This window comes from Flavobacterium sp. GSP27 (assembly GCF_003970395.1).
GTDB lineage: Bacteria > Bacteroidota > Bacteroidia > Flavobacteriales > Flavobacteriaceae > Flavobacterium.
The window spans coordinates 173014-230684 of sequence record NZ_RYDP01000005.1 but is presented as its reverse complement, the minus strand read 5'-3'; the positions used below and the strand labels follow the sequence as shown (position 1 = coordinate 230684).

Annotated in this window: 50 protein-coding genes and 1 pseudogene (1 of these 51 running past the window's edge); 33 read left to right on the top strand and 18 right to left on the bottom strand. The window is 34.6% G+C overall.

From position 1 onward, the window contains the following. The 3 genes from EKM05_RS06755 to EKM05_RS06745 all read right to left on the bottom strand — a co-directional run. Positions 1-1471, bottom strand: the start of a protein-coding gene (locus tag EKM05_RS06755) for a SusC/RagA family TonB-linked outer membrane protein (RefSeq protein WP_199736799.1). Its footprint begins 1991 nt before the window's first position; the window shows 1471 of its 3462 coding nt (coding positions 1-1471); its start codon is at positions 1469-1471; its stop codon lies beyond the left edge, outside the window. A 71-nt stretch (positions 1472-1542) separates the two neighbouring features. Beyond that, positions 1543-2130 carry a sigma-70 family RNA polymerase sigma factor gene (locus tag EKM05_RS06750; protein WP_233590889.1) on the bottom strand — a complete coding sequence of 196 codons (588 nt, stop codon included), beginning with the start codon at positions 2128-2130 and terminating at the stop codon, positions 1543-1545. A gap of 10 nt (positions 2131-2140) precedes the next feature. After that, positions 2141-3118 carry a FecR family protein gene (locus tag EKM05_RS06745; protein ID WP_233590888.1) on the bottom strand — a complete coding sequence of 326 codons (978 nt, stop codon included), beginning with the start codon at positions 3116-3118 and terminating at the stop codon, positions 2141-2143. 512 nt (positions 3119-3630) lie between these two features. Here EKM05_RS06745 and EKM05_RS06740 point away from each other — a divergent pair. From EKM05_RS06740 to EKM05_RS06730, 3 genes are all read left to right on the top strand, one after another. Beyond that, complete coding sequence (locus tag EKM05_RS06740) at positions 3631-4440, top strand: NIPSNAP family protein (RefSeq protein ID WP_126554283.1); 810 nt, start codon at positions 3631-3633, stop codon at positions 4438-4440. A 340-nt stretch (positions 4441-4780) separates the two neighbouring features. Beyond that, positions 4781-9751 carry a translocation/assembly module TamB domain-containing protein gene (locus EKM05_RS06735; RefSeq protein ID WP_126554276.1) on the top strand — a complete coding sequence of 1657 codons (4971 nt, stop codon included), beginning with the start codon at positions 4781-4783 and terminating at the stop codon, positions 9749-9751. 101 nt (positions 9752-9852) lie between these two features. After that, complete coding sequence (locus tag EKM05_RS06730; RefSeq protein WP_126554274.1) at positions 9853-12147, top strand: BamA/TamA family outer membrane protein; 2295 nt, start codon at positions 9853-9855, stop codon at positions 12145-12147. Between the two features lie 68 nt (positions 12148-12215). Here the strand turns inward: EKM05_RS06730 and EKM05_RS06725 are convergent, their stop codons facing one another. Further along, positions 12216-14723 carry a M14 family zinc carboxypeptidase gene (locus EKM05_RS06725; protein WP_126462204.1) on the bottom strand — a complete coding sequence of 836 codons (2508 nt, stop codon included), beginning with the start codon at positions 14721-14723 and terminating at the stop codon, positions 12216-12218. 237 nt (positions 14724-14960) lie between these two features. On the opposite strand from EKM05_RS06725, the gene EKM05_RS06720 reads away from it, so the two are divergent. From EKM05_RS06720 to EKM05_RS06705, 5 genes are all read left to right on the top strand, one after another. Then, positions 14961-16388: an L-serine ammonia-lyase gene (locus EKM05_RS06720; RefSeq protein ID WP_126462207.1), complete on the top strand. Its 1428-nt coding sequence runs from the start codon at positions 14961-14963 to the stop codon at positions 16386-16388. Positions 16389-16411: 23 nt separating this feature from the next. After that, a complete protein-coding gene (locus EKM05_RS14495) occupies positions 16412-16582 on the top strand; it encodes a hypothetical protein (protein WP_197037241.1) in 171 nt (56 codons plus the stop codon). A 260-nt stretch (positions 16583-16842) separates the two neighbouring features. After that, positions 16843-17232 (top strand): hypothetical protein, encoded by a 390-nt coding sequence (locus EKM05_RS06715; protein ID WP_126554272.1) that lies wholly within the window; start codon positions 16843-16845, stop codon positions 17230-17232. Positions 17233-17319: 87 nt separating this feature from the next. Further along, positions 17320-18195 carry an HAEPLYID family protein gene (locus EKM05_RS06710; protein ID WP_126554270.1) on the top strand — a complete coding sequence of 292 codons (876 nt, stop codon included), beginning with the start codon at positions 17320-17322 and terminating at the stop codon, positions 18193-18195. Between the two features lie 346 nt (positions 18196-18541). Continuing rightward, the gene (locus tag EKM05_RS06705; RefSeq protein WP_126554268.1) at positions 18542-18994 is read left to right on the top strand and encodes an endo-arabinase; all 453 of its coding nucleotides are present in this window, start codon (positions 18542-18544) and stop codon (positions 18992-18994) included. 237 nt (positions 18995-19231) lie between these two features. On the opposite strand, the gene EKM05_RS06700 is transcribed toward EKM05_RS06705, so the two are convergent. Continuing rightward, positions 19232-20356 carry a cysteine desulfurase family protein gene (locus EKM05_RS06700; protein ID WP_126454500.1) on the bottom strand — a complete coding sequence of 375 codons (1125 nt, stop codon included), beginning with the start codon at positions 20354-20356 and terminating at the stop codon, positions 19232-19234. A 16-nt stretch (positions 20357-20372) separates the two neighbouring features. Then, positions 20373-21293: an EamA family transporter gene (locus EKM05_RS06695; protein ID WP_126454502.1), complete on the bottom strand. Its 921-nt coding sequence runs from the start codon at positions 21291-21293 to the stop codon at positions 20373-20375. 204 nt (positions 21294-21497) lie between these two features. Here EKM05_RS06695 and EKM05_RS06690 point away from each other — a divergent pair, with 204 nt between their 5' ends. Then, positions 21498-22442, top strand: coding sequence for a hypothetical protein (locus EKM05_RS06690; protein WP_126554266.1), 945 nt, complete (start codon positions 21498-21500; stop codon positions 22440-22442). 138 nt (positions 22443-22580) lie between these two features. On the opposite strand, the gene EKM05_RS06685 is transcribed toward EKM05_RS06690, so the two are convergent. Both EKM05_RS06685 and EKM05_RS06680 read right to left on the bottom strand, forming a co-directional pair. Further along, positions 22581-23132 carry a Smr/MutS family protein gene (locus EKM05_RS06685; RefSeq protein ID WP_126554264.1) on the bottom strand — a complete coding sequence of 184 codons (552 nt, stop codon included), beginning with the start codon at positions 23130-23132 and terminating at the stop codon, positions 22581-22583. Continuing rightward, positions 23122-23307: a hypothetical protein gene (locus tag EKM05_RS06680; RefSeq protein WP_126462226.1), complete on the bottom strand. Its 186-nt coding sequence runs from the start codon at positions 23305-23307 to the stop codon at positions 23122-23124. The genes EKM05_RS06685 and EKM05_RS06680 overlap by 11 nt, the downstream gene beginning before the upstream one ends. 102 nt (positions 23308-23409) lie before the next feature. Here EKM05_RS06680 and EKM05_RS06675 point away from each other — a divergent pair, with 102 nt between their 5' ends. After that, complete coding sequence (locus tag EKM05_RS06675; protein WP_126554262.1) at positions 23410-23688, top strand: DUF2752 domain-containing protein; 279 nt, start codon at positions 23410-23412, stop codon at positions 23686-23688. Between the two features lie 35 nt (positions 23689-23723). Here the strand turns inward: EKM05_RS06675 and EKM05_RS06670 are convergent, their stop codons facing one another. Continuing rightward, the gene (locus EKM05_RS06670) at positions 23724-24422 is read right to left on the bottom strand and encodes a DUF1003 domain-containing protein (RefSeq protein ID WP_126462232.1); all 699 of its coding nucleotides are present in this window, start codon (positions 24420-24422) and stop codon (positions 23724-23726) included. 444 nt (positions 24423-24866) lie between these two features. Here EKM05_RS06670 and cysM point away from each other — a divergent pair, with 444 nt between their 5' ends. The 3 genes from cysM (at position 24867) to EKM05_RS06655 (ending at position 27989) form a co-directional block, all read left to right on the top strand. Beyond that, complete coding sequence (gene cysM / locus EKM05_RS06665) at positions 24867-25754, top strand: cysteine synthase CysM (protein WP_126454514.1); 888 nt, start codon at positions 24867-24869, stop codon at positions 25752-25754. A gap of 122 nt (positions 25755-25876) precedes the next feature. Then, positions 25877-26572: an SGNH/GDSL hydrolase family protein gene (locus EKM05_RS06660; protein WP_233589392.1), complete on the top strand. Its 696-nt coding sequence runs from the start codon at positions 25877-25879 to the stop codon at positions 26570-26572. 64 nt (positions 26573-26636) lie between these two features. Then, complete coding sequence (locus EKM05_RS06655) at positions 26637-27989, top strand: M28 family metallopeptidase (protein ID WP_126554260.1); 1353 nt, start codon at positions 26637-26639, stop codon at positions 27987-27989. A 181-nt stretch (positions 27990-28170) separates the two neighbouring features. On the opposite strand, the gene menD is transcribed toward EKM05_RS06655, so the two are convergent. Further along, entirely contained in the window at positions 28171-29832 is a 1662-nt protein-coding gene (gene menD / locus EKM05_RS06650; protein ID WP_126554258.1) for a 2-succinyl-5-enolpyruvyl-6-hydroxy-3-cyclohexene-1-carboxylic-acid synthase, read from the bottom strand. A 94-nt stretch (positions 29833-29926) separates the two neighbouring features. Between menD and EKM05_RS06645 the strand changes: the two genes are divergently transcribed. Together EKM05_RS06645 and EKM05_RS06640 are read left to right on the top strand one after the other, a co-directional pair. Beyond that, positions 29927-30424, top strand: coding sequence for a GNAT family N-acetyltransferase (locus EKM05_RS06645; protein WP_126454520.1), 498 nt, complete (start codon positions 29927-29929; stop codon positions 30422-30424). 111 nt (positions 30425-30535) lie between these two features. Further along, positions 30536-31486 carry a tRNA-dihydrouridine synthase gene (locus EKM05_RS06640; protein ID WP_126462240.1) on the top strand — a complete coding sequence of 317 codons (951 nt, stop codon included), beginning with the start codon at positions 30536-30538 and terminating at the stop codon, positions 31484-31486. A gap of 188 nt (positions 31487-31674) precedes the next feature. On the opposite strand, the gene EKM05_RS06635 is transcribed toward EKM05_RS06640, so the two are convergent. From EKM05_RS06635 to EKM05_RS06615, 5 genes are all read right to left on the bottom strand, one after another. Continuing rightward, positions 31675-32262, bottom strand: coding sequence for a glutathione peroxidase (locus EKM05_RS06635; protein WP_126462243.1), 588 nt, complete (start codon positions 32260-32262; stop codon positions 31675-31677). Between the two features lie 143 nt (positions 32263-32405). Further along, positions 32406-34619 (bottom strand): TonB-dependent receptor, encoded by a 2214-nt coding sequence (locus EKM05_RS06630; RefSeq protein ID WP_126554256.1) that lies wholly within the window; start codon positions 34617-34619, stop codon positions 32406-32408. 6 nt (positions 34620-34625) lie between these two features. Next, positions 34626-35921 carry a lipopolysaccharide assembly protein LapB gene (locus tag EKM05_RS06625; protein ID WP_126516427.1) on the bottom strand — a complete coding sequence of 432 codons (1296 nt, stop codon included), beginning with the start codon at positions 35919-35921 and terminating at the stop codon, positions 34626-34628. Positions 35922-36028: 107 nt separating this feature from the next. After that, positions 36029-36583 carry a DUF4331 family protein gene (locus EKM05_RS06620; RefSeq protein WP_126554254.1) on the bottom strand — a complete coding sequence of 185 codons (555 nt, stop codon included), beginning with the start codon at positions 36581-36583 and terminating at the stop codon, positions 36029-36031. A gap of 64 nt (positions 36584-36647) precedes the next feature. After that, entirely contained in the window at positions 36648-37301 is a 654-nt protein-coding gene (locus EKM05_RS06615; RefSeq protein WP_126554252.1) for a DUF4331 family protein, read from the bottom strand. Between the two features lie 233 nt (positions 37302-37534). Here EKM05_RS06615 and EKM05_RS06610 point away from each other — a divergent pair, with 233 nt between their 5' ends. From EKM05_RS06610 to EKM05_RS06600, 3 genes are all read left to right on the top strand, one after another. Next, positions 37535-38065, top strand: coding sequence for an RNA polymerase sigma factor (locus EKM05_RS06610; protein WP_126462259.1), 531 nt, complete (start codon positions 37535-37537; stop codon positions 38063-38065). Then, on the top strand, positions 38065-38850 hold the full coding sequence (locus tag EKM05_RS06605; protein ID WP_126454537.1) for an anti-sigma factor domain-containing protein: 786 nt from the start codon (positions 38065-38067) through the stop codon (positions 38848-38850). The genes EKM05_RS06610 and EKM05_RS06605 overlap by 1 nt, the downstream gene beginning before the upstream one ends. A 582-nt stretch (positions 38851-39432) precedes the next feature. Continuing rightward, entirely contained in the window at positions 39433-40173 is a 741-nt protein-coding gene (locus tag EKM05_RS06600; RefSeq protein WP_126554250.1) for a class I SAM-dependent methyltransferase, read from the top strand. A gap of 53 nt (positions 40174-40226) precedes the next feature. On the opposite strand, the gene EKM05_RS06595 is transcribed toward EKM05_RS06600, so the two are convergent. Continuing rightward, positions 40227-40577: a 4Fe-4S dicluster domain-containing protein gene (locus tag EKM05_RS06595; RefSeq protein WP_126454541.1), complete on the bottom strand. Its 351-nt coding sequence runs from the start codon at positions 40575-40577 to the stop codon at positions 40227-40229. A gap of 136 nt (positions 40578-40713) precedes the next feature. Here EKM05_RS06595 and EKM05_RS06590 point away from each other — a divergent pair, with 136 nt between their 5' ends. The 5 genes from EKM05_RS06590 to EKM05_RS06570 all read left to right on the top strand — a co-directional run bounded on the left by EKM05_RS06590 (position 40714) and on the right by EKM05_RS06570 (position 44888). Beyond that, a complete protein-coding gene (locus EKM05_RS06590) occupies positions 40714-41772 on the top strand; it encodes an acyl-CoA reductase (RefSeq protein WP_126554248.1) in 1059 nt (352 codons plus the stop codon). A 93-nt stretch (positions 41773-41865) separates the two neighbouring features. After that, positions 41866-42936 carry a 3-phosphoserine/phosphohydroxythreonine transaminase gene (serC, locus tag EKM05_RS06585; protein ID WP_126462272.1) on the top strand — a complete coding sequence of 357 codons (1071 nt, stop codon included), beginning with the start codon at positions 41866-41868 and terminating at the stop codon, positions 42934-42936. Between the two features lie 113 nt (positions 42937-43049). Continuing rightward, positions 43050-44000 carry a D-2-hydroxyacid dehydrogenase gene (locus tag EKM05_RS06580; RefSeq protein WP_126554246.1) on the top strand — a complete coding sequence of 317 codons (951 nt, stop codon included), beginning with the start codon at positions 43050-43052 and terminating at the stop codon, positions 43998-44000. A 118-nt stretch (positions 44001-44118) separates the two neighbouring features. Next, complete coding sequence (locus EKM05_RS06575; protein WP_126554244.1) at positions 44119-44553, top strand: DUF6146 family protein; 435 nt, start codon at positions 44119-44121, stop codon at positions 44551-44553. A gap of 32 nt (positions 44554-44585) precedes the next feature. Further along, the gene (locus EKM05_RS06570; RefSeq protein WP_126462279.1) at positions 44586-44888 is read left to right on the top strand and encodes a DUF6787 family protein; all 303 of its coding nucleotides are present in this window, start codon (positions 44586-44588) and stop codon (positions 44886-44888) included. A gap of 16 nt (positions 44889-44904) precedes the next feature. Here EKM05_RS06570 and EKM05_RS06565 read toward each other — a convergent pair whose 3' ends face one another. Next, positions 44905-45204: a hypothetical protein gene (locus tag EKM05_RS06565; RefSeq protein WP_126462282.1), complete on the bottom strand. Its 300-nt coding sequence runs from the start codon at positions 45202-45204 to the stop codon at positions 44905-44907. Between the two features lie 44 nt (positions 45205-45248). Further along, positions 45249-45896 (bottom strand): peptide-methionine (S)-S-oxide reductase MsrA, encoded by a 648-nt coding sequence (msrA, locus tag EKM05_RS06560; protein WP_126462285.1) that lies wholly within the window; start codon positions 45894-45896, stop codon positions 45249-45251. 145 nt (positions 45897-46041) lie between these two features. Here msrA and EKM05_RS06555 point away from each other — a divergent pair, with 145 nt between their 5' ends. From EKM05_RS06555 to EKM05_RS06515, 10 genes and pseudogenes are all read left to right on the top strand, one after another. Beyond that, positions 46042-46704, top strand: a complete 663-nt coding sequence (locus EKM05_RS06555) for an ABC transporter ATP-binding protein (protein WP_126454557.1) — start codon at positions 46042-46044, stop codon at positions 46702-46704. A 138-nt stretch (positions 46705-46842) separates the two neighbouring features. Then, on the top strand, positions 46843-47607 hold the full coding sequence (locus EKM05_RS06550) for a TIGR02757 family protein (protein WP_126554242.1): 765 nt from the start codon (positions 46843-46845) through the stop codon (positions 47605-47607). 358 nt (positions 47608-47965) lie between these two features. Continuing rightward, positions 47966-48404: pseudogene (locus tag EKM05_RS06545) on the top strand (IS1595 family transposase); the annotation flags it as partial. A 249-nt stretch (positions 48405-48653) separates the two neighbouring features. Beyond that, entirely contained in the window at positions 48654-48782 is a 129-nt protein-coding gene (locus EKM05_RS14750; protein ID WP_255416239.1) for a hypothetical protein, read from the top strand. Continuing rightward, positions 48775-49143 (top strand): response regulator transcription factor, encoded by a 369-nt coding sequence (locus EKM05_RS06540; RefSeq protein ID WP_126462291.1) that lies wholly within the window; start codon positions 48775-48777, stop codon positions 49141-49143. Before EKM05_RS14750 ends, EKM05_RS06540 begins: the two co-directional genes overlap by 8 nt. A 32-nt stretch (positions 49144-49175) precedes the next feature. Beyond that, complete coding sequence (locus EKM05_RS06535; protein WP_126554239.1) at positions 49176-50279, top strand: hypothetical protein; 1104 nt, start codon at positions 49176-49178, stop codon at positions 50277-50279. Positions 50280-50281: 2 nt separating this feature from the next. After that, on the top strand, positions 50282-51718 hold the full coding sequence (locus EKM05_RS06530) for a glycosyltransferase family 2 protein (protein ID WP_126462297.1): 1437 nt from the start codon (positions 50282-50284) through the stop codon (positions 51716-51718). Between the two features lie 6 nt (positions 51719-51724). Next, on the top strand, positions 51725-54115 hold the full coding sequence (locus tag EKM05_RS06525) for an LTA synthase family protein (protein ID WP_126462300.1): 2391 nt from the start codon (positions 51725-51727) through the stop codon (positions 54113-54115). After that, positions 54112-55377, top strand: a complete 1266-nt coding sequence (locus EKM05_RS06520) for a YaiO family outer membrane beta-barrel protein (RefSeq protein ID WP_126462303.1) — start codon at positions 54112-54114, stop codon at positions 55375-55377. Before EKM05_RS06525 ends, EKM05_RS06520 begins: the two co-directional genes overlap by 4 nt. 810 nt (positions 55378-56187) lie before the next feature. Further along, positions 56188-57669 (top strand): PAS domain S-box protein, encoded by a 1482-nt coding sequence (locus EKM05_RS06515; RefSeq protein ID WP_158615142.1) that lies wholly within the window; start codon positions 56188-56190, stop codon positions 57667-57669. Positions 57670-57671: the final 2 nt, after the last annotated feature.

Here is a 57671-nt window from a genome sequence, read left to right as displayed (position 1 = left end):
GAAGAATCCAATCATTTTTTAGATGAGTAATCGATAATCGAGTAGAGCCGTTTTCATTCCCACCTTCTAATGCGATACTATTTGATTGTGTCGTTCCTGTTCTAAAAAATCCAGAAATATAATTTTTGTTGGCAACCCATGGTGAACGTTCAGTAGGTTTGCCATTTGCAGCATTAGGATTATATTGAAAATAAGATTGACCATCAAATCTTGGCCCCCAGGCTCTTCCTGCTCCTACATTTGTACTTGTATTTAGTCCGTCAGCACTATCTAAATAAGAATAGTATTTATCAGTTCGACCTTCTCCATATTCAAATTGATAATCCGGCCAACGATTCACTTGATCAAAACTAAAATTACTACTTATAGTTACTCCTATTCCTCCTCCTTTAGTTTTGCCAGACTTGGTAGTAATAATAATTGCGCCACCTGCAGCTCTTGTTCCATAAAGTGCCGTTGCACCTGGCCCCTTCAAAACTGTTATTTTCTCAATATCTTCAGGGTTAATATCTGATAATGTTGAACCAAAGTCAACTGGACTATCCTGAGAAAGGTGTGATGAAAATCCTGTACCGGTGATCTTACTACTTACAGGTACTCCGTCCAAAACAATCAAAGCTTGATTGTTATCAAGGTTAAGTGAGGATTCTCCACGAAGAGTTATTCTGGAAGAACCCATTGGACCAGCACCAGATCCCTGGATATTTAGACCAGCAACTTTTCCGGAAAGAGAATTTACCCAGTTATTTGATTTGGCATCTTTTACAGCATTTTCACCAAGAGATTGTGCTGAATATCCTAGCGACTTTTCTTCTCGTTTTATCCCTAATGCTGTTACAACCACCTCTTTTAGAGCCGTTTCATCTTGTCCTAGTATTACTTTAATTTCAGTCTTATTTTCTATATTGATTTCTTTCGTTTCAAATCCTACATAACTCACCGATAAAACCGTTGTATTTGCTGGAACACTAATCGTGAATTTTCCGTCAAAATCCGTTGTTGCAGTGATCGTGGTTCCTGCTACAAAAACAGAAGCTCCGGGTATTGGCAAATTAGATTCGTCTAAAACCACTCCTGTAATTTTTCGGTTTTCCTGATTCTTTTTTGCCGTGCTTTTTGGAGTAATCCCAACCAATTCTTTGACTAAAACGCCATTTTTAGTGATCTTAAAATCAAGACTCACCTTAGTTTTCAAAACGGCTAATACCTGATTTAAATCTTGGTTGTTGATGGTAATAGAAATTTTCTTTTGAAGAAATTTTTGGTCGGACATATAAATAAACCTATTGTTTATTTGTCGTTCTATAAGAGTAAAGGTTTGCTTTATGGAAACGTCTTTTAGATTTAAATTGATTTTCTCTTTTTTGACTGCAATCTCTTCAATAGCACTTGTATTTGAAGTCTTTGAATAAGATATTCCATTACCAAACAGAAGCAATAAGGATACCGTTAGAATAATTTTTTGTTTCATTTTATCTGTGATTATTTATTGTTTTTTACAAACCAAAACTGATTTTAGAATAGCTGGTTTTCTACTAATTATTAAATGGAGTTCAGTAAACCTCTTTTTTTATAGGATTCTAAAGCCTTACTAATATACTTTAGAGCAATAGCGATATGATTTTCAACCGTTTTAGGAGTGACGTTTTGGATTTCAGCAATTTCTTTGTATTTTAATCCATCGATTCTACTGAGTTCAAATGCCTGACGTGATTTTTTAGGAATAATATCTAATATTTCACGTATCAAATTAGTTTTCATTTCTTTTTGTTCATTTTCAATAATCTCCTGCTCCCTACTGGGCGAAAATATAGAGTTTATAGTTTTTGTTTCTTCGATTTGTTGGTGAAATGGCTCTGATTTTCGTACTTTTTTTAAACTATTTTTCACAATTACATAGATATAAGATTTAGGGTTTTTAATTGTATCAAGAATATTTCTATTGGTCCACAACTGAATAAAAATATCAGCCACTTTTTCTTCAACAAGGCACGAGTTCGATTCATAACTCATTCCAAAACGGCACAGAGGCGTGTAATACCTTTTAAAGAAAAGTTCCATCGCCTCGTATTGACCGTTCTGAATTTGCTTAAATAAATAATCGTCTGAAAAGCAATCACTACTAGCCATTTTTGTTGCATTAATTTTCATGGTACTTGGATATCTCGATGTTGTTTTGAATAGTTTTTGTGATGCTTACCTCTGAAATAAACTCCAGAGACGTTATAAATTCATCAATTGTCTGGTTTTTAAAAGCTCCTTTTATATGCTGATTTGCAATGTCAGCATCCTTAATGATAAAATTTACTCCATAGAATTGATTGATTTTTGGGAGTGCATCTTCAAATTTTTCATCATCCAATATAAGTATATTGTCTTTCCAAGCAGCAACCTTATTCACATCAAAATTCCTTTTGATCACTAACTTGGTTTTAGAATTCCATACTAATTCTTCATTTGGCAATAGGTTAATTTCATCCTTACTTTCTTTAAGCAATACGTTTACTTTTCCTTTTGCCAAAGAAACAGTTTGATCAATGGTATTGTTACTGACATTAAATTCTGTTCCTAAAACTTTCACATCAAAACCATTTGTATGTACAACAAAAGGAGAATTAGTATTCTTCGTAACTTTAAAGAAAGCTTCCCCTTGCAACCAGATGGCTCTTTGTGTACTGAAATCACTGGAATATTTAACTTCACTGCCTGAATTTAAAATAACGGTGCTGCTATCCGGTAACTTAAAAGTTAGCCGCTGCCCTTTAAGGGCAATTTTATGATTGGTATACCCGGAAGGAGTCATTCCTATAAAATAAAAACCCAGACAAAAAACCATAAGAAAAGCCATAGAAAAAACAGCCTTCTTTTTGATAGAAATTTTTACGGATTTTATCTTTTCTGGTTTATTATATTTTGTGATGATTTCCTCAAAAGAAATAGTTCGTATTGGCACTTCACTATTGGGATAATTCATCCAAATGGTTTGAAAATTTTCAAAAACAGCAAGGAGTTCATCATCTAAAGACAGTTCAATTTCAAACACAGATCGCTCTGCTATAGACATTTCGTTGGTAAGATACCGCACACATTTTTTTTCTTTCTGACTAACATTCAACATAAAAAATTCTCTTTACTAATAGGAGTCAAAATAAGAGAAATACCCCTAGTTTTCAATACCATCAAATCGACACGATATCGTTAATGAATTGTTAATCGTCCGGTTTAAATCAGCTTCGAATAGCTGAGCTTGAGAGAACACGCAAAGTCACAGTACTAAAAGAGATATCAAAAAAAAGCAATAACCTTCATTTATAAAAAAAGATCCATGATTAATACTTTCCAAAAAAACAACGAAAAGATATTTCCCATTGAAAAAAGCCTATAGTATTGCAACTGGGACAATGAATTTATCACCACTGGAAAAGCCAAGTCTTATTAGCGTGGAAAATAGTAAATAAGGGACTTACGTACTATTAGATACATTAAAAAATACTTCCATTTCATAAAACGGAACAACATAATAAATAGGGTTTTAACAGCAAGACATTCATTTAACTTCTTTTTTTATCGGACAATAATGGTTACTTTTATAAAAATTATTCAGGCTAGCCTACCACCAAAAAAAACGAAATGAAATTAACCAACCTGTTTTTCACACTGCTGATCGTATTTACTAATACCAGTTTTAAACCGGTACCCACGCAAACAATTGTACCAACACCTGTTCAAAAACCTAGGGAATTGTATCAGCTCAAAACCTATATTTTCAAGACAGAACAACAAGAACAAACAACTGACAAGTACCTAAAAGAAGCTTATTTGCCGGGATTAAAAAAACTAGGAATCAAAAATATTGGGGTGTTCAAGTTAAAACCAAACGCCACAGATACCTTAAAAAAAATTGTGGTACTGATTCCGTTTTCCACTTTGGAACAATTCCTTGCACTTGACGATAAACTAGCTAAAGACAAAACCTACATAACTGCCGGAGCAGCCTATTTGAATGCGGTTTACAATGAACCTTCATACTTAAGAATAGAATCCGTTTTGTTACAGGCTTTTTCAGACCATCCTTTCCTGACAAAACCCGCTTTGAACAGCACAAGATCCAGTCGTGTATACGAGTTGAGAAGCTATGAATCAGCCACAGAAGCAATTTACGCCAACAAAGTAGCCATGTTTAACGGAGGAGGAGAAATAAAACTCTTTGATCGATTAGGTTTTAATCCTGTTTTTTATGGCGAAGTGATCTCTGGTCCCAAAATGCCAAACCTTATGTACCTCACTACTTTCGCAGATCAAACAAGCCGAGAAGCACATTGGAAATCTTTTGTAGATTCGCCGGAATGGAAAGCCCTAATTGCCATGGAAAAATATAAAAATAATATTTCCCACATCGACATCACTTTTTTGTATCCAACTGAATATTCTGATTATTAGTTTTGCTTCTGGAAATCTAGCAAAACCAACTACAGGTAGTTTTCTTTTAATCCTACATAGAAACCAAAAAAAAATAAAATACCTCTCTTATTTTCTGTTGGAATTTGGTTTAATGTTCAGAGGTCTTTCCTTTATGAAAACGGCTATGAAAACTCAGGTACAAGACCTAAAAACGGTTAATGAGCCTTAAATTTATATCAAAAATTTAATGCCATATTTTTTTGATTTTATACTAACTTTCCTTTTTTTAATTTTGAACTTTGTTTACTTATTCCATTTGTACTTGAAATTGCAATTCTGATTTAAATTGGTTATTTTTAGCCACAAAATAAAACCACTTTTGAAAAAATATTTAAAGAAAAGTTTAAAAATTTTCCTTTGGATAATAGGATCCCTAATTCTATTGTTCTTAGTCTTGGTTGTGGCCATCCAAACTCCGTCTGTTCAAAATTATGTCAAAGAAAAAGCAGTAACCTATCTGGAAGGAAAAATCAAAACTAAGGTTACTATTGACCGAATAGAAATTGGATTTCCAAAAAAAATAATGCTGCAAGGTGTTTATTTTGAAGATCAAAAAAAAGACACCCTTTTTGCCGGAGAAAAACTAGCTGTAGATATTAGTCTTTTTCAATTGATGAATAATAAAGTCGAAATTAATTCCGTTCAGCTCGAAGGCATCACCACTAATTTGAGTCGGGATTCAAAAGCAGTTTTTAATTTTGATTATATCCTGAATGCATTTGCCTCGCCAGAGGAACAAAAGAGCGATTCGCCACCCATGCAATTCTCTGTATCCGAAATTAAGCTCGACCGAATCCAGTTAACGTATTCCGATGCGATTACCAAAAATTATCTATCTACCAATCTAAATCACTTTGAAACGAAAATTAAAACTTTCGATTTAGAACAAATGAATTTCGAAATTCCAAAGGCTAAAATCAACGGACTACACTTTAAATTAAAGCAAGGTTTGGTTCAGAAATCCGCTGCTAAAGAAGTTCCCACAGGAAATACACCGGAACCCGTTTTCAAATTAAAACTAGGAGAAATTGATTTTGCAAAAATTGATTTTGATTACCAAAGTGAGGGAACAAAGTTATCTACTGCTTTTTATTTGAAAAAACTAGTAGCTAAAATTGACCGGTTGGATATCAATAACAAATTTGCACTCCTCGAAAGTATTGAATTATCGGGTCTAAAAGGAGCTTTAGCTTTTGGTAAATCAGAACCCGTTAAAACTAAAAAAAATCCTGCTTCGGAAGAAGGCAATAACTGGCAAATCAAAATCAAGAATACGGAAATCAAGCGAATAGATTTTAGGTATGACAACAACAATGTTGCGGCTGTTGCCAAAGGCATGGATTACAACCATTTGCATCTTACTAACTTAAACCTGCAAATTGATACCATAAATTACGGCTCAACTAACATATCCGGAGTAGTAAATTCCTTAAGCGTTAAAGATCATAGTGGTTTGAATATCCAATCCTTCAACGCAGAATTTTACTATGGCAAAAAGAATGCGTTTCTCAAAAAACTGTATTTAAAAACACCGCAGACAGAATTGAGAAATGAAATCAGAATTGGATATCCATCTCTTGCCGCTTTGGCTGATACTCCGGGAGAATTGGGTCTGATTGCTTACTTAAAAAAAAGCAAATTGGGTATCAAAGATGTGCTGCTCTTTGTACCAACTTTAGCAAATGCAGACCCATTTAAGAGTAATCCCAATGCCATCTTGCTAATCAACGGTGACATAACCGGAAAATTGAGTGCTATTACATTCCCATCTATGGAGATTAGCGGCATTGGTACTACAAAAGTAGCAGCAAGCGGCAGCATAGTAGGTTTGCCGGATGTAAATAAAGCCTATTTTGACTTGAATATCAAAAACTTACAATCAGGATCCAAAGATTTTATTGATTTTTTACCCAAAGGAACAATCCCAAATTCGATCCTGCTGCCTCCGCAGTTCAATGCCAAAGGAACGTTTAAAGGAACCATTGCTAATTTCAATACGAACCTGAATCTGTCAAGTAGTTTTGGTTCTGCCAAGATCAAAGCGGCGTTGAATCAAAACAGAAAAAATTACGAGAAATATGATATTCAAACCGAGTTTACAAATTTTGATTTGGGACGCTTTATCAAAAATGATTCTATTGGAAAAATCACTCTGAAAGCAACCCTAAAAGGAACTGGATTTGATCCAAAAACAGCCAATGCCTCTTTGAATGGCAACATTCTAAAAGCAAATTACAACAAATACACCTATCAAAATTTAAGCTTAAAAGGAAACGTTCGCAACGGAAATTTCAATGCTACTGCCTACGCAAAAGATCCTAATTTAACGTTTGATTTAGTGAGTAACGGAAGCTTTAGAGACAAATATCCTACCGGAAAATTAAAACTGAATGTGGATATTGCTGATTTAGAAAAACTAAATCTCCATGCAGGACCACTAAAAATAAGAGGCGTTGTAGATGCTGACATTCAATCCGCAAATTTAGATTATCTCAACGGAAGTGTAAGTGCAAACCGCATAAGCATCACTAATGCAACAGAACAATTTGAGATAGACTCGATCACTCTTGTTGCAATATCTACTGCTCAAAAGAATACATTATTGCTGAGTTCCTCGCTTGCAAATGCAGAAATAAAAGGAAAATACACGCTGTCTAAAGTTGCTACAGCATTAACAAACTCGATTGCTAAATATTATGACAAGAATCCTACTGCTAAAAAAACAGTGGTAGGAAAGCAACAATTTGCTTTTCAAATTGGTATCAAAGACAGTCCTCTTTTAATAAAATTAATTCCTAGCATAAAAAGTCTGGAACCCATTAGCATCAGCGGAAGATACAACTCTGTCAACGACTCAATTGTTCTTAATGGCGCTGTTCCAAAATTAATTTATGGAGAAAACACGATAACCAATGTAATTTTCAAACTAGACACACAAGCAAATGCACTTGTTTACAGCTTAATTATAGACGACATTCAAAACAAACAAATTCAGCTCCCACATACGAGTATTACAGGAAAAGTAGCGCAAAATATCCTGGATTACACCTTACAGCTGAAGGATGCAAAAGACGCAGAACGATATGGCATAAGCGGAACACTAAAAGCGGCAAACGGAAATAACGAAGTTCGTCTTGACCCCGCTAAACTACTGCTGAATTATGAATCTTGGACAATAGCGGATGCTAATTTGATTCGGTTTGGCAAAAAAGGAATTTACGCAGATAATTTCGAATTAAACAAGAACGGCAGCACCATTCGCATTCAATCACATTCTGAAACTCCTAATGCGCCGATCACTATTGATTTCAAAGATTTTGACATTAAAACGATTACGAGTTTTGTGGAGAAAAAGGATTTACAACTGAGTGGTAAGATCAATGGAAACGCAGTGGTGAAAAACACAACTACATCGCCCGTTTTTACTTCGGATTTAAATATTGAAAATTTTACGTTCAAAAAAGATACCATTGGAACTATCAGTGTAAAAGTAAATAATGCCATTTTAAACCAATACGATGCTGTTGTTGCTATTACAGGTCAGGGAAACCAAGTCAAATTAGAAGGAAACTATAAAATAAACAACAGTAGTTTTGATATGAGTCTGGATATTGAAAAGCTGAATTTAAAAAGTATTCAAGGTTTTACGTTAAATAATATTACTGAAAGCACCGGTTTTTTGAATGGGAATTTTAAAATCACTGGAAATACCAACCAGCCCAAAGTAATTGGAGAATTACAATTCAATGAAATTGGTTTCAAAGCCACGCCGCTCAATTCTAAATTTAAGTCGTTAAATGATAAAATTATCTTTACTGAAAACGCTATTGTTTTTGACAATTTCATTATCAATGATGAGAGAGACAATGATTTAGCCATCAACGGAAAAATTGACAGTGCCAATTTTAGTAATTTTGGGTTCGATTTAGCCCTGGATGCGGATAACTTCAAAGCGGTCAATTCTAAAGCGAAAGACAATGATTTGTATTATGGAGAGCTGTACTTAGACAACCATTTAAAAATAACAGGAAATTTAGACAATCCTATTGTCGAAGGAACCATACGTATTAATAAAGAGACTAAATTCACTATTGTTTTGCCCCAATCAGATCCTTCAATAGCTGATAGGGAAGGAATTGTAGAATTTATTGACCAAGACAATCCAAAATTAATGGAGACCATTGTTCTGGAAGAATTCAGCAGTGAATCCACTATAAAAGGGGTTAACGCATCCGTAAACATTGAGGTAAACAAAGAAGCTGAATTATCAATGGTAATTGACAAAGCCAACGGGGATTTCTTGAAATTAAAAGGCGAAGCGCAATTAAACGGAGGAATTGATCCTTCAGGAAAAACAACGCTGACCGGACGCTATGAATTGTCCGAAGGGAGTTATGAAATGAACTTTAACGCCATCAAAAGGAAATTTGACATCAAAAAAGGCAGCTACATTCTATGGACAGGAGAGCCCACAACTGCTGATATTAATATAACTGCAATTTATAAAACAGAAGCGGCTCCAATTGATTTAGTAAATGACCAATTAGGAAGTGTTACCACCGAAGTGAGAAATACCTACAAACAAAAAATCCCTTTTGAAACCGCATTAAAAATGAATGGTGCTTTGCTCAAACCCACTATTTCATTTGATATAGTTTTGCCGGAGGGGAACAATAGTGTTTCAACAGAGATTATAAATACCACTCAGGCTAAACTGACCCAATTGCGTCAGCAACCTGATGAGCTGAACAAACAGGTTTTTGCCTTACTGCTCTTGAATCGTTTTATTGGAGAAAACCCATTTGCCAGTCAATCCGGCGGAGCTACCGTTTCCTCACTGGCCAGAGAAAGTGCCAGTAAAATTTTATCCCAACAACTGAACAACCTCGCCGGTGATTTAATTCAAGGAGTAGAGCTGAATTTTGATCTGAATACGTCCGATGATTATACTACCGGGCAACGCGAGAACAAAACAGATCTGAATGTAGGCATTTCAAAAAAATTGCTGAACGACCGATTGAAAGTTACTGTTGGCAGCAGCTTTGGGATTGAAGGGCCCCAGCAAGCCAATCAAAATACCAATAATATTGCCGGCAATGTTTCCTTAGATTATCAACTCTCAAGAGATGGAAGGTATAAAATGAGAGCCTACCGCATAAACAAATACCAAGTGGCGCTGCAAGGGGAAGTCGTCGAGACTGGAATTGCCTTTATAATCACTTTAGATTATAATAAATTCAAAGAATTATTTACAAAAAGTGAGGCGAAGAAAGCAAAGCAAAAAAAATAAATAAAAGTTTTTTTACCATTAAGAAATTAGACCAATTGATTTTCCTTAATAAAAACCTAATCTCTTAGTGGTTTAATTTTTTTTAATAAATAATAAAATTAATGAATAATAACCATTTAGTATCTTTTCTTTTCTTTTCAATGTTGGCTTCATCGTGCAGCAACACTCGCTTTTTGCCAGAAGGAGAGCTGCTGTATACCGGTGCTAAAGTAACCGTAGAAGGAAAAGAAACCTCTAAAAAAGAAAACAAAGCATTAAAAACCGCTCTTGGAGAAGTGGTAAGACCAAAACCCAATTCCTCGATTTTAGGATTGAGGCCTAAGCTATACATTTATAACTTGGCTGGGACGCCAAAGAAAGAAAAAGGATGGCGCTACTGGTTAAAAACTAAAGTAGGCGAAGCCCCTGTTTTATACAGTCAGGTAGACTTAGAATACAACAAAAACGTTTTACAAAATTTCACAGAAAACAATGGCTATTTCAATACAAAAACAGCGGCTGATTCAACACGACACGGAAAAAAAGCAACTGCAGAATATCTTGTAAAACCCGCAAAACAATACAAAATCAGAGCCGTCAAATTCCCTGTAGACTCCGCAGTGATTTCGATTGCTGTTCGCAATACCAGACTTAGAAGTTTGTTAAAAAAAGAAGAAGGATACAGCCTAAATACCATCAAAGAAGAAAGAATCAGAATCGATTCTAGGCTAAAAGAAAAAGGATTCTTTTATTTTAATCTTGATTATTTAAAAGTACAAGTAGACTCAACGGTTGCAGATCATCAGGTCGATCTAATTGTAAAGATAAAAGAGGAAACTCCGAAACTAGCCGAAACTCCGTACAAAATTAATAAAATTATTGTATATCCAAACTATTCTATTAGTTCTGACAGTTTAAAAATCAGTATCGATACCATTACAAAATATAATTATTTAACCATTATAGATCCAGAAAATTTATTCAAACCAAGGATTTTTGATCGGGCTTTATATTTTAAAAAAGGGGATCTATACAACCGTAGCGACCATAATTTATCATTGAACCGATTGGTCAACCTAGGTACTTTCAAATTTGTAAAAAATCAGTTTAAGGTTTCTGATACACTCGGAAATTATTTAGATGCCTATTATTACCTGACGCCATTGCCTAAAAAATCGCTTCGGATGGAATTATTGGCCAAAACAAATTCTGCTAATTACACCGGAACCGAACTCAATTTAAACTGGAGCAATCGCAATGCGTTCCGGGGTGCTGAATTATTGACAATCTCAGCTTTTGGGGGTGTAGAAGTGCAAGTTTCCGGACAAAATAATGGTTTCAATGTGTACAGAGTTGGTACCGAAGCTAATTTAATTTGGCCCCGATTTGTATCCCCTTTTAAGCTAAACCCGTCAAGTGGTTTTGTTCCAAAGACAAAAGCAACATTGGGATATGAATTTCAAAACAGAACCAATTTATATTCCCTACAAACATTCAAAGGTTCTTTTGGTTATTTATGGAAAGAAAACGAACGAAAAGAACACCTTTTAAATGTTACCGAAATCACATACGCCAGTCCGCAAAACATAACTAATTTGTACCATGAACAAATTGCAAACAACCCTTCTCTGGAGAAAGTGGTTGAGAAGCAATTACTATTTGGACCATCCTATTCCTATACGTACACTAATACTTTACAAACGAGAAAGAAAAACACTTTTTACTACAAAGCTAGCCTTGATCTGGTGGGAAATATAGCAGGATTAGTTTCAGGAGCAAATATTCGAAAAGGAGATACTATCAAATTATTTGATGTTCCGTTTAGTCAATTTATCAAAATAGAGCAAGATTTCAGACATTATTTGAAATTAGGAAAAGAGTCTCAATTAGCCAGCAGAATCATTGCAGGAGCAGGATTTACGTATGGAAATTCAAATGAAATGCCTTTTATCAAGCAGTTTTTCATTGGTGGGACCAATAGTTTGCGAGCCTTTAGAGCCCGTTCCTTGGGACCTGGAAGTTTTGATGGAGCTGCAGCTAACACCGGCACTTTTTTAGCGGATCAATCCGGTGATTTAAAACTAGAGTTTAATACCGAATACCGAACTAAAATATATGGACTGGTAAAAGGAGCTTTGTTTCTAGATGCCGGAAATATTTGGTTACTGAATGAAAATCCGGATAAACCGGGAGCAAAATTTTCCAAAAAATTCCTGAATGAACTGGCCGTTGGAGTTGGAGCCGGATTACGCTTTGATTTCTCTTTTCTGATTCTGAGAACAGATCTTGCTTTCCCGTTACGCAAACCGTATTTACCAAATGGAGATCGCTGGGTTTTAGATCAAATCAGTCTGGGAAATAGTGCCTGGAGAAAAGAAAATTTAGTTTTCAATCTTGCAATTGGTTATCCTTTTTAGAAAAACAATGAAACAAAAAAGAGCTCGATACCTCGTGCTCTTTTTATGTAACCTATCTTGTACACTCTTTAATTGACTAAGAACAATGCATTGCTGAACAATAGATTTCCATTTTCCCAAAAACCTCTGAATAATGGATTATCTACCATATAAATTACAGATCCATCGCCTTTTTTATCAACTGCAAAGCTCACGGTATTGTTCAGTTTCTTTTTGATTTCATTACCTACAAAACCATAACTCTTATAATCTTTAGGAACATAAGCAACATTTATGGCTTTTTTCAATAGTGAATAATGTCTGTCATCCGTTTTTAGACTGAAATATGTATCGCCTAAACCAAAAGACATGGGATGTGTTTTATTCAATAGGTTTTCAATTATGGCTCCGGGAATCGATTTAGAAATATACCTGCGTTCTGAATCCTGAAAATCTAAGAAGCGTTCTTTTAGTTCCTCTTCTTCAGCGGCTTTCTCAGAGCTTAATTTGTCTTCTTCAGTTGCAAAAGGACTTAACGCATATCCTTCTTTTGCTTCAAAAAGGGTAAGCGCACTATTCATTGCAATCACTTTTCCACCGTTTTTAATCCATTCGCCAATTTTCTTTTGTTGGTCATCTGAAAAATCATAATATCCGTCTGCTAAAATCAGTGTGTTGTAGTTAAAAAGATTAAATCTATTGAAATTATTTACTTCAACCACACTCACCGGATATGCAATAGTTTCTTGCATATAATACCAAGCGGCACCAAACTCTGTAGAGCCCACCCCTTTTCCGGATAATAAAACTACTTTAGGCGCTTTCAATAAATTAAAATTTTCGCCGCCTACATCTTTAGAATTAGACGAAAAACCTGTAAGTATGTAATTATAATCGGTTTTTATTTTTACGAGTTCACTAATCGTTTTTTCAAAATCAACCACTTTAGGATTATCCGCTTTGGTCACTAACAGTCCACCCGGCTCTACAATCACATCTCCAAAAATGGCTTTTTTCATCGCAGACCTCACTTTGATATTATTTTGGTGCAACAAAGACAACACCTGAGCTGAAATTCTGTTATTCCAAGGAATATGAAACGCATAAGCATTTTTAGGAACGATCTTTTCTTTCACTTCAATAGTTGCTTTAGTCTTTATGTCCAGACTATTTTTTAACGCATAGCCTTCAACACCGTATGCCAAGGGCAAAGCCCAAGAGGTAATATCATACGATAAACTGTCATTCAACTTTTGGTCCGGTTCAAAAAGCACTTGTGCTAAAACAGCTTTTTGTTGATCTACTTTTACAATTAAATCATTGGGTTCAATCGTAAAACCTTTATCTGTTTTTGTATTGTAATTGAATCCGGATACTTTTTGACTGGCATCAGCGTAACTGAATTCTACATTATTTTTTTTCAACAAATCCGCCATTTGAACCAACTTCGGATTATTTTTCATCACATACATTTTATAATTTCCCTTCACTGTTTTTCGGGAATTATTCATAAAACCTCTGAAACCTTTCAGCAAAACATCCGCTTGTGCGGCGGCTGATTCTACCACCGTCAGGACTGCCGTAGCGTGATGTGTCAATCGGTCTTGTATCGTTAAGGTGATTCCGTTGCCCATAGTAACGGCTCTCCCCGCACCTATTCCGCCTTGTTCCATCGTCATACCAACCGCGCCATTGTATGTAGGATACGTATCCCCATAACTTGGATAAAACAAATCAAAACGTTCACCGGTGTTATACATCCAGTTTTGAGCATCAAATTTTTTAGAAATATTTTTACCTAAAGTGTAGTGAAAATCTTTCTGGTATTTCTCAATATATTCGTGCAAAGGTTCCGCTGAGGGTGGAAAAAAATACGGAGAATCGTATCCCATTTCATGCACATCTGTATGAACTTGTGGCATCCATTGGTTGTACAACGCAATACGCTGTTGGGTTTCCGGTTGTGTTTGCCACGCCCAGTCTCTGTTTAAATCAAATATATAATGGTTGTATCTACCGCCCGGCCACACTTCCATGTGCTCTCTGTCTGACAATTCCGGATGCGTTTTTTTACCTGAAATTTCTCTTAACCAATTTCCGTATCTGGAATATCCATCGGGATTGATGCATGGATCCAGTATTACAATGGTATTCTCTAACCACTTTTTAGTATCGGCATTCGAAGGATTTACTAATTCGTACGCCACGGTCATAGCACTTTCGGTTCCGGCAAATTCATTTCCGTGCACATTAAAACTCAACCAAACAATTAATTTATCGCCAATCATTTGTGATTTATTTTCGGATAAACCAATGGCTGCCAAATTGTTATTCCTAATTTGTTCCAAATTAGCCAAATTCTCCGGGCTCGATATAAAGTATACATTCAAATCCCTTTGTTCCGGCGTTACACCATATTTCTGGTGTTTGATAAAAGTAGACTTTTCCGTAAGATGCTTAAAATAATTTTCAGTCTGATGGTAATAGGTTATTTGTTTTCCGTAATTGGGTATAAATTCAGAAGGACTTTGCACTTGCGAATGAACACTCAGCACCAAAGTTAGCAGTAGATAAAAAGAAAAAATAATCTTTTTCATATTGTTTTGGGTTAGTTAAGCTTCAAAAATAGCCATTTACAAAGTATTGCACAAGCTAAATTTTGGATTAAAGAAATATTGATTTTAACAAAGTATTAGTTTTGCTAAATCCTTTTTTTTGAAGAATACTAACAATACAGCAATATTAATTATTAAAAAAACAATATTATTCTATTTTCAATTCGTATCCTTGCTACATTCTATTATATTTGCAGGTAACAAAAATTCACACTTAACATGGAAGAATGTATCTCCGTTTTTGATATGCTAAAAATTGGTGTTGGACCTTCGAGTTCACACACACTTGGGCCTTGGAGAGCTGCCGAACGCTTTCTTAGTGAATTGCGAAACGAAAATTTACTTCATGCGGTCAACAGGGTGAAAATAGATTTATACGGTTCCCTTTCCTTAACCGGTAAAGGACACGCCACGGATTTAGCCGTAATGCTGGGTTTGAGCGGACAAGATCCAGAATACATTCCCATAGAAAATATTGATGCAATTATCAAATCCATTGAATCAAAAAACAAAATCAACTTAGGAAACGAAAAGCCAATTGCTTTTTATTTCCTCCAAGATATCGTTTTTAATAAAAACTTCCTTCCCTTTCATGCCAATGGAATGACTTTCACAGCCTATATGACTGATGATCGTCAATACGTTTCTACCTTTTATTCTATTGGTGGCGGATTTGTAGTAAAAGAAGAACGCATCAACGCTAAAAAGAAAATTAAAATAAAATGTGCTTTTCCATATCCAATTGAGAAAGCGGCAGAACTACTGGATTATTGCATAAAAGAAAACAAATCGATATCGGAAATCATTTATGAAAACGAAAAATCAATGCGTTCCGAAGCAGTTATCGATCAGGAACTAATACGCATTTGGCACACGATGCTCGAATGCATGTACATTGGTTGTCATTCCGAAGGGATTCTTCCCGGCGGACTAAACGTGCGTCGCCGTGCTTTTGACATGCACCAAAAACTAATTGGTTTATCCAATTATAATTCCCCTCAAACCTGGCTTGAGGAGATCAGAAAAACAGAAGTGAAATTCCGCCAAATCCTGAAATGGGTTTCCTGTTTTGCCCTTGCGGTAAATGAAGTAAATGCCGCTTTAGGACGCGTGGTCACAGCCCCAACAAATGGAAGCGCAGGCGTAATTCCGGCCGTTTTAATGTATTATTTAGTGATTGAAAACCACAATGCAGGAGAAAAAGAAATCAAACAATTCCTGATGGTTGCCGGTGAAGTAGGCAGTATTTTCAAGAAAGGTTCTACCATTTCTGCGGCAATGGGCGGTTGTCAGGCCGAAATAGGCGTTTCATCTTCCATGGCTGCTGCCGCTTTATGCGAATTGATGGGCGGAACTCCTGCACAGGTTTTAATGGCTGCCGAAATTGCCATGGAACATCACTTGGGGTTGACCTGTGATCCTATTGGCGGTTTGGTTCAGATTCCCTGCATCGAAAGAAATACTATGGGTGCCATAAAAGCCATTAATGCCGCTGAGTTAGCCCTGGAAACCGATCCGAAAAATGCCAAAGTCCCTTTAGACAAAGTCGTGGACACGATGTGGCAAACCGCCAAAGACATGAACAACAAGTACAAAGAAACCTCCGAAGGCGGATTAGCCATCACCGTGAATATGTCAGATTGTTAATTTACGTATTAAACAAAAAAACAATGAAAATCAATTGGGTAATAGTTGGACTTGTACTCTTCTTCGGAATTGCTTTGATAGTATTTCTCATCAGAAAAAATCAAAAAGACAAAAAGAAATACAAACAGTTCTTGAATAAAGATTTCAAAAAAACAACTGAAGAAGATTCTGACTGGAATGATGATACGCATTGATGAATATTTTAATCATTTTAGAAAAATTTAGAAATAAAATCCAATAACGTATTATTAAAAACAAAAACTGCTTGCAAACAGATCCGTAAAACGGTTACAACCAAAGGAAATTTCACTAGTACCATATTTTCTCTTTTAAACTTAAAATAATCCAGAAAAGCACCCTTTAAACACTTGGCAGATGGCGACTCGCTTAAATTATAATCGACTTTAACGAAAATTTACAACTATTAAGCAAGAAAATAGTGTAATTATGCAAAATGATTAAACAAATTCGACATACTCTTTTAACTCGATATTTTTGGGGTTTCATGTCGTTATACCTGCTGAACTGCTTTGTTGATTCCCCGGATGCGCAACCAAATTATTTACCTGAGGATCTGACCCACAATGATCTGGAAAGCATTATTGAAATAGTGGTTGAAAAAATATTAGGATTCGAAAATGCCATACCTGAATACGATGATAATGATACCAATCAAGATTTTGCTGCAAAAAGTGCTTTTTTTATAGATTTTTTTGTAGTACCAAACAGTGCAATTAGTCTTTATAAAAAATATTTATATTTAAAAAAGGGGGAATTAGCTGAACAAAATTCGATTCCTCCGACCCCGTATTTTGAAATACACACGCCTCCCCCTGACATTTAATTTGTTATTTAGATCATTAATCCCTGCCTTATTTTCTCATGAAAACTAGGGTTGCAATTCGTATACTAAAACATAAAACAAATTAAAATGGCTCTTCAATATTTAAAAACAGCGGTATTTACTCTGCTATTAACGGTACTTACGGGTACACATTCTCAAGCACAAACAGAAAAAAACCAACAAAATACGATCAAAGACAGTCTTTACATTCAAGAAATTGAAGGCAAAAAAAAACGTCCAAAAGTGTTACATGCTGAACCTCTGTACATCGATCTCATTAGAGATTTGGGAGCCCGAAAAGGAGAAAAAGAATGGAATTTAGGTCTCGGTTTGACAGACAATATCACTCATGATGAATATACTGCACTGCTAGAATATGAATGGGCTCCAATTGATCGATTAGGACTTGAAGTAGAATTGCCTTTTTCAATTTATTACCCTACTTCCGGCAACGGAAATTCGCCGGGAAGTAACCTGAATAGTATAAAACTAGCGGCACAATATACCTTTTTTGTTTCAGAAAAAAAGAAAATATCAATGGCTGTTGGCTATATTCACGAATTTCTATTACCCAATTTTAACAACTACAGCAATAGTACTTTGATAACCGGAAATGGATATAATCCGTTCTTGGTGATTGCTAAACGCTGGGGACAAAATTTTCATACCCTTTTATACACCGGGCCACAATTTACGCACCACTTTTCAGATAATACAACACAGACGAACTGGCAGATTAATTCAAATATCCATTACATGATCCCCGGAACGCGAAATTTTATTGGACTGGAGTTTAACAAAGAAATTAATAATGCTGATTTTGATATGACAATCCGACCTCAAATGAGAGTAGAAATTACAGATAATTTACTAATAGGCATAGTAACCGGAATTCCTATAAATAGAGAAAACCAGCGGTTTAGCTCCTTTTTACGACTCATTTATGAACCTTCGTCGCATTAAAAAAACAGTGCTTTTTTGATGCAAGTTAGTAGGATCCGATACTAAAACCTTAAAATAAAGCGACCTTTCTTTAATTAATATTACCACTAGACTAGCCGGATTTTTTTAAACACAATCCGGTTAATCAGTGATAATTAGCGGGATAGTGTCAAGAGTCTTTTTTTGCAGCTGTTGTAAAACTCTCTCTTAATACAACAACGCACAAAAATGAAATCCTATTTGTTTTCATAGGATTAAATTATATATTTACGTTCGTAAAGAACCTTAAAATTCTTGAAAGCACATGTTTTTAGCTGATTTTACCCATAAAAACGAAAAACATAATATTCTAAAAAACAGGCCTGATATGAAATGGACAATATCCTTTTATCTTATACTAGCACTAAATTTGATAGGTTATAGTCAAAATAATGATGAATCTGAGAGCATCAAAAAACTACTTGAAAAAGAGTCTGCCACATGGAGAGCTGGCGACAGCAAGGGACATACGGACTGCTGGTACATTCAGCCCTACAGCCGAATATTAATTTCAACTGGAGACGGAACCGTACTCGACATTCCGCCTACGGCTATGATTAATACAAATCCGGAAGCAATGGGTAACGGTGGCTATTCTGTAAATACAAATTACAAAATGAGTATTCATAAGGACAACGCCTGGGTAAGCCACAACGAAGAGTCAACGGCCAAAGATGGTAAAAAAACGTTCTCGTATGAAATTCGGTTATTAGAAAAAATTGATGGACACTGGAAATTAGTGGGGCAATCCATTCATATTTCTAAACAAACAGGTGAATAACTTGTAATTGAACTGCAGCTTACACTTTTTTTTTAATTAACACTCGGCAACTGTCTATTAATCACAAAAGACAAATACATCAACATTAATCAAGGTTCTGAATCTGCATTATGCTTTTTTAAAGCGCGCTTAATCATGGAAAAATATGCAGAAAAGCCATCGATTTCATTATAAATATCCAAAACTAGGTGGTAAATACGTTAATACTACTGAAGAAACTACTTTACAGCAGATTTTTTATATCGTTTTCAAAGCTGCAATAAGCAAATCGATATCTTCTTTAGTATTATAATGGCTGAATGAAATGCGCAAACTTGGTTTCTTTAAATCGTCATTCGAAAGCATTTCGGCTAATACATGAGACGGTTTTATACTCCCGGACTGGCAGGCGCTACCGCGGGAAACTGCTATCCCTTTCATGTCTAAATGAAACAAAATCATCGCTGTCTTTTCGTCTGAAAAAGGCAGTAAAACATTTAAAACCGTGTAAAAACCATCGCTATTCCCATTAATTTCGAAACCTGGAAAATCAATTTCAAGCTTGGTAATTAAATAACTCCGTACTTCAGAAATGTGCTTTCGTTCCGTTTCTAAATTGGTGTATGAAAGTTCCAGAGCTTTTGCCATTCCTGCAATTTGATGTAGAGCCTCAGTCCCGGCGCGCAATCCTTTCTCTTGTTCGCCACCAAAAAACAAGGGTTGCATTCCTGAATTTTTTCGAATAAATGCAAAACCAACGCCTTTAGGTCCATGAAATTTATGCGCACTGGCCACGATAAAATCTATAGATAAATTTTGCAAATCTATGCCGGTTTTCCCTATGGACTGTACGGTATCCGAATGAAACAAAGCACTGTGCTCTTGACAAATACGGCTTATTCGTTCTAAATCTAAAACAGTTCCAATTTCATTATTCACATGCATCAAACTGACTAATGTTTTCTTATCCTGTGATAATAACTCCACTAAATCAGTAATATCAATTGCTCCATTTGGCTTTATTGCTACATAATCAATCTGAATTCCATACTCTTTTTCTAAAACTAAAGCCGTGTACAAAACCGCATGATGCTCGATTTTACTGGTAATGATTCGTTGCACTTTCAAGTCCTTAACGGCTGACCGAAGAATCCAGTTATTGGCCTCGGTACCACAGGAAGTAAAAATTATTTCCTGCGCAGTGGCATTCAGGTTTTTGGCAATTGACTTTCTGGAAAGCTCCAGAACATTTTTTGCAGAACGCCCTAAGCTGTGCGTTGAAGATGGATTTCCATAATCTTCCGTTAATACTTTAGTCATTTCCTGGATTACTTCGGGACGAATAGCAGTTGTAGAAGCGTTATCGAGATATACTTTTTTCATTTTTTAAATTATAAAATTATTTTAAAACTGGTATTTCTGAAGGGACGAGTTTTAATTTTCGGGGAAAAAGCAGTTTTTCATTAAAAACAACAATTGAAACCAAAATCAGCAAATAAGAAAACAATTGAAGCGAGCTAACCTGCTCGTTATAATAAAATATAGCCAACAAGAAATTAATAATCGGGTTAATATAAATCATAATTCCCACCGCGGAAGAGTTGATTCCTTTGAGCGCATAAAGATTTAGAAACAAAGGGATAATCGTAAAAAAAACCACAATCAGGAACATGTAGCCGTAAAACAGAGGCTCTACAGGAATTGTTCCACTGTATTTTGGATAAAAAGGGAGCAGTACAAGTGCCGTAAAAATCAATTGAATCGTCAGGCTGAGGAATTTATCTAAATCATTATTTTTACGTTGACTCACTAAATACAGCGCATAAGTAGCAGCCGTAATAAGACTGTAGAATATATCCTGAAAATGATTAAAGGATAATAAAACGCAACTAAATACACTAATTAAAACAGCAATCCACTGCCATTTGCTCAGCGTTTCTTTCAACATGAAAAAGGCAAAAACAGTTGTTACAATTGGACAAATTAAATACGCCAACGAAGCCGCATTTACACTTACGTGATTCATCACATAAATGTAAACAAACCAGTTTGAGGAGAGAAATATACCTCCGCCAAGTGTTAGCATAACAACACTCTTCTGTTGTTTGGGAGGTATCGTCTTGAAGTGATTCCAGTTTTTACGCATTACATTTCTACGGAAAACAACATTGATCAACACCATGGTAATGGCACTAAAAAACACTCGGTAAAATAATATATCCAGCGACGGATAATTGTGTAAAGGCTTTAAAGCAAAACTAAAAAAACCCCAAACAAAAAAAGCTAAAAAAGCAGCCGAATAATATTTGTTAAGTCTCATCTATCGTATTAAATTTAGACAAAGATACTGATTTCAATCGGCTTTAAATTCTCACTATCTTTCAATTTTATAACTATTAAAACAGGTACTTTATCACTTAATTGATAGTTGCTAAAACACAATATCCTGTTAAATAATCTATTTTTAAGCGGTTATGCATTTGGAATAAATTAAAAATTCTATTTTTGTTTTAAATTTTATAAAATGAAAAGAATTGTTAGCCTGTTGGTTTTTGCATTGCTCCTAAACGGATGTGATGATGGAGATTTAATTCAAGAAACCATCACTTTTGAAGATGTAGCCACACAAAATTGCACGACAAATGGGATCATTTATAAATTAAAAGATAGCGAAGCGTTAATTCTTGAAATAAAAAATGTTGTTTTTCCGACAGAAACAAGTGTGCAAGAACTGGATATCAATGGTACAAATCGAGTTTTTTACCGTTTTTATAACGGAACTGTCACAAATGCTACAATTTGCGAAACTATTCCTCCGGCAACACCTACAGTTACAGGCCAATGGACCGCAACTGGCGGGAAAATTGTAATAACTACAACGGCAATAAAACCCCTAAATCCTGATGATAACAGTACTAAAATTACAGGATACAATCATAATATAAAGTTCAAAAACATCACTTTTGATAAAGGAAACGGAACGCAAGTGTACGAAACATTCTTTTTTGGAGACTATCAAATAGCAGCAACACCGCTGCCTTTTAGTTTCAATAAAACATTGGAACAATGTGCTACTTCCAAACAATTATACGATTACAACAGCAGTGAAGCGCTAATTCTGGATATTGATGCCAGTTTAATCGTGAATGCCGTAACACCGCTGAACACTCCTAGAACCGGATTGATAGGCGACACAGAAAACAAACTGACGTATCGTTTATTCTCTGGCTTGGTTACAGGAAATTATTTTTGTAATACTACTTTTCCTACTACTCCGACATTTAGTGAAGAATGGATTGGAGTGTCAGGAATAGCAAATACCAGCGGTATTATAGAAGTAACAACTACAACAAATGGATCAGGTTTTAGACATACTGTAGTGCTAAAAAAAGTAAAAATGAAGAAAGGAAACAGTGATTTTATTCTAGGTGATGCTTATATTTATGGAGATTTATTGACTACCAATTAGGGGCCAAAAAACTTATAATTTCAGATAAGAAAAAGTTGTTTTCATGGTTACAAAAAAGGGTCTAATTTAAGAGAATTTCAAAGGAGAAATCATCTTAAATCAGACCTTTCGTTTTGGAATTAAAAATTAAAAATGAGCTTACATAGCGCTCTGCTTAATGAAAACTTCTGTTGCTCCTTGACCGTATTTTTGATAATTACCTTCTTGAAAAGCGATGTTATCATACCGTCCCAATAAGAAATCTAGCTCTGCTTTCAAGACTCCTTCCCCGACTCCATGTATAAAAACAATCTTTGGAATGCGATTTTTAATCGCAAATTCAATATGGCGTTTTGCTGTTTCAGTCTGTAGCGTCAGAATATCATAATTCGACATTCCGCGTTTATTAGGCACCAGTTTTTCAATGTGTAAATCAAATTCAGGAGCTGGAATTTCGTGTTTAGATTTCCTTTCTTTTACAAAACTACGGGGTTTTGGGATCTCTTTCTCTTTTGCAATTTCACTTACATTTATTCTTCTGATTGAATCCATTAAGTTACTGGAATCGTTTATTTTAAGTAATTCATTGACAATAAATGTCATCGTAAAACCATCCTCCGTTTCTATCGTAACCTGCTGGTCTTTGACTGACAACACTATCCCATTCATCGCTTCATCCAGCACGGAAACTTTATCTCCTTTATTGAACATTTTCGTCTTCTTTTTCTTGATTTTTACTCGGAGTTTTAGCACTCAACTGCATCATTCCAATCATAAAAACTACAATTGCAACAACCATGATGTACACGTTTTTTTCGGCACTCACCTGCTCGTATAAAGCAACTGTGATGGCGAGAATCATTATGGGGATTATATATTTTTTCATCTTTTAAAATATCAGATTCCAAAAGTACTGAATTTAAAATTACTCTATTTACTCTTGATAAAATTTCTTACTTTTACGTATACTTGTAAAAAAGAAAAAAAATTGAATCTAGAAAAATACATGCTCCCGTGTTTCAGTAAAACACTCTTTGGAATAGAGTGTTTGGGCTGTGGTTTTCAGCGAGGATTTTTATTGCTTTTACAAGGCGATTTTGGAGGTGCCTTCGATAGGTATCCGGCAATTTTCACGACCTTATTATTTCTGGGAATTCTGGCTTTGAATTTCATAGACACCAACAGAAACTACAAAAAAATAATTATCGGCGCCGCTGTCCTTAATGGTGTTTTTATGATTGCAGGGTATTATTTTAAACACTACTAATGAGTTTCTTTTTATCCCCTTTACAGCAACAACAATTATTTGATTCGGGCTAGGATATCATTCATCATTTCGATTTGTACTTTCTGAATTTCAATTAATTCTTCTTGCTGATGCATAATCAAATGATCCAGTTTTTCATGAAGCATTCTGATTTCAAGTTCTGATTTCAAATTAATCATATAATCTTTTTTAGCTCTTTCCCGATCTTTTTCTTCCTGACGGTTTTGGCTCATCATAATTACCGGTGCTTGAAGTGCAGCCAAACAGGACAAAATTAAATTTAATAAAATAAATGGATACGGATCAAAACCTTTATTCAGCAGAATATAAATATTAGCCAAAATCCACAACAAGATAAACACCCCAAAAAGAATGATAAATTTCCAGCTTCCGCCAAAAGCAGCTACCTTGTCTGCCACTTTTTGCCCTACGGTTCGATCACCATTTTCATCCTCTACAGTATTCACCAGCGATTTATCTTCGCTTAAGGAACCGATTACTTTAGCCTCCAGATTAGACAATTCCCCTATTTCGACCAATAAATAATTCGAAATATATTTTTCCCGATACCTATTAAGTTCACTTATTGCTAATAATTTATTGGCATCAAAATCAGGATAATCATTTTGAATAAGTGCTAATATTGGGTTCCGTATGGTCTTAGCAGCTACTTTATCCGCTATTGGGAATACCTTTTTAGAAATGTCACTTATAAAAGTCGAATTACTTTTCATAGCTAGTTATTTATTGGCTAATTTAAAAAACACTTCTATCGAAACTAATAATCAATTTGTATACCTTGAAAATATAAACAGTCTAGCAATAGCTGTTTATATCTTAAAATTGTAAAAAAAGCTATTGATTTAATTTTTATTAATTCCAATTAACGGATATAACAAAAATTTCAATTGCATTCAAAAGCGATAAATTTAACAAAAATGTAGCAATAAACAAGATAGCTTTATTGACTAAAAACAAATAATCCAAAATTGTTCAATACCTTTACCATTCGTTTTAAAAACCATGAAAATGCCACTGAATTATAAAAATATTCCTTTCTGCTATTGTTGTTGCTATTTTTAAAATAAGCTTGTTAAAAATAGTTTTTATAAACGAATACTTATCAAATTTAGTCAATACTCGGATTATTACAAATCAAACACAACACACCCAATAGCATGAAATCTCAAACAATACTAGATTTAATAGGCAATACACCTTTAGTTGAATCTACCCATTTGATACAAAATGACAAGGTAAAACTTTTACTGAAACTCGAAGGAAATAATCCAGGCGGAAGCATAAAGGATCGTGCGGCATACAACATGATCAAATCAGCATTAGAAAGAGGAGAAATCAAAAAAGGAGACAAGTTAATTGAGGCAACCAGCGGCAATACCGGAATTGCTTTGGCGATGATTGCCCAATTATTCAATATCGAAATCGAATTGATACTCCCGGAAGATTCCACTATAGAACGTACGCTTACTATGCGTGCTTATGGAGCTACGGTCATTCTAACGCCTGCTGACACCGGAATAATTGGTTCCAGAGATTATGCTGATAAAAAGGTAGCCGAAGGCGGATACATAATGCTCAATCAGTTTGCTAATGATGACAACTGGAAAGCACATTACAAAACCACAGGTCCGGAAATATGGAATGATACGGAAGGAACGGTAACCCATTTCATATCAGCAATGGGAACTACAGGGACAATTATAGGAACGTCAACGTATTTGAAAGAGCGGAATCCAGAAATTCAAATTATTGGTGCGCAACCCAGCGACGGTTCGCAGATTCCGGGAATCAGAAAATGGCCTCAAGAATATTTACCTAGAATTTTTGATGCTTCAAAAGTAGATACCATCATTGAAATTTCGGAACAGGAAGCACGTGCTATGACCAAACGTTTGGCACTTGAAGAAGGCATTTTTGCAGGAATGAGTAGTGGCGGTTCCGTGGCTGCAGCACTAAAAATAGCAAATACAATAGAGTCCGGTGTGATTGTCGCTATCATTTGCGACCGAGGCGATCGGTATTTGTCTTCCGATTTATTTGATTAAATACCAATACACTATAAAATCAACCTTCCTTTTCTCTATCTTTCGGATAAGAATGGAAGGTTGTTGCGTTTTACTGCACTACCACTTATTTACTGTTTTCAAAATTTCTAATCCGGTTACAAATGAAAAACATCCAATTTATTTACAGCATCTTATTTTTATCAATCGTTATGGGAGAAACAATACAGGCGCAGGACTGGCCAAATTTAAGCAAATACCAAGAGCAGAATGTTGCGCTGAAACCACCAGCAGCTGGACAACAACGAATTGTCTTTATGGGTGATTCCATAACCGAATTCTGGAGTGCAACCAATTCTGAATACTTTTCAGGAAAACCATATATAAATAGGGGTATTAGCGGTCAAACAACCCCGCAAATGCTCATCCGTTTCAGAGCTGATGTTATTGCTTTACAGCCAGCCGCAGTACTCATTTTAGCAGGAATCAATGATATTGCCGGAAATACAGGCCCCACAACATTAGATAGGATTGAAAACAATATTATTTCGATGGTTGAATTGGCACAAGCAAACCAGATCAAAGTTATTTTGTGTTCCGTATTACCCGCTTTTGATTTTCCTTGGAAACCCAATCAAAATCCGGCTGAAAAGGTTATGGAGCTTAATCAATTACTAAAGAAATATGCTGATGCGAATGGAATTATCTACCTGGATTATTTTTCAGCAATGGTCGATGAGAGCAACGGATTAAAAGCTGCCTATTCCGGTGATGGAGTACATCCTAATAAATTGGGCTATCAGGTAATGGCGCCTCTGGCTGAAAAAGCGATTGCGCAAGTTCTAGCAATGAAACACTAAAGCACAATTTTGTGCCTAAAATCTTTTCCTTTTCCCTAACTTTGAGAAAACTAAAAAAAATTAGATGAAATCAACCTCAATTCTCTGTTTCTTCCTACTATTATTCATTACTCATGCCAATTACGCACAAACCACCGTCGATGATCCCGAAATAAAAAAAATGGTGGCTGAGGTACAATCGGAAAATATGGAAGCTACGGTCCGAAAACTAGTGTCTTTTGGAACCAGACATACCCTAAGCGACACAAAAAGTAACACTCGCGGTATTGGCGCAGCGCAACGCTGGGTTAAATCGGAATTTGATAAATATGCTTTGGCTTCTGGCGGCAGACTAACTTCGGTTATTGACTTTTTCACCATCAAAGCAGATGGAAGACGTATTGCCACCGACAGCCAATTGGGTAATGTCATGGCAACCTTAAAAGGAACTGATCCTACGGACGATCGTGTATTAATTATAAGCGGCCATTTAGATTCTCGTGCTTCGGATGTCATGGATGCTAAAATTGATGCGCCAGGTGCTAATGACGACGCTTCCGGAGTAGCCGCCATGATGGAACTGGCCCGTATAATGAGCCAAAGAGAATTCCCTTTTACACTGATTTTTGTGGCTGTAGTTGGTGAAGAACAAGGATTATACGGAGCTAAGCATTTAGCGGATGTTGCCAAAGAGGGAAAATGGAATATTATTGCCATGATCAACAATGATATGATTGGAAACAGTTTATCCAGCGGTACTTTATTACGAGACAATACTAAAGTGCGCGTTTTCAGTGAAACAATTCCATTCTTAGAGACAGAAGCCGAGTCAAAAATGCGTAAATCGACCAATCGTGATAATGACAGTCCATCCAGACAACTAGCGCGATACATCAAAACGGTTACCAATCAATATGTGGAGCAACTGGATATTAATTTAGTGTATCGCAACGACCGTTTCTTACGTGGTGGGGATCATACTCCTTTCAGTCAAAATGGATTTACAGCTGTTCGTTTTTGTGAAATGAACGAAAACTACGACCACCAACATCAAGATGTTCGAAAAGAAAACAACATCCAGTACGGCGATCTTGCAGAATTTATGGACTTTGAATACATGAAGAAAGTAACCTGTTCTAACTTGGCTACGTTCAGTAATTTGGCTTGGTCTCCAAAAGCACCAACAAACGTAGGAATTGAAGTAAAGGATTTGACTAATTTTTCTACTTTAGTTTGGACCGCACCTGAAGGGAAATCGGTTTATGGATACAACATTCTTATTAGAGAAACGGCATCCCAACATTGGGAAAAAACAATTTTTGTACAAGATACTAAAGCTGAAATCCCATATTCTAAAGACAATTTTTTCTTTGCTGTTCAAGCAGTTGATGCATTAGGACATTCCAGTTTACCGGTTTTCCCTTTGCCAATTCGTTAAAACACTAGAACGTTTTAAACAATTAAAGTAATTTTTTATAGTCACGTTTTTATTAATGAATCTTACTTGATGGTTCAACACAACAATAAATAAAAAAGCGTTTGCTTATGCAAACGTTTTTTTTTATGTTTCCCATTTATAAATTAAGTATAAATGGTAAATATCAATGATCCGAAAATAATTAAATCAACTCTTTAAAATATTGCAGTAAAATGCTATCGTTTTTCAAGGTTGGTGTGAAAATTTCCAAAATACTTGGTTTTTCATTTTGAGCATACAAAGCAGTCAAACTTATTGCTAAACTCGCCTCATCACTGGCAATACTGTATTCAAAACCATACATTTTAGCCAAATGTTCCGCAGTTAAACAATGTGAAGTTTCAAAGAAGGTATTAAAAACCGGTGTTTCTTTGTGTCCGGGTAAAATCCTAAATATTCCTCCTCCACCGTTATTAATCAATATAATCTTGAAATTTTTTGGAATGTAATTGTTCCATAATGCATTGCTGTCATACAAAAATCCAACATCTCCCGTTATAAAAACCGTTTGTTTTTCATTGGCAACAGCCGCACCAATAGCCGTAGAAGTACTACCATCGATTCCGCTGGTACCGCGATTGCAATATACTTCAATTGAAGGATCAACAGCTACTAATTGCGCATACCGAATTGCTGAACTATTACTGATTTGCAATTGACTGTTCGTTGGTAAACACTGCATCACTTTTTCGAAAACTTTAAAATCTGAAAAAGGAATTTTGTTTAAATAAATATCACTTTTTAGCTTTCGCAGCACTTTAACCGCGTCTAATTGCTGAAAATAATTACTTTCTGTTGCTTTTGTAAGTGGCAAGAAAGTATCAAAAAAAACATTTGGGTCTGCTTCAAAATGTTTGGTCAAAGCGCCAAACGTGTCGTAAGCTCTTAAAGAATCAATATGCCAATGGTGTTTTGGTTTGTGTTTTCTTAAAAAAGCCTTGATTCGTTTTGAAACGACCATTCCTCCAAAAGTGACTAAAATTTCCGGACTAAAATTTTCAAAATCGGCATTCGTAAAAGGCGTAATTATTGTGTCTATAGTATTGATGAAAGTATCGTGATGCAGGTTAGAAGTCGTTTCGGTCAAAACTACAATCGACACGTCTTTGGAGAAGGCCTCAATTATTTTTTGGTTGATAGCATTTGGGGCATTCACACCAACCAAAATCATTTTTTTAGTGGAATTGTTCCAAATTGTTGCAAATTCCGAAACGTCTTCAATGGAAATCGTCTGAGTCACTTTTGCGGAAGCGATACTATTCACTTTTATTGAAAGTTCCGAAACGGTTTCATACAATGGTTCTTCAAAAGGCGCATTGATGTGAACGGGGCCTTTTTGAATGATGGCCGCATTGATCGCCGCATTGATTTTTAAATCATTTGCCACCGAAATATTCTCAAGTAAATTAGCATTGTAAAGCGAATGGTTTTCGAATACATTTTCCTGCCGAATCGTTTGGCCGTCACCAATATCAATCTTGCTTTGGGGCCTGTCTGCCGAAATCACAATCATAGGAATCTGGCTGTAAAATGCTTCCGCAAAAGCCGGATAATAATTCAATAAAGCCGAACCGGAAGTACACACCAAAGCCACTGGATGCTTGGTTTGTTGTGCTATTCCCAATGCAAAAAAAGCAGCCGAACGCTCGTCAGCAATGCTGTAACATTGAAAAGCGGAATTGTTTACAAAACCAATTGTGAGCGGGGCATTACGAGAACCTGGAGAAATAATTATGGTAGTAATTCCTTTGGCCAAACAGATTTCAATAATGCTTTGTGCCAAAGGTATTTTAGGGTAAATCATTGTTTTAGTTTGAAAAAAACAAAGATACAAAGATGTGAAGGTTTTTCTCTAATCTTAAATAGTTTTCTTAAATTTGAAGCAAAATATATTCTTTATGGAAATCAAAATAAGACCGGCAGTTTTTACCGATTTAGATACAATATTGGAGATCATCAATCACCAAATACTGCACAGTACTTCGATTTATGATTATGAGCCCCGTGATTTTGAAACCCATAAATTGTGGTTTGAAGACAAAATAACTAATGACTTACCTGTTATTGTTGCTGAAACTGAAAATGGAACAATTGGGTACGCTACTTACGGAACTTTTCGTCATAAAATAGGATATCGTTTTACGGTAGAACATTCTGTTTATGTTGCGGAGGAGTTTTTAGGAAAAGGCGTTGGGAAATTATTACTGGCTGAACTAATTCAATTGGCAAAAAAACAAAAATACCATACAATGATTGGCGTTATTGACTCCGAAAATAAAGGCAGTATCGCTTTTCATAAAAAATATGGGTTTGAAACCGTTGGCGTTATTAAAGAATCCGGCTATAAATTTGATCGTTGGTTGAGTTCCGTTTTTATGCAATTGATTTTAGAATAATTGAATTTGTACCAGCATATAATAGTTTATTTATTAAACATGTTAGGCTTTAAAAAATTTATACCTTTAAGACTTGCCACTTTATAGTATATTTGCACAACTAAAAATTTCATGGACTACACCTTACTCTCCTCGCCTTTACAGGGATTTACCGACTTTCGTTTTAGAAATGCCCAAAACAAACTTTTTGGAGGAATTGATACATTTTACTCGCCTTATATTCGATTGCACGGAAAGATGGTAATAAAACCTTCGTATGAACGAGACCTGCTTCCTGAAAATAATCTTGATTTAGAAGTGATTCCGCAAGTGATAACAAACGATGCCGATGAATTTTTATTTGTGGCCAAGTACGTTCAAGAATTGGGATATAAAGAATTAAACTGGAATTTAGGCTGTCCGTATCCTATGGTTACTAAGTCTGGTATGGGTTCCGGATTGATCAGCAATCCCGATAAAATAAATACTATCCTTCACAGAGCGCATACTGAATCGGATATTATTGTCTCTATGAAAATGCGTTTGGGGTATGAAAACAGTGAAGAAATACTGGATGTTTTACCTATTTTAGATACCTATCCAATCAAGAACATAGCGATTCATGCGCGTATTGGCAAGCAATTGTACAAAGGTGGCGTAAATCTAGATGCATTCCAGCATTGTGTTGACAACACCAAGCATAAATTGTATTACAATGGCGACATAACCTCCGTGGCTAAATTTCATGAAATGCAGCAACGCTTCCCAACCATTGACCATTGGATGATTGGCCGAGGATTAATATCAGATCCTTTTTTACCAAGTATGATAAAAAACAATACTTCAGAATATCCTGCAAACAAAATAGAATTATTCAGTGCGTTTCACGATACTTTGTATGCTATTTATAGCGAATCACTTTCTGGTTCGACACATATTTTACTGAAAATGTACCATTTATGGGAATACTTTTCGGCTACGTTTTCAAATCCGCACAAAGTTTTAAAGAAAATAAAAAAAGCACAGAGTATTCGGAATTACGAAGCAGCTGTAGCCGAAATTTTCAAAAATGAAAAATTCTAAGGAAAAAAATAAACGATTAAGAAATTAAGAAAAACAAAGCTCTGATTCTTAATGTAACTTAATTTCTTGATAGTTAAATTTAATCAAAGCTACATTAATACTATAAACAGCAAAAAAAAGAGATTTTCATTTGACTGAAAATCTCTTTTGATTATTTACATAATAATTAGCAAATTAGTTACATAAAATTATGCTTTAATCCAATTCAATACTTCCGGATCCGTTACTAATGTTCGTGGAGCGATCACTTTTTCTAATTCACCTTTTTCATTGATTAGGTATTTTTGAAAATTCCATTCTACAGTGGAATCTTGTAATCCGTTTTTAGATTTTTGAGTCAAAAACTGATAAATAGCAGCCATATCCTCTCCTTTTACAGAAACTTTGTCCATCATAGGAAACGTAACACCGTAATTCATTTGACAAAAAGTAGCAATTTCATCATTGGTTCCTGGCTCTTGTGACGCAAAATTATTAGCAGGAAAACCCACAATCACTAATCCTTTGTCTTTGTATTCTTTATATGTAGCTTCAAGATCTTTGTATTGAGGTGTCAGTCCACATTTTGAAGCCGTATTCACAATCATGATTTTTTTTCCTTTCAAAGAAGCAAAATCAAAACTGTTTCCTGATAAATCTTCTACTTTAAACTGATAAATGGTTTCTTTTGCAATTGGAGCTGTGTTCATATTTATTTCAGATTTTTTAGGTTGTGCCTGATTTTGGCAACTAAATAACAGTAAAGCGCAAGTAGCTATAAATACACTATTTTTCATAATTGAAATTTTTTATAAAAGTAGATAAATATTTGTTTTGTCAAAGTAATTTTTTGTTAAACAACAGTTAAAAAAACAAGGAGCCTAACATTATAAAAATGCTAGACTCCCAAACAAATAAACAACAAATCTTACTGTGGTATTTAAAAAGTATACGTTATTTTTCCTTTCATGAAGAAAGGCGTTCCTGGAGTTAGATGAATTTCTTCGACACTTTGTGGTTCATTTTGTAATCTGGATTCAGTGGCAAACTGGGTTTCGTTCCATTCAGTATCAAAAATATTTTCTACTGAAATTCCAAAATTCATATTCTTATATTGATAGTTAACATTCAAATCGGATATAAAATAGCCTTTGGCAACAATCGAATTATCTTCATTTGCCGGGCGATTTTTTAGATACCGATACCGAATTCCTCCTGAAAAACCATTCACTTTTTGGAAACTTAATCCGCCAGTTGTGGTAAAATCCGGTGCTAACGGAATGTAATCCTGTCCTTTGGGCTCATCAACACTTCTGGCATAAGTATAATTAGCGTCCGCATCAAAAAACAACCAATCGTTCAATTGATACCGCAATCCCAGTTCAGCACCCATGCGTCTTGATTGTCCGCTTGGTTCAACAATTCCAGCATCTCCCACATAAACAAATTCTTGTTCTAAGTACAAATGCCATAAAGCGGCATTGACAATCAATTTTGGAAATGGTTTAAAAATAGTCCCTATATCCGTTCCTATTGCAGTTGGTAGTATTTGTTTCCCATTGTTTTGAACCACCACACGGGCATCATTCGAATGGAAACCCATTCCTGATTTTATAAAAAACTGCAAATTGTTATTTTGTGAATAAATAAAATTCAGTTTTGGAGAAAACTTTACTTTCGATTCGGATGCTGTTTTATAATTTTCCATCAATTTATCCTGATAATTGAATTTGAAATAATCCAATCGAATGGCCGGATTAATTATCAGTTTTCCAAAAGTAAACTCAGAGTTCAAATACGTAAACAAATTAGACTCATCAATATCTCCTAATTGTATATTTTCAAGAACAGTTCTTCTATTCAACGTATGCGAAAGTTCCGTATCAGTTGTGGCATCCGTACGGAAACCCGCTCCAAATTGGAACAAAACATTGGTATCATTCCATTTCGTTTTCTTGTTCAACTCAGCATTCATTCCATAAATATCCCTGTTTTCCTTCTGTTTAATCTGGTCCCCATTGATGGGGTCATTTAGGAAAAAAGTAAAGTTAGAATACAATTCAAATTCATATTTTGAATAAAAAGCATTTGCTTTCAGAAATGTATTTTCGTCAATAGATTTACTCAAACTGGCATTGAAGTTCGTTCTGGATGTATTTCCGCCTTCAGTATCGTCAACAGAGCCAAATCTTGAAATCGTTCCATCATCAATCAGCCGTTGCGGAATTTGGCCTGAAGCATCCCATTTGCTGGAAAAGCGAGAAGCCAAGATGGAAAACTTGCTGTTATCTTTCAAAATAGCCGAATATTTTCCTAATATGTTAATTCGGTTAAAATTCTGAGGAGATTCAAAGGGACCGTCTGTCAGGATATACTCTGTGGCAATATAAGCACTTTGTGTTTTTTGATTCCCTAAAAGGTTAAAAAGTCCAACTGTTCTTAAGGTATTGAATTGTCCGACTTCGATACCAATACTACTTTTTTCAATTTTGTCTTTAGTTTGGAAAGAAACGTATCCCGCCGTAGCAAAATCCCCTTTGTTGGCATAATACGTTCCTTTTCCAAAATCTATTTTTTCTACTGTTTCCGGAATTACAAAATGCAAATCGGCATAACCTTGACCGTGAGCGTGAGACACCATATTAACCGGCATTCCGTCTACTGAAATAGCAATATCTGTGCCGTGATCAATATCAAAACCTCTTAAAAATATTTGCTCTGCTTTTCCCCCACCAGCATGTTGTCCGATAAATAATCCCGGAACTTTTCGAAGAATTTCCTGCGACGAGTTTACAGGAGTGGTTTCTAAATCTATTTTTGAAATGACATTCATCGCCGAAAGTTTTGGTTGGATAACAATTTCATTCAATCTAAAAATATCATCTTCCATCACAATTACCTCCTCGGAAAAATTCAGGATGAAATTTGTTTTTTTATACCCTAAAGCAGTTATTTTGATTACATCTCCCAAAATCGTTTTATCCAAACTAAACAATCCAAATTCATTAGTGTGGGCATGACTCTCAGAATTTGTATTGACTAAATAGGCATTTTCAATTGGATTTCCATCACGATCCAAAATTTTTCCCTTTTGAATTTGGGCGTAAGAAGACAGCCCAAAAAGGGATATCAATACTAAAACAATATTTTTCATAATGAATTATAATTGGTTTACCTTTTTCTCAAAGTTAGGCCCCAATTCATACAAACTAGAAAGTAATTCGTCCTTGATAGGTTTGGTTTTGAGTGGTAAATTATTCGATTTATAAATCATCGCTAAATGGTATTGAATCTTTGGCTCAAAGGATTTCCCTGCTACATGAAGCTGAGCAATTTCTAAAGCCTTTTTATTATCGCCTACATTTAAGTACGCCCAGGCCAATAAATCATAGGAATCAGCAGTGGGCCTGTGTGCTACTTCAATCTTAGCAATCTCTACTGCTTTTTGTGCCGTATTTTTGTCCTCAGCATAAATCAAAGCATTGTATTTGTTGTACATTGCACCATAATTATTTTTCTCCATCATCGAAAAATAAGCGTTTCTATTTTTTATTTCTTCACTTTTATTTCCTTCAAATTGAGCAATTTGAGATTTTAATAAATAAAAATCTGGGGTGTTGTGTGTGGTGGCAATAGCATCAATAATTCGATTCGCCTCTTCAGTGTTTCTTTCTTTCGAAAAAACAATCCAGGCAATTCCTTTTAGAGCATAGGAATAATTAGGATCTAGTGCTACTGTTTTTAAGAAACTGTCATACGAATCCTGAATTCTGCCAGCATGACCATAAAAATCACCTAAGTTCGAATAGGACCAAATTTTAAGCACCTTATTATCTTCTTTCTCAGCAATATCTCTGGCTTTTTCCATAAAAGTGATAGCTGTTTCAAGATCGCCTTTGTGATCGTTCCATTTTGCCAAGCGAATCAAATAATCAAAACTATTCATATCCCTAATCACATTCAAATTTTTGACTGCTTCCGGATAATTCCCAAGTTCCATTTGAACGTCGAAAAGTAATTTCTGAGTTTCTTTTTTTCCTTCACCGATTGCTAATGCTTTATTAGCTAATACCAATGCTTCTTTAAAACGATGCTGAGAGATATAATTTCTTGCTAAAGATCGAACTGTTGACACTCTGGAATAATCATAGGCTTCGTTCGATTGTACTAATAATTCTTCCGTTTTATATAAGTTTTTAATATCGCCTGTATATTCAAAAAGGGTACTATAATTAGCCGCTATCTGACTTAAATAACTGATTTGATTGGGTGCTGCGTCGAATTTTTTTTGCCAAAAATCAATTTCATTCTTAGCAAAAGTGACTGATTTATTATCTTTTAAACCCAGATATTTCGTGTAATCATCTGCATTTGTAATTTGTTCTGATTTAGTCTCGCAACCGAATATTAATAGGATTGTGAAAACCAAAAATGGAATTATTTTTAAAGTTTTCATACTCTAATTATTTTGTTTGTTTGTTTGTTTGTTTGTTTGTTTGTTTTAAAAATAAAAAAACAGAGCGAAGATTATTAAATAAAGCGCTCTGTTTTTTTAAGAAAATACTACCAAGCAGAAGCTAGGTATGGGAAAGTTGTGCTAAATGTTTTATCATTTGAATTCACATTATCTTTAGTAAGCCCTGGATTTGAAGTACCCGCTGATCCACCAAAAATCAATAATAATTCCACATCGATTACATCATCAGCCAAAGCTCTTCCTGTCAAAATATTAGTTCCATCAAAGAAAGTTGTTTTTGCTGTTTTAGAAACTCCTAATACATCTGTAGCTAAAAGACCGGTAAACTGAGCAGCCGTTTGTCCTAATGCATTAGTGGTATACCCTGGATTCAAGGCCATTAATCTAGATTGAAAAACAGATTGATATTTAGCACCCATTGCTGAAGGAGTGGTACCGTTAAATTCATCTTTAGGAGATCCTGAAGCAATAAATACAGTGTTTATTGCCGGTCTGGCCATTTGATCTTGCTGTACAAAAGTACCTGTGAAATCAATACTTGGTTCAGAAACAGAATCTGAATCATTATTATCACAATTTACTGAAACAACTGCAGTTATTAATGCGATTGTTATAATTTTGAATTTATTTGTTTTACTCATGACGTTTGTATTTAGTTATTTTAAAAATCGTAGATTCCGATTTCATACTTTAAAATTAAAATAGTTATTGTTTTTTCTTAGTTTCTGCCCAAACATTTACTGTTCCTGAAGTACCTAGCATTGCTTTAGGAACTTCTACAACTACTGAAAGCACATTAGTCCCTGCAAAAGTATCTGTTCCAGGATTCTTGAATCCAGTAGCTGTACCAGCAAGAATAGCTTTAAATTGACCTAAGTCAAAAAAGAATGGATCGTCTCTTGGTCCTGCAAAAAATTTCATTCCGTTATTCTCTGCAGTTAATGCAGCAGCTCCATAAGAAGATATGGTAACACTTCCAGAGGCTGCAGCCGTTTTAATCGTGCTTGAAGTTCCTGGAGTACCTGGAGCTACCGGGCCAAAGAAATACATCTTGTCATCTCTTTTGATAGCTTGGATTACTAAATCCTCAACATTATCACCATTATTGTCAATATTAATTTCGATCATTACATTTTCATCGAATTTTGCAGCACCAGTTGCATTTGGACTTAATAAACCTTGCGTATTTACAGCAAGAACTAAATTATTAGTGTCTTGCCCTTGAAAAGCGTACACATCAGTAATATCATTTGCACCACCAGATGCTGTAGCAGGAGCATCAATGTGATCCGCAGCTACTAAAATTAAGCCTGAAACCGCCACTAGCGAAAGACCTAAAATCATTTTTGATTTTTTCATTTTATTATAAATTTAAAAAGTTATATAAGCATTTACGGGATAGTACTTGATTTGGTTTTTTTAAACCATAAAAAAAAAATTTTTTTTAATTAAGTTACTTATAATCAATATTTTAAATACTTAAATAAAATTCAATTATTTTAAAATTTGTTTTTTTTAATGTTACTAATCACAAAAAAGGTCAATTGTAAAATAAGATTGTATAAATTTGTAAGAGATAAATAAAAAATAGTATGAGCCAAGAAGAATTATTAGTATTAATTTATAAGAAAGATGAAAGGGCATTTACACATCTATATGATATGTATTCGAAAAGCTTATTTTCCGTGATCAATGTTCTCGTAAAAAACCGAGAAGAAGCTGAAGATGTACTTCAGGATGTATTTGTTAAAATCTGGAAAAACATTGATTCCTATCATGAAAGTAAGGGCCGGTTCTACACATGGATTCTAAACATTGCCAGAAATACCTCTATTGATAAATTACGCTCTAAAAATTTTAATAACAGTCAAAAAAACCTTTCTTCAGATAATTTCGTAAATCATTTTGAAGACAGCAACAAACTGTCTGACAAAGTGGATACAATAGGGTTGCAGGAATTTGTAAAAAGACTAAAACCAAAATGTATTCAAATAATAGATTTACTTTTTTTTAAAGGTTACACCCAGCAGGAAGCTTCGGATGAGTTGGCAATACCTTTAGGAACTGTAAAAACACAAAATAGAAATTGTATTAATGACCTACGAAATTATTTGAAAGTATAATGGAAATAAAAGAATATATCGAATCAGGAATTCTGGAACTTTATGTTTACGGTTTATTGAGTGAACCCGAAAACGAAGAAGTTACCACTATGGCGAAAAACAATCCGGAAATAAATGCAGAAATTATTGCCATTGAGAAGGCGATTATTGCTATATCATCCAGCTTTTCACCTTTTCATTCTGTAGCTAATTTCGAAAAAATAAAAGAAAAGCTAGAACTTAAACATGCTCAAGTCATACCATTAGAACCTACTAATAACAGGGCTCAGTACATTGGTTGGGCTGCAGCTATACTATTATTAGTTGGTATTGGGTACCAATACAATCAACTGGATCAGACCAATACACAAGTTGCTACTACAGCAATTGAGAAAGCTAAATTAGAAAAAGAATTTAATGTCTTAAAATTAAAAAATACAACAATTGAAACGAGTTTAGCCGTTGTAAGGGATACTAAAAATACGGTAGTAGCTCTTGGAGGGCAAACTGTAGCTCCGGAATCCTTTGCAAAAGTATACTGGAATCAAGACACCAAAGTGGTTTATATTGATGCTGCAGGCTTGCCAGAACCGCCAGAAGGAATGGTATATCAGGTTTGGGCGTTAAAATTAAGTCCACTGACTCCTACCAGCATTGGATTGTTAGAAAATTTTGATGTAAATGAACAAAAATTATTTGCAGTAAATAATGCTAATGAAGCGGAAGCCTTTGGAATTACATTAGAACCCGCAGGCGGAAGTTTGACTCCTACAATGGAACAATTATACACCTTAGGAAAAGTATAACTAATTCCTTTTTTGGATCAATATAAATAGGCTATCTCAAAAGGACAGCCTATTTATATATACAAATTAACAGAATAAGCATTCTATTTTTACGATTTTCTGGTTTTTAATCCATACTATGTAATTTCAAAAACCTGTTTTTAAAGCCTTTCATCAAAAGCAAATAAAGCTTTAGCCTTCTTCAAGACAAGACTTAGTGCCGCTAGTCCATCTATTTCACGAAGTAATTGAAGTGCGTATACATCAAATTATCCTCAAAGCACAACCAAATACGAAAAACAAGAAGGTATTCCTGGAGAAAGAAATTCCTATTCCATCGCTGCCTTTATGCGCAAAAAACCACTATGTTTATACATCTTATCCTCTGTGAAGCCCATTTAGATAAAATTACGTAAAGAAAGCCTAATGCGCTGATTTTTAATTTTTTAAACTCACCATCTTGAGAGTGAAATAGGTCATTGAGAATCATAGGTTTTCCCTCTTGGAAATACAAACAATAGTGACTGGCTCCTTTTTAATTTGAGACAACTCTTTTTTTATATCATTTATTCTCCCTAAATTTAGTCTTTAAAACATCTTATCATGGCAAATCTTTATGATGGAAAAATGGCCTCAATTTTTGACGCCATGTACCAAACTTTTATTGATTATGATGCAGAATATCAATTCTACACCAATTTAATTAAGGAACACGAGTGCAAAACAGTTTTGGAAATTGGCAGTGGAACAGGCAATCTAGCCAAACGGTTTTTACAAAATTACATCGATTATATTGGTTTGGATTACAGCCAAAGTATGATTGCAATTGCCAAAAAAAGAAATGAAAACGGGATTTTTATTCTGGGAGACATGAGGGATTTTAAACTACAAAAACCAGTTGATTCCGTATTAATTACGGGACGCTCTACCAGTTATTTGATAACAAATCAAGATCTAAATAATACGTTCTGTTCTATTTATAAAAATCTGAGTAAAGAGGGAATTCTCATTTTTGACTTTATAGATGCTAATAGATTTATCCCTTTTATTAAAGAAAATCCTGTAACACTTCACGAAGCTACCTACCAAGGAATAGACTACTATCGCAACAGCAAGTGGAGAACAACTGCCTTAGAAAATTTCATGCTGGATTGGACAGCACTTTATTACACCATGAAAAATGATAAAAAAGAAATAATTGCCGATGATTTTTCTACCGTTCGTGTTTTTACCTTAAACGAAATACAACTATTTTTATATTTAAATGACTTTGAAATCATTCAAACCATCGATAGAAAAACCTACGCTTACGATACGTATGTTATTGTTGCACGAAAAAAATAGAAAAAAAAATCCCGAGCATCAGACTCAGGATTTATATAATACAAAATTATTTGCTATTCGTTGTGTAAAAACGCTTGTCTGTTCAGTAAAGTCTCTTCGCTTTCTACATGATTGTCATCCGGAATACAGCAATCTACCGGGCATACGGCCGCACATTGTGGCTCATCGTGAAATCCTTTACACTCCGTACATTTTCCGGGTACAATATAATACACTTCGTCAGAAATTGGAGTTTGAGCTTCATCGGAATCTACTTCGGACCCATCAGGCAAAATCACTTTCCCTTTCAGTTTTGTTCCGTCTTTGTATCTCCAATCGTCTGCTCCTTCATATATTGCGGTATTTGGACACTCGGGCTCACAAGCACCACAATTGATACATTCGTCTGTTATAATAATTGCCATCTTTTTATTGTTTTAAAGTCAAAATATCGAAGGTAAAATATCAAATGTTCTTTTGACATTAGGACTTTTGACTTTCGACATAATTATGCTTATTTTTGTGCAAAATTACAATCAAAACTATTCATAAGCAAACATTATGACATTAGAAACAAAAAAAAGTGTTTTTGTTGAATTAGGGAAATTTTTAAGTCAGTTTTCCGAAAACAACACGTTAAAAAATCCGACTGTTTTGCACAACGAAGCGTTTTTTGATGCTTTTGTTGACTTGATACAATTATCGCAATCGCATAATGGCTGGTACACCCCAGAAAACGTCTATTTCTCGATACATTCTTGGGCAGAAGCTCTGACAGAAAAGAACTTAAACCAATGGCTTTCCAGTTATACTATTCCAATACAAGAATCTAAAAACATCGCCTTAATTCTTGCCGGAAATATTCCGTTGGTGGGTTTTCACGATTTTCTATCGGTTCTAATTACAGGAAATAATGTGTTGGTTAAAACATCGTCAAATGACCAGCATTTATTACCTTTTTTAGCTAAATACATCATTGCAGTACAACCAGGATTAGCTAAGAATATTACCTTTGTAGATGGAAAATTAGAGAATTTTGATGCCGTTATTGCCACAGGAAGCAACAACACAGCCCGTTATTTTGAATATTATTTTAAAGACAAACCGTCTATTATTAGAAAAAGCAGAAATTCAGTAGCGGTTTTAACCGGAAATGAAACCCAAGAACAACTTACTGCTTTAGGCGAAGATATTTTTCGCTATTTCGGATTGGGTTGCCGCAATGTTTCTAAACTTTTTGTGCCAAAAGGATATTCGTTTGTTCCGTTTTTTGAAGCCATATTTGTGTACCAAGACGTCATTCATTACGAAAAATATGCTAACAATTACGATTACAATAAGGCGGTTTTTCTGATGAGTAATTTCAAATTACTGGACAATGGATTTCTGACTTTAAAAGAAGATCAAAGTCATGCCTCGCCAATTTCAAGTGTCTTTTATGAGTTTTATGACGACATTAATGAATTAAAAACAAAATTAAAATTAGAAAGTGAGCAAATACAATGTGTTGTAGCGGATAGAACGATTGATGACAATGTGGCTTTTGGACAAACTCAAAATCCCCAATTATGGAATTATGCAGATAATACCGATACTATTTCGTTTTTGTTAACAATATAGCTGAAAAAAGCACAATTATTCCGAATTAATTAACGTTTTTTAAACTCCTATTGTCGAAATTTGCACTTTAATTTTTTGGACATAAACTACACCATGAAAAAACACAACTACAGCGCAGGACCTTGTATTTTACCGCAAGAAGTTTTTGAAAAATCAGCACAAGCTATTTTAAATTTTAATGATTCCGGATTATCCCTTTTAGAAATATCACACAGAAGCAAGGATTTTGTTGCCGTTATGGACGAAGCGAGAACACTGGTTATTGAACTTTTAGGACTTGAAGGCAAAGGCTACAGCGCCTTATTTCTGGCAGGCGGAGCGAGTCTAGAATTTATTATGGCTCCCTATAACTTGATGAAAGAGGGCGGAAAAGCGGCGTATCTTGATTCCGGAACCTGGGCAGCTGGTGCTATAAAAGAAGCTAAGCTTTTTGGTGACACAGTAGTTGTTGCTTCCTCAAAAGACGAAAATTACAATCATATTCCAAAAGGATACGCAGTACCAGCAGATGCTGATTATTTTCACTGCACGAGTAACAACACTATTTTTGGTACACAAATGAAGGAATTCCCGGCACTGGACATGCCAATTGTATGTGACATGAGCTCTGATATATTTTCACGACAATTAGACTTTTCTAAATTTGATTTGATTTATGCCGGAGCCCAAAAAAATATGGGACCAGCAGGAACTACCCTGATTGTTGTAAAAGAAGAAATCTTGGGTAAAAGTGGTAGAATAATCCCAAGCATGTTGGATTACACTAAACATATCAAAGCAGAAAGTATGTACAATACACCCCCTGTTTTTCCGGTTTATGCTTCCTTGTTGACCTTACAATGGTTGAAAAATCTTGGTGGTATCGCCGCTATTGAAAAAATAAACAATGCTAAAGCAGCGTTGATTTACGGAGAAATTGACAGAAACCCATTATTCAAAGGCGCTGCAGCTGTTGAAGATCGTTCGAACATGAATGCTACTTTCTTATTAAATGATGAAGCACATGCTGCCACATTTGATGCAATGTGGAAAGCAGCGGGAATTTCAGGTTTGCCCGGACACCGTTCAGTAGGTGGTTACAGAGCTTCTATGTACAATGCACTCCCGTTAGAAAGTGTTCAAGTATTAGTGGATGTAATGCAGGCTTTGGAAAAAGGAATTTAAAAATTAAAATATTGAATGATTTAAAGATTTGAAAAATCAATTTTTAATCAATCACACATTAAACAACATAGATTGAATCTTTAAATTTTTCAATCTTTAAATATAAAATACAAATGAAAGTATTAGCCAATGACGGAATTTCTAAAAGTGGAATTCTAGCTTTAGAAAAAGGTGGATTTGAAGTAATAACAACAAAAGTAGCACAGGAACAAGTGGCTAATTTTGTAAACGAAAATAATGTAAGTGTGGTCTTGGTACGAAGTGCAACTAAAGTTCGTAAAGATATCATTGACGCTTGCCCAGGGCTGAAAATCATAGGTCGTGGTGGTGTAGGTATGGATAATATTGATGTGGATTATGCTAAAAGCAAAGGGATTCACGTGATTAATACTCCAGCTTCATCCTCAGAATCAGTGGCTGAATTGGTTTTTGCACATTTATTTTCCGGCGTTCGTTTCTTGCATGATTCGAACAGAAATATGCCGCTTGAAGGAGATACCAACTTTGACGGTTTGAAGAAAGCCTATGCGAACGGAATTGAACTAAGAGGAAAAACACTGGGAATTGTTGGAATTGGCCGTATTGGTCAGGCTACCGCTAAAATGGCGTTAGGACTAGGAATGAAAGTGATTGCTGCCGATAGTTTTATCCCGCAAGTAGATGTTAAAGTCGAATTTTTTGACGGACAATCCATCACGACCACAATCGTTTCTCAATCATTAGAATCTTTATTCAAAGAAGCTGATTTCATTACGTTACACGTTCCTGCACAAGATGGTTACATCATTGGAGAGGCAGCACTTGCTATTATGAAAGAGGGTGTAGGAATTGTAAACTGTGCCCGTGGCGGTGTTATTGACGAAGTTGCATTAGTAAAAGCATTAGACAGCGGAAAAGTATTATTTGCAGGATTAGACGTTTTTGAAAATGAACCAACTCCTGAAATGGCTATTTTGATGCATCATAAAATCTCGTTGACTCCACATATTGGAGCGGCAACAGGAGAAGCACAAGATAGAATTGGGACTGAATTAGCTTCCCAAATTATTAGTATATTAGGTTAGTGTTTTTCAAATTAAATATTTAATGAGAGGCTGTTTGTATCAAACAGCCTCTTTTTTTGTTTAAAATCCTACCAATCAATGATTTGTTTTTCGTAACTTTATAATTCAATTTTTTATCATGAAAAAAAGTTACTGCATCATTATCGTCATTTTTTGTGTGATTTTGGGATGCACATCTTCTAAAACTGCATTTCCAAGTACCGAGAAATCTGTTGCCGCTCAAAGCGACACAGTTCGTATTGCAAATGAGGAACTGGAATACGAGGTGATAATTATTGATCCCGGTTTTAGCCTTTGGCTTAACTCAAGGGCTTTTCCAAGAAATTATCATTCCCAACCTTTTTTGGAAAGCAAAAACCAACTTTATGTGATGGAATGGAACAGTCGGGTGTTACAACCGCAACGCTATGATCCCAATTTGTATGAATTGACAATCAATTATGACCATAACATTGATTATGGGTATGAAGTAAATTATTTGATCTACAATTATATGATTTATTTTCAAAACATGCATAAACAAAAATTCTTTGGTTTTGTCCCCATCAGATAATGTCACTATCTTTGTATTGATTATAAATAAAAATGAACAAACTGAAACAGCGTTGGGGGATTGAAACTAATTTCCAACTTACCCTTATATTTATTGTTTTTGCAATAACCGGATCCGCATCGGCATGGTTGTCCGAACCTTTTTGTTTTTGGCTGGGAATTACTTCCGAAGAATTAGGGCATTGGTTTACTCCTGTTCGGTTAGTTCTAATTTTCCCCATCTATCAAGTATTATTAGTGTTAATAGGCTTTTTGTTCGGACAGTTCAAATTCTTTTGGACTTTCGAAAAAAAGATGCTTAAACGCATGGGATTAGAATTTATTTTTAAGAAATAACTAAAAACGCCTCGAATTACGAGGCGTTTTTGTTTTTAATTACATACTTGTAAATCCAAGTTAAGGTAAAGGTGGGAATAAAATCCGAAAACGGTAAAATTTCTTCCAGAAAAGTAATCACTCCTCCTACCCGTCCAATTGTTCCTTTATACATCCATGTCATCAAAAAACCGGCTAGAGGAGCCCAAATTACATCTGAAAACTCCCCTATAAAAGGAACAACGAACGAAAGCATACCGATGGCATCAAACAGAATTCCTAAAAAGAGATTTCTGGTCTTGCTACTTTCTGCGCTAACGGACACCTGTTCTGTCATAGAATTTTGATTTTATTTTGGAATACGTACAAATCTAGTGCCAATTATTTTTTGAGTTTATCCTGATATATTTTTTTTAATTTATCAATTTTGGGTGTGATTACATAACTGCAATATCCTTGTGTTTTGTTCTGATTGTAGTAGTTTTGATGGTAATCCTCTGCCACATAAAACTTCGTTGCTGATGAAATTTTAGTAACAATTGGTTTTCCAAATGTGTTTTCCGTAGTCATCAAAGCCATATAATCCTCGGATAACTGTTTCTGGAAAGGATTGTGGTAAAAAATTTCACTTCGGTATTGCGTCCCAATATCATTCCCCTGACGGTTCAAGGTTGTAGGATCATGTGTGGCAAAGAATATTTCCAATAGCTCTCCAAAACTTATTTTATTAGGATCAAACGTAATTTCAATCGCTTCGGCATGACCAGTGTCACCAGTACCTATTTGCTGATATGTAGGATTTACTGTGTTTCCGCCTATATATCCTGAAACTACCTTGCTCACGCCGTCTAGTTGTAAAAAAACTGCTTCGGTACACCAGAAACAACCTCCCGCAAAGGTTGCCACTTCCATTTTGTTTTGTATTTCCATATTTTTTGTTTCTATACTTTTAGGCAAAGTACTATTTTTTTCTTTTGCACAAAATGAAAAAGGCAATAATGCTAAAAAAATCCCAATTATTTTATTCATAACCTATGATTTAAGATCAAATTTATTCATTAAATCGTTGTGAATATCCACTCTTAACTAAAGTTTATAGTTTGTCAAAGGAAAATAAACGGTGTTCCAATTCATAATCATGAAAATCTTTGTTTCTTTGTAAAAATAGATTATAATGATACAAGCCAAAAATTTACATAAATATTACGATCAACTCCATGTGTTGAAAGGAGTTGATTTACATATTCAAAAAGGAGAGATTGTCTCTATCGTTGGTGCTTCAGGAGCCGGAAAAACAACACTTTTACAAATCCTTGGTACTTTAGACAAGCCAAGCCTTGAAAACGGAATTGAATTACGCATCAACAATGAGGACATTCTGACGATGAATGACAAAAACTTATCCAAATTCAGAAACTTAAATTTAGGTTTTATATTCCAATTTCACCAATTGTTACCAGAATTTAGCGCATTAGAAAATGTGTGCATACCTGCTTTCATTGCTAATAAGCCCAAAGTTGAAACGGAAATTGAAGCTAAAAAACTACTGACTTATCTTGGTCTTTCCCATAGAATGAATCACAAACCCAACGAGCTTTCCGGCGGGGAACAGCAACGTGTGGCGGTGGCCAGAGCGCTTATTAATAAACCTGCTATCATTTTTGCTGATGAGCCTTCTGGGAATCTAGACACGGCTTCTGCTGAAAACCTACATCAATTATTTTTCAAACTGCGTGATGAACTGGGACAAACGTTTGTAATTGTGACACACAACGAGGAATTAGCCAATATGGCCGACAGAAAACTAATAATGGTAGACGGTTTGATTAGTAATTAGGAGCTATTTCCAGCTATACACTCTATCTTTTTATTTTTAAAGAAAAAATAAAAAGGATGCCGTTTCTATCTGGGCTATACCTTGAAAGAACTAGCTGTACTTCCTAAAACAAATTAGTATCCAAAGTCATCCTCTATAATGAATCCATCAGAACTTAAAGATTTCCTCGACGAAAAAGTCCTACAATACAACACACTCGATTTCATAGAAAGTGATCCGGTACAAATCCCGCATTTGTTTTCACAAAAAGAAGACATTGAAATTGCCGGTTTTCTCAGCGCTACCATTGCTTGGGGAAACCGTAAGATGATTATCAAAAATTCACATCGCATGATGGATTTAATGGGAAATGCACCGTATGATTTTGTCATGTCACATACAGAAAATGATTTGGAACAATTGGAATTGTTTGTACACCGCACTTTCAACGGACAGGATTTTGCTAGTTTCATCAGAAGTTTGCAGCACGTTTATGCCAATCATGGTGGTTTAGAAGTGGTTTTCAGCAAACATCAGGAAACTCATTCGATGCAAAAAAGCATCCATGAATTCAAGAAAATATTTTTTGAAATTCCGCATCCGCACAGGACCCAAAAGCACATCTCCGATCCGCTGAACAATTCAGCAGCAAAGAGAATTAACATGTACCTCAGGTGGATGATTCGTCAAGATAATAAGGGAGTCGATTTAGGAATCTGGAAAAGCATTTCTCCCGCTTCATTATCTTGTCCCTTGGATGTACATTCCGGTAATGTAGCCCGAAAATTAGGTCTCTTGACACGCAAACAAAATGATGGAAAAGCCTTGTCAGAATTAGATACAAACCTTCGTAAATTAGATGGTATAGATCCTGTTAAATATGATTTTGCTTTGTTTGGACTGGGGGTTTTCGAGGGATTTTAGCAGGGGTAAAAGTTAATTTAATTTTAGGGGATTTTTTTTCTATAGTGTAAAATAGTTTACATTAAAATAACCCGAAAATTTCATCTGTCATAAATAGTCTTAGAAAAATCGAACTTAAACTTGATGAAAACCTACTTGCGTATCTTCGCTTAAAATATTTATCCTTTACAATTGTGTTTTTAAAATTCTATTTATTGGATCTTGAAAGCCACCTATTCTTTTGTCTTCTTTTCGATTAAAATGATGGCTCCAAACCAAAAAATTTGACTTTAAAAAAAACAAAAAATTTGTTTGGATAAAAAAGTATTGAGGTCAGTATTAAATTTCATATATTTAAAGTCTATAAAAGACCGATAAAATGGTAATTCCCAAAGGTCAAAACCTTATAGAGTTTACTGAACGCTTTAATAGTGATTAAATTTGTAATAATACCTTTTAAAAATAAAATGCTCAGAGAAGTATGTTTGTAGAAACTGTAGTCATACTAAAAGTCAAATTCGCAAAGACTATGCAAGAACCTAAAATATTTGTAATGATACTGAATAAACTATGGCTAATACGCTATTCCATAAAGTGAAATTTGGATTAAGAAAAGCATTTTTCATTTGCTTTGAAATGGCTACAACCACAAAAAGTCTTTCTGCATCTCAAATGGCTATTCAATTTGGAGTTCAAAAAAAAATAGCAAGAATGTTTATGTAAAAAGTTCGAGAAGCAATGAAATCAAGTGAAGATTTTCCATGAAAGGGATTATAAATGTAGATGAATCCGTTGTTGGTGGTTTGGGGAAAGGTAGATAATATTTGTCATAAAGAAATAATATGCGGTTAGATACCGACCTCAAGAAACTAATTCATTAAAAATAAAAACTATTCAATATGCGATTGCGTATATAAGTAATAGGAACGATATATTGTTGCTTATTATAATGTCAAACCTATAATAAAGACTGAGGTTGAGTTAAAAACAAATACAATATTATTTTAATCTCATTACTTAATTAAATATTAATAATAATTTTAATTTAGATTTTCCAAATATAATCCATGAAACAAAAATTTATAACAGTACAAAAACTAAATAAAATGGACGAACTTATACTGTTTTTCCCCTTAAAAATAAAAGACAAAAACCGTACTTTATTCCCAAAATTAAAAGCAGTAGACAATGAGTGATTTGAAAAAAATCGTCTTGGCTGAAGATAATTCTATTTTTTTATTATTATTAAAGTTTCGATTGGAAAAAGAAGGCTATAAAATCCTGACAGCTGTAAATGGAAAAGAAGCACTTGAAATAATAGAAGAACACAATCCTGACTTAATTTTGACTGATATCATGATGCCTTTTATTAGTGGTTTAGAAGTTATCAGCTATGTAAGAAATAAATTGAACCTACAAATCCCAATCATCGTTTTTTCATCGGCGGGACAAGAGGAAATTGTTCTTAAAGCATTTGATTTAGGCGCTACTGATTTTATGAGTAAGCCTTTAAGTCCTAACGAACTAGTGATTAGAGTAAAAAGATTATTGCGCTAACAAGTCCCTATAAAGAACCCTGGGGTTGCTATATGAATACAAATTATTACTTACTTGACTATTTCAATGGGTCACCACTTATCATTCAAGTGGCATGGATGATAAGTGGTCTTTTTATTCTTATTCTTCTTCCTCTAATACTATACTTGAAATATTTGAGAAGCCATCTGAGAAAAAAAGAACGGATTACGGCTGAATATGAAAGCAAATATGAAACGCTTCTAATCCGATATCTATATTCTGGAGATGAAGAACAAGAGATCAGTCCGGAACAGCAAGTGATAATAGATGAATTAAAAGACTCTCTAACGGATCTATTCAAACGAAAAATTTTAATTGCTGTTTTGCTAAAGTTAAAAAATGAGGTTTCAGGAGAAATTGATGAATCTATTCAAAAACTCTATTTTCAAACTGGTCTTATCAACTACACTTTATCGCAATTAAAGCATAAAAAATGGTATATTATTGCCAAAGTAATCCGGGAATTAAAGCAATTTAAGGTAAAGGAAGCACATGATGAAGTGATTGTTCACATAAACCATCCCCGAAGAGAGGTTCGAAAAGAAATGCAATTGTATATGGTCAATTTATTTTATTTTGAAGGACTGAATTTTTTAGACATTTTAGAAACACAACTGTCTGAATGGGATCAGATTCAATTATTAGAAGTCCTACAAAGACTGGAAAATCAGAATATCTCTAATATTAAATCCTGGTTGGGTTCCCCTAATGATTCAGTAGTCATATTTTCTTTGAAACTAGCAAAAACGTACAATCAGTTTGAAGCAAAAGAGGAACTAATCTATTTGTTGTACCACATTAATAAAAAAATAAGACTAGAGTCCATTCAAGTATTGAGTTATTTAAATGCCTCAGAAGCCAAAGAAATTTTGAAAATCAATATAGAGCAACGCAGTCCGGAGGAACAAATTGCTTTTTTTAAAATGATGGAAAATTTATATGAAACCAGTGACGAATTGTTTCTGATGCAATACATACATTATACAATTTTTGAAATTAAGGTTTCCTCATTAAAAATTTTAAAAATCCTTAATACCGAAAAATTCAATCTGCTTAAATTAGAATCTTCTGATCCACAATTTTTGAAAATTGTTAATTTTATTGAAAACAATTAAGTATGGGAAACAGTACTGAACAAATTATATTTGAAACAATCCATTATTTGTTTTTTATTTATAGCATGACGGCTATAGTGTCTTATCTCATACTTGCCGCCATTTCTGCTGTAGAAACAATAGAATACAAACGAAAAAACAGTTTTGTGAATTACATAGAAATATTATCTTCAAATAGCTCCCCTTCCATTTCAATTATAGCTCCAGCCTATAATGAAAGTTTAAATATCGTTGAAAACGTACGCTCTTTATTGTCAAACCACTACGTAAATTATGATGTAATTATAGTAAATGACGGTAGCAAAGATGACAGTTTAGAAAAACTCATTCTGGTGTATGAACTAGTGCCCGTATCCTTGCTTATTAACGAACAAATCCCAACCAGACCGCTCAGAAAAGGAATTTACAAATCAACAAATCCTGCATTTGAAAAATTAATTGTTGTTGACAAAGAAAACGGAGGAAAAGCAGATGCTTTGAATATGGGCCTTAATATAAGCAACAGTAAGTATGTTGCCTGCATAGACGTCGATTGTTTATTGCTTGAAGATTCACTCCAAAAAATGATTAAACCCTTTCTTGAAACTACTGACAGAAGAGTTATTGCTGCTGGAGGAGTCATTAGAATTTCGAATTCATGCATTGTCAAAGAAGGCAAGTTGCAAGATATCAATTTTCCTAAAAAATTACTAGAGCAAGGCCAGATCCTAGAATACATTCGTGCTTTTTTATTAGGAAGAATGGCCTGGAGCAGACTTAATGGGTTGTTAGTGATTTCCGGCGCTTTTGGCCTGTTTGACAAAAAAATTGCGATCAGGGTAGGCGGTTATGACATCCGTACGGTAGGAGAAGACATGGAACTTGTAGTACGAATGAGAGGCTACATGGAAGAACAGAAAAAAAAATACAAAGTTGCCTATATTCCTGATCCGCTGTGTTGGACGGAAGCACCTGATAATTATAAAACATTTATTTCACAAAGAAACAGATGGACTCGCGGAACTATTGAAACTTTGAGAAGACATCGAAAAGTTGGATTTAATCCAAAATACAAGGCGCTGGGAATGCTGAGTTATCCCTATTGGTTTTTTTTCGAAAGAATGGCTCCTATCATAGAAGTGGCAGGTCTGCTCTATTTTGGAATTCTTATTGTGTTTAATCAAGTACGCTGGGATTATTCACTTGCCTTTTTACTTTTAGCCTATTTATTTACCGTTTTTTTTTCTTTAATATCCTTAATTACAGAAGAACTCACCTATCATCAGTATAAAAAGAAAGGAACAGGCGTTCACTTATTGCTAATTGCTTTTTTAGAACCATTTGTCAATCATCCCTTTATTTTATATGCAGCGATTCAAGGGAATAGCGATTACTATTTTAATAAAAAGAAAAAATGGGGAGAAATGACCCGAAAAGGAATGACTAAAGCATCTAATTAAACGCAAATGAAAACGAAATTTACTTATAAAAAAAGTTTAGAATATATTTACGCTACGGTTTCGTTGATCCTTATATTTTGTCTGTTGAGTTTCATTGATGTATTCAAAAATTTTGAATTACTGTCATTTATTTATAAAGTATTTAATGATTTTTTTACGGGAATACTCCTCGGAATATTATTTTTTCCACTGTATTTAGGATTAGAATATATAAAAAATACTATTGGAATACTGGTTATCAGAATACTATTCTCCAGTATCGTACTCATCCAAGTTGGATTAACGGGATACAGCCTTACCACTCATATCAATCTTGGAGCAGACCTTCTAGGTTATTCATTGAGTGATATGTACACCACTGTTTCTGCATCTTTATCCTTATCCTTGCTGACATTTTTACCTTTTGTAGTTATACCTGCAATGTATTGGGGACTGAACTGGTTGTTCCATTTATTTGGACATAAAATCAACACAAAAATTTTACTTCTAGTGGTATTCTTTTTTGGAAGTTTGAATTTATTAATTGCCAATAGCAATAAAACTGCTTCTCAAAACAAATTAAATTTTTTGTTGAGTGATATTCTAAGAGCTAAAAATGACATCGCTTTAGCGTCTCAAGGCGACTTCTCTTTTAAGAAAGAATACCCATTAGAACGAGCCTCTGAAGAAACTAAAGATGTCCTGGCTTCGTTTTTTAACATTCAAAAAGAGAAACCAAACGTGGTTTTTATAATTGTTGAAGGACTTGGTAGCGATTTTACTAACAATGGCGATTATAAAGGTTTCACGCCTTACCTTGACGCCTTGGTATCAAAATCGCTTTACTGGGAGAATTTCGTGAGCAATGCAGGTCGAACATTTGGCGCACTCCCTTCATTAATAGGTTCGTTGCCGTTTGGAAAAAATGGCTTTATGGAATTGAATCCCTTACCCAAGCACAATTCACTAATCAGTATTTTGAAATCAAATGGATACACTACCAATTATTTTTGTGGTGATGACTCCAGTTTTGACAAAAAAAGTAATTTCCTGGAATACAATGGTATCGATAAAATTGTAGATATCGATAAATTTGGCCCAGGATATACAAAAACAAAGAAAAATGCAGGCGGTTTTTCCTGGGGCTATCCTGATGCGGAGATTTTTCGTAAAACATTATCTGAATTAAAAGATACTAAACAACCTCGCCTGGATATCATCATGACGCTTACCAATCACGAACCCTTTAATTTTCCTTCTAAAAAAGCGTATTTAGAAAAAGTAGAACGCATTTTAGAAACCAAATCATATTTTGAAAAAGACAAATGGAACGATTACAAAGATATTTTTGCGTGTTTGTTGTACACAGACAATGCGATACAGAATTTCATGCAAGCCTATGCTAAAAGACCCGAGTATGCAAACACCATTTTTATTATTACGGGGGATCACAGGTTAATTCCAGTTCCTCAAAAAGATAATTTATCCCGTTTTCATGTTCCTTTTTACATTTACAGCCCCATGTTGAAGAAAACGGCAACATTCAAATCTATTTCTTCCCATAGCGATGTTACTCCAAGTTTAATTTCTTTTTTGACAAATAATTATGAATTTAATCCATTAGAAAAAACGACCTGGCTTGGTCAGGGACTCGACACCGTGCGAGAATTCAGAAATATCCATAGCATTCCGCTGATGCGATACAAAGGAAGCATCAATGATTATATTTATAAGGACTATTTCTATTCTGATGGGACTGTATTTAAGATTGATAAAAATTTAAATCTTAGTGAAGCAAATAACGACATGACTGAAACGATAAGCAATTTTTTTACTGATTTCAAAAAATTAAATGCTTATTTAACTACAAAGAATAAAATCACAAAGGCTGCTACAAGCTTTAAGAAACCTGCTTATACGTTTACTGCTGAAGAATTTTTGACCATTAAAAAATTAACAAAAGGATTGAATCGTGATCAGGTTTTCTTTTTAGCCAGAGAATTAGCATTTACAAAAGAGCGTGAAAAATCCCGATTATTATGTGATTACATCTTGAATGAACTTCCTAATTATGGCGAAGTAAGAACACTCAAAGGCCGAACGTTAGCTTGGGATGGCGATTATAAAAACGCCGAAAAAGAATTATTGGAAGTTATCAACAGAACCCCTTTTTATAGCGATGCCTATTTAGCACTGATGGATGTGTATTGGTGGTTAGGGCAAAACAATAAAGGGGTCGCAATTGGCAAGCTAGCATTGGGTAATCAAATAAATGATGCAGAATTGGGTTATAAACTGGCACAAGCATACTATAGAATTCACAATCTAAAAAATTCAAACACACTGATTGATAGCCTATTGATACTATATCCTAAAAATAAAGAATACTCTAATTTTAAAAAAAATCTGAAAAAATGATTTCAAAAATAATGCTAAAACTACTTTTTCTAGCCCTGTTTTTTGGCGGCTTTCAAATGTCCGCACAAGAAACTAAATTTGAGGGAGATCCTGATGCTTCTTTTGAAATTGCTCGCAATTTAGCTTTTAATCAACAACGCAAGCAAGCACAAGACACCTTGTTATTCATTTTGACAACATATCCTAATTACCATGATATCCGCTCTTTTTTAGCGACAACCTATTCTTGGGACGGCGACTATAAAAAAGCAAGAAAAGAATTTAATTATGTCCTCGAAAAAGACATTGAGAATAAAACTACCTGGATAGCTGCCATAAAAAATGAATTGTGGGGAGATTTGCCATTTGCCGCATTAGAAATGACAAATAATGCTTTAAAAATATTCCCAAAAGACACTGAACTATTGTATTTGAAGGCGAGCGCACAAGAAAACAGCAATAATACATTAGAAGCATTAAGCACGATTCAGCTCCTATTAGATACAAATCCGGAGGATCAGAAAGCCAAAGACTACAAGGCGAATTTAAACAATGGCTTGAGCCAAAATGCCATAGGAATAACTTCCTCCGTAGACCTTTATTCCGATGTTTTTGATCCAATGCAATACCATGCGCTAATGTACAGGCGGCAAACGAAATACGGAAGCATCATAGGAAGAGTAAATTTCAACAGGAGATTCAACGAAAATGGAGTGCAATATGAAGTAGATTTATACCCAAAAATTACAAAAGGACTATATGCCTATGTGAATTTTGGCATCGCCAGTACTTTTTTGTTTCCAGATATAAAATATGGTGCTGAATTATTTAAATCACTACCTAAAAGCTTTGAAATTTCCCTAGGATTCCGCACCTTGAAATACAATACTACCACCAATATTTATACTGGATCTCTGGGCTGGTATACCGGAAACAGTTATTTATCTTTCCGTCCTTACTTTACTCCCGGAGTAACAGGAACCAGTATATCCGGGACTTTTACCTATAGAAAATACCGAAGTGACGCTGATAATTATTTAGGAGTAGCCGTTAGTATGGGTTTCTCTCCGGAAATTAATCAGTTCGCTATTGATGAAAATGCAGCTAAATTTGTCGCCTTAGAAGCCCAAAGAATTAATCTTGGGTATTATTTTACCTCATCTAATAAGCAAAATGCCTGGGGAACACAATTAGCGGTTACACACCAAGAAATAATATTTGACCAAGGAAATTTCTTTTGGATTTATTCTCTAGTACTTTCATGGGAATTAAAATTCAAATAACCGATTCCCATTTCTAATTTAATTTTCCAAATCTTTTTTTGCTTCAAAAGAAGGATTCTTCATGTATAAAAAATCGAACTCACTGTTTCTAAAAACCAATAAAACAATTGCTGAAAAACTGCTTTTTGTTAAAAACGATTCTGCTTTTTTAAGATTATGTGTTTTGAAGCATTTTAATGCAATACATCAAAAATATTTTTTTTTGATGTATTTTATATGTAATATTATAGTGTAAAATATTAATAATCAAATACCTATTAAAAAAAAATCCACTTGACAAACATTAATTTAAGTAAATGATTGCAAATAGTATGATTCGCTTTAAACGCAGTTTAAAAGGAAAAACATCCGAGCAAATCAATATTTTTTATCAGGCACTATAACTTGATAAATATTCAGCTGGTTTAATTCTTCATTTCAGAAGCTTTTACAGATGCCAAAATTTTTATCTTTATCCAATTTGTTATTGAGTAAAGTCGAAATAAATAGTATAAACGATATTCAGGATTAATTTAAATGTATAGATTTGCAGTAGGATTTTTAATCAATAAGTGTAATTTTTTTTCAGGACGAGACACGGCTATGTAAGAAAAAAACTTTTAATACAATTAGTTCTCATGATTCATCCGCCCAAACGCTGCGATGAAATAGACGGAATTACTTGCGAAATATTAAACGGAGCGCCAGATTTTTGTTCTGTACCATTTATTGCAAAGTCCGGCATACAAATTTTTGTGGAAACTAAGGTATCACAGAGTGTTTGGCATGGTAAACGGATCATTTTCAGAGTCAGCAAAAGATATATCTCAAATGAAACTATCAGAAAAAAAATTTTTAAAAATATTTTATCACAATCCATCTGCTTGTAGTTTAAGCGATTTGGTTACAGGAGAATATATTGAAGTGAATGACGCATTTTGCAATTTGCTCGGATTTGATAAAAATGAAGTCATAGGTAAAGCACCTGTGGAATTTGGTGTTTTAGCACTTGAAAGTCTAAATACCCTATACCTGAAGATAGATGCCAATGAAAAAGTATCTAACCTGGAAGCAAATCTGATAGCGAAGAATGGAGATGTGAAGCATGTGCTGTTATCGGCAGATAATGTATATATCCGGAATAAAAAATGCCGTTTTACTGTTGTCCATGATATTACCAATCACATACAGGCCAAGCAGGCGCTGGAAGTAAGCGAAGGAAAATACAAAACCTTGCTAAATGCATCTCCCGATGGTATTTTATTAATCAATATGAAAGGAGTCATTACTGAGGTTTCTGAAATCGGGCTTGAATTATTTGGCACCGATACCAAAGATGATTTGGTAGGCAAAAAAATTTTCCGATTCATTCCATTTGATGAAAAAAATACGATAAGAAAAATCATTGAAAAGACAATGAATGAAGGACTATCACAAAATATTGAATTAAAAATTAGAAAGCTAAATCAATCGTTATTTGCCGGTGAAACGAGTGTCACTTTAATACAGGACCCGGATGGGGTGTCCTTATCATTCATGATCATCATCCGTGATATTTCACAACGTAAGAAGATAGAGGCAAAACAACTTCATGCCGACCGGATGGCCAACCTTGGAGAAATGGCCACAGGTATTGCACATGAGATCAACCAGCCATTAAATATCATTTCTATGGTAATGGATAAGATTTTATTTGAGTCTGCCAAAACCGAAACTATCAACATTGAATTCCTTGAAAATAAATCCAGCAAAATTTTTGAAAATATAATCCGGATCAGGAACATTATAGATCATATCAGGGCATTTTCAAGAAACGACAGCGATTACATATTGACAGCTTTCGATATTAATTCAAGCATCGAAAATGCCGTTACTATATCAATAGAACAGTTGAAACACCTTGGAATCAACCTGAACCTCCAACTTGATAAACAAATTCCTCATATAGTTGGCAATACCTACAAATTTGAGCAGGTTATTATTAATCTGCTGGCCAATGCCAAAGATGCAATAGAAGAAAAGCAAAGCATACAGGAAGATTATTTTGAAACACTCATTGGGATCAGAACGTATCAGCAGAATCAATTTCTAATCGTAGAAGTTACAGATAATGGTATTGGCATTGGAAATAACGATATCAATAATATTTTACTTCCTTTTTATACTACAAAAGATGAAGGAAAGGGAACCGGAGTTGGATTATCAATCTGTTATCAGATAATCAAGGAAATGAACGGAACCATAGACATAACGAGCGATCATTTTTATGGAACGAAAATAAAACTAGTTTTGGATACTCAAAAGAAAAAGTAAAA

Excerpts from the sequence above, each read along its gene's own strand:
- EKM05_RS06715 (WP_126554272.1), top strand. The coding sequence starts at position 16,843 with ATGATTAAACAAATTCGACATACTCTTTTAACTCGATATTTTTGGGGT.
- EKM05_RS06710 (WP_126554270.1), top strand. The coding sequence starts at position 17,320 with ATGGCTCTTCAATATTTAAAAACAGCGGTATTTACTCTGCTATTAACG.
- EKM05_RS06655 (WP_126554260.1), top strand. The coding sequence starts at position 26,637 with ATGAAATCAACCTCAATTCTCTGTTTCTTCCTACTATTATTCATTACT.
- EKM05_RS06725 (WP_126462204.1), bottom strand. The coding sequence starts at position 14,723 with ATGAAAAAGATTATTTTTTCTTTTTATCTACTGCTAACTTTGGTGCTG.
- EKM05_RS14495 (WP_197037241.1), top strand. The coding sequence starts at position 16,412 with ATGAAAATCAATTGGGTAATAGTTGGACTTGTACTCTTCTTCGGAATT.
- EKM05_RS06520 (WP_126462303.1), top strand. The coding sequence starts at position 54,112 with ATGATTTCAAAAATAATGCTAAAACTACTTTTTCTAGCCCTGTTTTTT.
- EKM05_RS06630 (WP_126554256.1), bottom strand. The coding sequence starts at position 34,619 with ATGAAAAATATTGTTTTAGTATTGATATCCCTTTTTGGGCTGTCTTCT.
- EKM05_RS06620 (WP_126554254.1), bottom strand. The coding sequence starts at position 36,583 with ATGAGTAAAACAAATAAATTCAAAATTATAACAATCGCATTAATAACT.
- EKM05_RS06720 (WP_126462207.1), top strand. The coding sequence starts at position 14,961 with ATGGAAGAATGTATCTCCGTTTTTGATATGCTAAAAATTGGTGTTGGA.
- EKM05_RS06515 (WP_158615142.1), top strand. The coding sequence starts at position 56,188 with ATGAAACTATCAGAAAAAAAATTTTTAAAAATATTTTATCACAATCCA.
- EKM05_RS06595 (WP_126454541.1), bottom strand. The coding sequence starts at position 40,577 with ATGGCAATTATTATAACAGACGAATGTATCAATTGTGGTGCTTGTGAG.
- EKM05_RS06700 (WP_126454500.1), bottom strand. The coding sequence starts at position 20,356 with ATGAAAAAAGTATATCTCGATAACGCTTCTACAACTGCTATTCGTCCC.
- EKM05_RS06535 (WP_126554239.1), top strand. The coding sequence starts at position 49,176 with ATGAATACAAATTATTACTTACTTGACTATTTCAATGGGTCACCACTT.
- EKM05_RS06685 (WP_126554264.1), bottom strand. The coding sequence starts at position 23,132 with ATGTTCAATAAAGGAGATAAAGTTTCCGTGCTGGATGAAGCGATGAAT.
- EKM05_RS06670 (WP_126462232.1), bottom strand. The coding sequence starts at position 24,422 with ATGAAAAGTAATTCGACTTTTATAAGTGACATTTCTAAAAAGGTATTC.
- cysM (WP_126454514.1), top strand. The coding sequence starts at position 24,867 with ATGAAATCTCAAACAATACTAGATTTAATAGGCAATACACCTTTAGTT.
- EKM05_RS06580 (WP_126554246.1), top strand. The coding sequence starts at position 43,050 with ATGAAAGTATTAGCCAATGACGGAATTTCTAAAAGTGGAATTCTAGCT.
- EKM05_RS06730 (WP_126554274.1), top strand. The coding sequence starts at position 9,853 with ATGAATAATAACCATTTAGTATCTTTTCTTTTCTTTTCAATGTTGGCT.
- EKM05_RS06590 (WP_126554248.1), top strand. The coding sequence starts at position 40,714 with ATGACATTAGAAACAAAAAAAAGTGTTTTTGTTGAATTAGGGAAATTT.
- EKM05_RS06530 (WP_126462297.1), top strand. The coding sequence starts at position 50,282 with ATGGGAAACAGTACTGAACAAATTATATTTGAAACAATCCATTATTTG.
- EKM05_RS06540 (WP_126462291.1), top strand. The coding sequence starts at position 48,775 with ATGAGTGATTTGAAAAAAATCGTCTTGGCTGAAGATAATTCTATTTTT.
- EKM05_RS06680 (WP_126462226.1), bottom strand. The coding sequence starts at position 23,307 with ATGAAAAAATATATAATCCCCATAATGATTCTCGCCATCACAGTTGCT.
- EKM05_RS06525 (WP_126462300.1), top strand. The coding sequence starts at position 51,725 with ATGAAAACGAAATTTACTTATAAAAAAAGTTTAGAATATATTTACGCT.
- EKM05_RS06565 (WP_126462282.1), bottom strand. The coding sequence starts at position 45,204 with ATGACAGAACAGGTGTCCGTTAGCGCAGAAAGTAGCAAGACCAGAAAT.
- EKM05_RS06605 (WP_126454537.1), top strand. The coding sequence starts at position 38,065 with ATGGAAATAAAAGAATATATCGAATCAGGAATTCTGGAACTTTATGTT.
- msrA (WP_126462285.1), bottom strand. The coding sequence starts at position 45,896 with ATGAATAAAATAATTGGGATTTTTTTAGCATTATTGCCTTTTTCATTT.
- EKM05_RS06745 (WP_233590888.1), bottom strand. The coding sequence starts at position 3,118 with ATGTTGAATGTTAGTCAGAAAGAAAAAAAATGTGTGCGGTATCTTACC.
- EKM05_RS06600 (WP_126554250.1), top strand. The coding sequence starts at position 39,433 with ATGGCAAATCTTTATGATGGAAAAATGGCCTCAATTTTTGACGCCATG.
- EKM05_RS06645 (WP_126454520.1), top strand. The coding sequence starts at position 29,927 with ATGGAAATCAAAATAAGACCGGCAGTTTTTACCGATTTAGATACAATA.
- EKM05_RS06705 (WP_126554268.1), top strand. The coding sequence starts at position 18,542 with ATGAAATGGACAATATCCTTTTATCTTATACTAGCACTAAATTTGATA.
- EKM05_RS06750 (WP_233590889.1), bottom strand. The coding sequence starts at position 2,130 with ATGGCTAGTAGTGATTGCTTTTCAGACGATTATTTATTTAAGCAAATT.
- EKM05_RS06555 (WP_126454557.1), top strand. The coding sequence starts at position 46,042 with ATGATACAAGCCAAAAATTTACATAAATATTACGATCAACTCCATGTG.
- EKM05_RS06570 (WP_126462279.1), top strand. The coding sequence starts at position 44,586 with ATGAACAAACTGAAACAGCGTTGGGGGATTGAAACTAATTTCCAACTT.
- EKM05_RS06635 (WP_126462243.1), bottom strand. The coding sequence starts at position 32,262 with ATGAAAAATAGTGTATTTATAGCTACTTGCGCTTTACTGTTATTTAGT.
- EKM05_RS06690 (WP_126554266.1), top strand. The coding sequence starts at position 21,498 with ATGAAAAGAATTGTTAGCCTGTTGGTTTTTGCATTGCTCCTAAACGGA.
- EKM05_RS06615 (WP_126554252.1), bottom strand. The coding sequence starts at position 37,301 with ATGAAAAAATCAAAAATGATTTTAGGTCTTTCGCTAGTGGCGGTTTCA.
- EKM05_RS06660 (WP_233589392.1), top strand. The coding sequence starts at position 25,877 with ATGAAAAACATCCAATTTATTTACAGCATCTTATTTTTATCAATCGTT.
- EKM05_RS06640 (WP_126462240.1), top strand. The coding sequence starts at position 30,536 with ATGGACTACACCTTACTCTCCTCGCCTTTACAGGGATTTACCGACTTT.
- EKM05_RS06695 (WP_126454502.1), bottom strand. The coding sequence starts at position 21,293 with ATGAGACTTAACAAATATTATTCGGCTGCTTTTTTAGCTTTTTTTGTT.
- EKM05_RS06575 (WP_126554244.1), top strand. The coding sequence starts at position 44,119 with ATGAAAAAAAGTTACTGCATCATTATCGTCATTTTTTGTGTGATTTTG.
- EKM05_RS06625 (WP_126516427.1), bottom strand. The coding sequence starts at position 35,921 with ATGAAAACTTTAAAAATAATTCCATTTTTGGTTTTCACAATCCTATTA.
- menD (WP_126554258.1), bottom strand. The coding sequence starts at position 29,832 with ATGATTTACCCTAAAATACCTTTGGCACAAAGCATTATTGAAATCTGT.
- EKM05_RS06550 (WP_126554242.1), top strand. The coding sequence starts at position 46,843 with ATGAATCCATCAGAACTTAAAGATTTCCTCGACGAAAAAGTCCTACAA.
- serC (WP_126462272.1), top strand. The coding sequence starts at position 41,866 with ATGAAAAAACACAACTACAGCGCAGGACCTTGTATTTTACCGCAAGAA.
- EKM05_RS14750 (WP_255416239.1), top strand. The coding sequence starts at position 48,654 with ATGAAACAAAAATTTATAACAGTACAAAAACTAAATAAAATGGACGAA.
- EKM05_RS06740 (WP_126554283.1), top strand. The coding sequence starts at position 3,631 with ATGAAATTAACCAACCTGTTTTTCACACTGCTGATCGTATTTACTAAT.
- EKM05_RS06610 (WP_126462259.1), top strand. The coding sequence starts at position 37,535 with ATGAGCCAAGAAGAATTATTAGTATTAATTTATAAGAAAGATGAAAGG.